The organism is Candidatus Frackibacter sp. WG13 (assembly GCF_900114655.1).
Lineage (GTDB): Bacteria > Bacillota > Halanaerobiia > Halobacteroidales > Acetohalobiaceae > Frackibacter.
In genome coordinates this window covers 57,672-115,342 of record NZ_FOTT01000006.1, presented here as the reverse complement: position 1 = coordinate 115,342, position 57,671 = coordinate 57,672, and the positions used below count along the sequence as shown (strand labels likewise).

The 57,671-nt window shown below is 30.5% G+C and carries 48 protein-coding genes and 1 tRNA gene (2 of these 49 cut by a window edge); 44 read left to right on the top strand and 5 right to left on the bottom strand.

All coding sequences use genetic code 11. The features are described from left to right. The 4 genes from BM077_RS05115 to BM077_RS05100 form a co-directional block, all read left to right on the top strand. The coding region annotated (locus BM077_RS05115) for a reverse transcriptase domain-containing protein (RefSeq protein ID WP_255364342.1) crosses the window boundary (this coding region is incomplete at its 5' end): on the top strand, nucleotides 1-63 show 63 of its 720 nt. 657 nt of the annotated region lie to the left of the window's left edge. A gap of 1,009 nt (nucleotides 64-1,072) precedes the next feature. Next, nucleotides 1,073-1,477: an RrF2 family transcriptional regulator gene (locus BM077_RS05110; protein ID WP_089748553.1), complete on the top strand. Its 405-nt coding sequence runs from the start codon at nucleotides 1,073-1,075 to the stop codon at nucleotides 1,475-1,477. Nucleotides 1,478-1,765: 288 nt separating this feature from the next. Beyond that, nucleotides 1,766-2,533 carry a sulfite exporter TauE/SafE family protein gene (locus BM077_RS05105; protein WP_089748552.1) on the top strand — a complete coding sequence of 256 codons (768 nt, stop codon included), beginning with the start codon at nucleotides 1,766-1,768 and terminating at the stop codon, nucleotides 2,531-2,533. 541 nt (nucleotides 2,534-3,074) lie between these two features. Then, entirely contained in the window at nucleotides 3,075-3,485 is a 411-nt protein-coding gene (locus tag BM077_RS05100) for a helix-turn-helix transcriptional regulator (protein WP_089748551.1), read from the top strand. A gap of 129 nt (nucleotides 3,486-3,614) precedes the next feature. Here BM077_RS05100 and BM077_RS05095 read toward each other — a convergent pair whose 3' ends face one another. From BM077_RS05095 to BM077_RS05080, 4 genes are all read right to left on the bottom strand, one after another. Beyond that, nucleotides 3,615-4,085, bottom strand: coding sequence for a LexA family protein (locus BM077_RS05095; RefSeq protein WP_089748550.1), 471 nt, complete (start codon nucleotides 4,083-4,085; stop codon nucleotides 3,615-3,617). Between the two features lie 22 nt (nucleotides 4,086-4,107). Beyond that, nucleotides 4,108-4,329: a hypothetical protein gene (locus BM077_RS05090; RefSeq protein WP_089748549.1), complete on the bottom strand. Its 222-nt coding sequence runs from the start codon at nucleotides 4,327-4,329 to the stop codon at nucleotides 4,108-4,110. Nucleotides 4,330-4,410: 81 nt separating this feature from the next. Then, nucleotides 4,411-4,926 carry an ImmA/IrrE family metallo-endopeptidase gene (locus BM077_RS05085; protein ID WP_089748548.1) on the bottom strand — a complete coding sequence of 172 codons (516 nt, stop codon included), beginning with the start codon at nucleotides 4,924-4,926 and terminating at the stop codon, nucleotides 4,411-4,413. A gap of 22 nt (nucleotides 4,927-4,948) precedes the next feature. Then, the gene (locus BM077_RS05080) at nucleotides 4,949-5,344 is read right to left on the bottom strand and encodes a helix-turn-helix domain-containing protein (RefSeq protein ID WP_089748547.1); all 396 of its coding nucleotides are present in this window, start codon (nucleotides 5,342-5,344) and stop codon (nucleotides 4,949-4,951) included. A 213-nt stretch (nucleotides 5,345-5,557) separates the two neighbouring features. On the opposite strand from BM077_RS05080, the gene BM077_RS05075 reads away from it, so the two are divergent. From BM077_RS05075 to BM077_RS04890, 40 genes are all read left to right on the top strand, one after another. Beyond that, entirely contained in the window at nucleotides 5,558-5,806 is a 249-nt protein-coding gene (locus BM077_RS05075; protein WP_089748546.1) for a helix-turn-helix domain-containing protein, read from the top strand. Between the two features lie 97 nt (nucleotides 5,807-5,903). Beyond that, a complete protein-coding gene (locus BM077_RS05070; protein ID WP_090003509.1) occupies nucleotides 5,904-6,431 on the top strand; it encodes a helix-turn-helix domain-containing protein in 528 nt (175 codons plus the stop codon). Between the two features lie 23 nt (nucleotides 6,432-6,454). Next, nucleotides 6,455-6,721 carry a MerR family transcriptional regulator gene (locus tag BM077_RS05065; protein ID WP_089748544.1) on the top strand — a complete coding sequence of 89 codons (267 nt, stop codon included), beginning with the start codon at nucleotides 6,455-6,457 and terminating at the stop codon, nucleotides 6,719-6,721. Nucleotides 6,722-6,759: 38 nt separating this feature from the next. After that, nucleotides 6,760-7,044, top strand: coding sequence for a helix-turn-helix domain-containing protein (locus BM077_RS05060; protein WP_089748543.1), 285 nt, complete (start codon nucleotides 6,760-6,762; stop codon nucleotides 7,042-7,044). Between the two features lie 38 nt (nucleotides 7,045-7,082). Next, on the top strand, nucleotides 7,083-8,225 hold the full coding sequence (locus BM077_RS05055) for a DnaD domain-containing protein (RefSeq protein WP_089748542.1): 1,143 nt from the start codon (nucleotides 7,083-7,085) through the stop codon (nucleotides 8,223-8,225). Between the two features lie 14 nt (nucleotides 8,226-8,239). Continuing rightward, nucleotides 8,240-8,599, top strand: coding sequence for a single-stranded DNA-binding protein (locus BM077_RS05050; protein ID WP_089748541.1), 360 nt, complete (start codon nucleotides 8,240-8,242; stop codon nucleotides 8,597-8,599). A gap of 167 nt (nucleotides 8,600-8,766) precedes the next feature. Next, nucleotides 8,767-9,174 carry a hypothetical protein gene (locus BM077_RS05045; RefSeq protein ID WP_089748540.1) on the top strand — a complete coding sequence of 136 codons (408 nt, stop codon included), beginning with the start codon at nucleotides 8,767-8,769 and terminating at the stop codon, nucleotides 9,172-9,174. A gap of 140 nt (nucleotides 9,175-9,314) precedes the next feature. After that, nucleotides 9,315-11,009 carry a PKD domain-containing protein gene (locus tag BM077_RS05040; protein ID WP_089748539.1) on the top strand — a complete coding sequence of 565 codons (1,695 nt, stop codon included), beginning with the start codon at nucleotides 9,315-9,317 and terminating at the stop codon, nucleotides 11,007-11,009. Between the two features lie 110 nt (nucleotides 11,010-11,119). Then, on the top strand, nucleotides 11,120-11,461 hold the full coding sequence (locus BM077_RS05035) for a TrbC/VirB2 family protein (RefSeq protein ID WP_089748538.1): 342 nt from the start codon (nucleotides 11,120-11,122) through the stop codon (nucleotides 11,459-11,461). A 23-nt stretch (nucleotides 11,462-11,484) separates the two neighbouring features. Then, nucleotides 11,485-11,736 carry a hypothetical protein gene (locus BM077_RS05030; RefSeq protein ID WP_089748537.1) on the top strand — a complete coding sequence of 84 codons (252 nt, stop codon included), beginning with the start codon at nucleotides 11,485-11,487 and terminating at the stop codon, nucleotides 11,734-11,736. A gap of 3 nt (nucleotides 11,737-11,739) precedes the next feature. After that, nucleotides 11,740-14,259 carry a TraG/VirB4 family ATPase gene (locus BM077_RS05025; RefSeq protein WP_089748536.1) on the top strand — a complete coding sequence of 840 codons (2,520 nt, stop codon included), beginning with the start codon at nucleotides 11,740-11,742 and terminating at the stop codon, nucleotides 14,257-14,259. A gap of 7 nt (nucleotides 14,260-14,266) precedes the next feature. Beyond that, nucleotides 14,267-14,434 (top strand): hypothetical protein, encoded by a 168-nt coding sequence (locus tag BM077_RS13695; protein WP_176941631.1) that lies wholly within the window; start codon nucleotides 14,267-14,269, stop codon nucleotides 14,432-14,434. A 16-nt stretch (nucleotides 14,435-14,450) separates the two neighbouring features. Next, entirely contained in the window at nucleotides 14,451-15,371 is a 921-nt protein-coding gene (locus BM077_RS05020; protein WP_089748535.1) for a hypothetical protein, read from the top strand. A 15-nt stretch (nucleotides 15,372-15,386) separates the two neighbouring features. Beyond that, nucleotides 15,387-15,995: a hypothetical protein gene (locus tag BM077_RS05015; RefSeq protein WP_089748534.1), complete on the top strand. Its 609-nt coding sequence runs from the start codon at nucleotides 15,387-15,389 to the stop codon at nucleotides 15,993-15,995. A gap of 138 nt (nucleotides 15,996-16,133) precedes the next feature. After that, entirely contained in the window at nucleotides 16,134-16,991 is an 858-nt protein-coding gene (locus BM077_RS05010; protein WP_089748533.1) for a TrbG/VirB9 family P-type conjugative transfer protein, read from the top strand. A 136-nt stretch (nucleotides 16,992-17,127) separates the two neighbouring features. Continuing rightward, nucleotides 17,128-18,510: a TrbI/VirB10 family protein gene (locus BM077_RS05005; protein ID WP_089748532.1), complete on the top strand. Its 1,383-nt coding sequence runs from the start codon at nucleotides 17,128-17,130 to the stop codon at nucleotides 18,508-18,510. A gap of 265 nt (nucleotides 18,511-18,775) precedes the next feature. Next, the gene (locus BM077_RS13690) at nucleotides 18,776-18,940 is read left to right on the top strand and encodes a hypothetical protein (protein ID WP_218149518.1); all 165 of its coding nucleotides are present in this window, start codon (nucleotides 18,776-18,778) and stop codon (nucleotides 18,938-18,940) included. 17 nt (nucleotides 18,941-18,957) lie between these two features. Next, a complete protein-coding gene (locus BM077_RS05000; protein ID WP_089748531.1) occupies nucleotides 18,958-20,013 on the top strand; it encodes a hypothetical protein in 1,056 nt (351 codons plus the stop codon). 20 nt (nucleotides 20,014-20,033) lie between these two features. Beyond that, entirely contained in the window at nucleotides 20,034-21,107 is a 1,074-nt protein-coding gene (locus BM077_RS04995; protein ID WP_089748530.1) for a type IV secretion system protein, read from the top strand. Nucleotides 21,108-21,122: 15 nt separating this feature from the next. Beyond that, nucleotides 21,123-24,458: a carboxypeptidase regulatory-like domain-containing protein gene (locus BM077_RS04990; RefSeq protein WP_089748529.1), complete on the top strand. Its 3,336-nt coding sequence runs from the start codon at nucleotides 21,123-21,125 to the stop codon at nucleotides 24,456-24,458. A 393-nt stretch (nucleotides 24,459-24,851) separates the two neighbouring features. Then, nucleotides 24,852-25,949: a ParM/StbA family protein gene (locus tag BM077_RS04985; RefSeq protein WP_089748528.1), complete on the top strand. Its 1,098-nt coding sequence runs from the start codon at nucleotides 24,852-24,854 to the stop codon at nucleotides 25,947-25,949. Nucleotides 25,950-25,977: 28 nt separating this feature from the next. After that, nucleotides 25,978-26,394, top strand: coding sequence for a hypothetical protein (locus BM077_RS04980; RefSeq protein WP_089748527.1), 417 nt, complete (start codon nucleotides 25,978-25,980; stop codon nucleotides 26,392-26,394). A gap of 651 nt (nucleotides 26,395-27,045) precedes the next feature. Beyond that, complete coding sequence (locus BM077_RS04975) at nucleotides 27,046-28,062, top strand: tropomyosin (RefSeq protein ID WP_089748526.1); 1,017 nt, start codon at nucleotides 27,046-27,048, stop codon at nucleotides 28,060-28,062. Then, nucleotides 28,056-30,227 (top strand): TraM recognition domain-containing protein, encoded by a 2,172-nt coding sequence (locus BM077_RS04970; protein ID WP_089748525.1) that lies wholly within the window; start codon nucleotides 28,056-28,058, stop codon nucleotides 30,225-30,227. Before BM077_RS04975 ends, BM077_RS04970 begins: the two co-directional genes overlap by 7 nt. A 119-nt stretch (nucleotides 30,228-30,346) precedes the next feature. Next, entirely contained in the window at nucleotides 30,347-30,874 is a 528-nt protein-coding gene (locus BM077_RS04965; RefSeq protein WP_338140365.1) for an HD-GYP domain-containing protein, read from the top strand. Between the two features lie 70 nt (nucleotides 30,875-30,944). Next, nucleotides 30,945-34,100 (top strand): LptF/LptG family permease, encoded by a 3,156-nt coding sequence (locus BM077_RS04960; RefSeq protein WP_089748523.1) that lies wholly within the window; start codon nucleotides 30,945-30,947, stop codon nucleotides 34,098-34,100. Between the two features lie 2 nt (nucleotides 34,101-34,102). Further along, a complete protein-coding gene (gene lptC, locus BM077_RS04955) occupies nucleotides 34,103-34,729 on the top strand; it encodes an LPS export ABC transporter periplasmic protein LptC (RefSeq protein WP_089748522.1) in 627 nt (208 codons plus the stop codon). Nucleotides 34,730-34,770: 41 nt separating this feature from the next. Then, a complete protein-coding gene (gene topA, locus BM077_RS04950; protein WP_090095156.1) occupies nucleotides 34,771-36,822 on the top strand; it encodes a type I DNA topoisomerase in 2,052 nt (683 codons plus the stop codon). A 7-nt stretch (nucleotides 36,823-36,829) separates the two neighbouring features. Beyond that, nucleotides 36,830-37,396 carry a metal-dependent hydrolase gene (locus BM077_RS04945; protein WP_090003511.1) on the top strand — a complete coding sequence of 189 codons (567 nt, stop codon included), beginning with the start codon at nucleotides 36,830-36,832 and terminating at the stop codon, nucleotides 37,394-37,396. A gap of 1,154 nt (nucleotides 37,397-38,550) precedes the next feature. Beyond that, nucleotides 38,551-38,901 (top strand): hypothetical protein, encoded by a 351-nt coding sequence (locus BM077_RS04940; RefSeq protein WP_089748519.1) that lies wholly within the window; start codon nucleotides 38,551-38,553, stop codon nucleotides 38,899-38,901. A 10-nt stretch (nucleotides 38,902-38,911) separates the two neighbouring features. Then, nucleotides 38,912-39,142, top strand: a complete 231-nt coding sequence (locus BM077_RS04935) for a hypothetical protein (RefSeq protein WP_089748518.1) — start codon at nucleotides 38,912-38,914, stop codon at nucleotides 39,140-39,142. 80 nt (nucleotides 39,143-39,222) lie between these two features. Further along, nucleotides 39,223-40,071: an ArdC-like ssDNA-binding domain-containing protein gene (locus BM077_RS04930; protein WP_089748517.1), complete on the top strand. Its 849-nt coding sequence runs from the start codon at nucleotides 39,223-39,225 to the stop codon at nucleotides 40,069-40,071. Nucleotides 40,072-40,481: 410 nt separating this feature from the next. Continuing rightward, complete coding sequence (locus BM077_RS04925) at nucleotides 40,482-42,596, top strand: Druantia anti-phage system protein DruA (RefSeq protein ID WP_176941628.1); 2,115 nt, start codon at nucleotides 40,482-40,484, stop codon at nucleotides 42,594-42,596. A gap of 375 nt (nucleotides 42,597-42,971) precedes the next feature. Continuing rightward, nucleotides 42,972-44,531, top strand: a complete 1,560-nt coding sequence (locus BM077_RS04920) for a P-loop NTPase family protein (protein WP_089748515.1) — start codon at nucleotides 42,972-42,974, stop codon at nucleotides 44,529-44,531. A 10-nt stretch (nucleotides 44,532-44,541) separates the two neighbouring features. Next, nucleotides 44,542-46,005, top strand: a complete 1,464-nt coding sequence (locus BM077_RS04915; protein ID WP_089748514.1) for a hypothetical protein — start codon at nucleotides 44,542-44,544, stop codon at nucleotides 46,003-46,005. A 10-nt stretch (nucleotides 46,006-46,015) separates the two neighbouring features. Further along, complete coding sequence (locus tag BM077_RS04910; protein ID WP_089748513.1) at nucleotides 46,016-50,686, top strand: FtsK/SpoIIIE domain-containing protein; 4,671 nt, start codon at nucleotides 46,016-46,018, stop codon at nucleotides 50,684-50,686. A gap of 109 nt (nucleotides 50,687-50,795) precedes the next feature. Further along, nucleotides 50,796-51,485: a DNA/RNA nuclease SfsA gene (locus BM077_RS04905; RefSeq protein WP_089748512.1), complete on the top strand. Its 690-nt coding sequence runs from the start codon at nucleotides 50,796-50,798 to the stop codon at nucleotides 51,483-51,485. Nucleotides 51,486-51,966: 481 nt separating this feature from the next. Then, nucleotides 51,967-54,018: a Druantia anti-phage system protein DruA gene (locus tag BM077_RS04900; protein WP_089748511.1), complete on the top strand. Its 2,052-nt coding sequence runs from the start codon at nucleotides 51,967-51,969 to the stop codon at nucleotides 54,016-54,018. 611 nt (nucleotides 54,019-54,629) lie between these two features. Then, nucleotides 54,630-56,117 (top strand): FRG domain-containing protein, encoded by a 1,488-nt coding sequence (locus tag BM077_RS04895; protein WP_089748510.1) that lies wholly within the window; start codon nucleotides 54,630-54,632, stop codon nucleotides 56,115-56,117. A 14-nt stretch (nucleotides 56,118-56,131) separates the two neighbouring features. Further along, on the top strand, nucleotides 56,132-57,217 hold the full coding sequence (locus BM077_RS04890) for a hypothetical protein (protein WP_089748509.1): 1,086 nt from the start codon (nucleotides 56,132-56,134) through the stop codon (nucleotides 57,215-57,217). 451 nt (nucleotides 57,218-57,668) lie between these two features. Here the strand turns inward: BM077_RS04890 and BM077_RS04885 are convergent. Then, nucleotides 57,669-57,671, bottom strand: a tRNA-Leu gene (locus tag BM077_RS04885); it runs 85 nt beyond the window's last position.

Genomic DNA, 57,671 nt, shown 5'->3' with positions numbered 1-57,671 from the left:
AGGTATAGAATATTAAAACCGAGGATAATGGAGATAAACCAGTTAGAATTTGAGTTTAGTTAATGCTTGACTACGGAAGCGAATATTTACTGAAGAGCCCAGTGCGATAATCTCGCACGCTGGGATCTGTGCGGGGGATGTTGGGTAACTAACATTCCTACCGTGACGACGACAGTGCGACCAGCCCTTGAAATAATAGGGATAAGCTGTGTTCTGGGCTGCCTAAATAAGCCATTCATTCTATTTAGAATGACTCTATCTTCCGGTGCATTTCTGGTAACGGATCTGTGCTAAGCGGGAGAGACAATGTGGAATATCTTACTAACCCTAAAGTGAGTGCCTGCTAGAGTAAATATACCGTAAAGGCTAACATATGTGAATTACTGAAAGCTTCGTCAAACGTGAGCAGTGAAACGGGGTTGATACACTGTAACCAAAAGGTGGGAGATGAGGTCAAGTAAGTTGTCGTATTGCTTGACAAATAGACTAAAATCTTCGGAGTAAAGGTAGAGCCTAAGGCGGTGTAAATTGGCTGGAATACAGAACTGGGTAAACCCAATAGGTTCCTGGAAACAGGTAGGTCAATTATGCTTCGTGATACAATATCTAGGGGGTGGAGGGGAGTGGAAGAAGCGAATGCTATCTTATAATGAGATGGATAAGAGTTCGAAATTTGCTCTAATCTAAAAAGGATGCAGACTTCCAGATGGTGGTTTGAGACAGGAAGGGATAGGAACTCTATGAATGGGGCAAGCCAAATAACTCTTCGGAGTGGGCGATCTCAGACTGCAAAGTTAATAGACTCGTGTTCTGAAATGTCAGGTAATTAATAGTTGCCGTCAATCCAAAGGTTGATTGAAACTGCTTGAGCTGTGTGATGGGAAACTATCATGCGCAGTTCTGATGGGGGAAAGGGGCTGAAAAGCCCCCGACCTACCAGACTACTTAATTTCTGCTTTTAAAAAGCTTTTGTAGTAGTCTATTTAATTTAGACAGTTGACATATAAAAGGAAATAATATATAATTACTGTCAAAGTTATATTAATTTAATTTTAAATTATAGGGGGAAGATATGAAGTTATCAAGAAAATGTGAGTATGCTTTTCTTGCTTTAATTGATATTGCTCAACATAGTGATGAATTGGTTAAAATAAGTAAAATATCGGAACGCCAGAATATTCCAAAAAAATTTTTAGAACAAATATTATTAATGTTAAAAGGTTCAGGCTATTTGACCAGTAGGAGAGGAGCAAATGGAGGCTATAAACTAGCGACAGATTCTGAAGAAATCACTGTGGCTGAAATTATAAGATTATTTGATGGAGCACTTGCTCCAGTAGGCTCTGCAAGTGAAAATTTTTATGAAGAAACTCCTATTGAAGAGCATGAAGAATTATTATCGATATTTAAAGAAATTCGAGATTATGTAGCAGAAAAGCTTGAAAATACTACAATAGCAGATTTGATTGAAAATTAGTTTGAAATTTTTTTGCAATCTAAAGACTACTAAATTGATAGAGAACATATAGAATTAGTTTTCAAGTTTAAAATTAATTGTAGGAAAATTATTTTTAGATAAAAGACTACTATGTTGATAGACAAAATATACTAACATATAGTTTTTCTTTTATAATAATCACAAAGTTGATAAATTAAAATATAATATTAAAAGTTAAATTTTTATTTTACATCAAAGACTACTAATATGATAGAGAAGGTAGAGTTAAGTAATTTAAAATTTATTTTTAAAAGGAGATGAGAAAAGGTGGAATTAACAATTGTTTTGTCATTTTTAGTAGTGGTTATTGCTTTTGCATGTGAGTATATGGATGCTTCTATTGGAATGGGCTATGGTACTACTTTAACACCAGTGCTTTTAGTTTTAGGATTTTCTCCTTTGGAAGTTGTTCCATCGGTACTTTTAGGACAGATCTTAGGAGGATTAATCGGAGGTTTTTTTCATTATAAGTTAGGAAATGTTAAATTAAATATTAATTCTATTGATGCCAAGGTGATTAGCGTATTAGCTGGTTTTGGAGTTATAGGCTCTTTAATAGCAGTATTTTTTGCAATAAATATTTCTGCAATGGTCCTTAAAACATATATTGGCTTGATGGTATTAAGTATTGGGATAGTAATTCTTTTAAAGAAGAATAGTGAAGGGGAAGTATCCTGGTTAAGACTTATTATTGTGGCTATAGTTAGTGCTTTCAATAAAGGATTAAGTGGTGGAGGTTATGGACCCCTTGTAACAGGAGGGCAATTAATAAGTGGTAGAGAAACAAGTAATTCAGTAGGAAGTACTACTATTGCAGAAACTATAGTTTGTATGGTAGCTTTTTTAAGTTACATATATACTAGTCAAAATATTTTTTGGAAACTAGCTTTTGCTACGAGTTTAGGTTCAATTTTAGCAAGTCCTTTAGCAGCATTAACAGTTAAAAAAGTAAATGATAAAAATTTAAAAACTGTAATTGGGTTTATAACTTCTTTTTTAGGAACTTTAACTTTGATTAAAACTTTTATTTTTTAAAAATTCATAAATCACTGATATGGTTAGGCTATTTTCAATTATATGTTAATTTAAATTTTATAATGTTAATAAAGCATACTTTTGAGAGGTATGCTTTTTTTATTGTAAAGGAAATTAATTGATTTATATAGAATTAATGGTTATAGTAAGTTATATATTTTTTAGTGTATATTGAGAGAGTGGTAATTAATAGTATAGTGATGTACGTCAGATAACATTATAGGATTGTATCTGAAGTTTGGCAAAAAAATTAAAAAATAAGGATTTAATGCAAGACTTACTTTACCACTGAATATTTTCTTTTATCTCTAGAAGTGAAAATTTCAGATACAATTTGTTGAACGAAACCCGATTTATGCTATGGAGTTTAAATGCCCTGATTTATTTATGAAAAATCTCTAATTCTATCAAAAATAAACCTAATTAATCATTTAAAAGATATACAGATTGCTTTAGATAGAAAAAGGGACTTATTGAATGAATTAAATGGTGACTAAAATAAAATCAGTTTAATCCAATGTAGAAGGGAGAGTGATTAAATATGATTAAATTGAAGGATGACAGTAGCTTTGAAAACTTGAAAGAGAATGTTTTCAAAGATGAAGAGGAAAAAGAATATTATGAAAGTATGCAACTACTACGTGAATTGCAAAAATTAATTATAGGTACTAGAATTAAAGCTGGGCTATCACAAGCGGAATTAGCAAATAAACTTAATACTACTCAATCGTGCATTTCGAGATTAGAGAGTGGCGATGAATTCAATCCAGAATTTAAAACTTTAGTTAAATTGGTACATGTCTTAAATGAAAATATCGAAAATGATGACGAATTTTATGAAGCTTTTAAAGAAATAATTAAAAATTCAATACAAGAAGCCGCAGTTATTTTTAATAAAAATACAGGAAAATATAAGGATAAAAATAAAGAGAGAAAGAGAGTGGAGGTTTAGTAATAATTCTCCGATTATAAGAATTATTTCACCAAAACAAGAGCTAGAGCAAAATATATTTGAAAAGAAAGACCATCTTCAACTGTTTTAGAGATAGTGGAAGATGGTTTCTTGTTATTAATTATCTTTTTAAATTTTTCTGTCAATCATAATACATTTTCCTAAAATTTTCACTTTATTTTTTGGAAGAGTTATTGAATTACAATTAGGACCATCCCCTCTTAGGGTGATTTGATTATTATTTTTATAGATTCTTCTTAACTTAACTTCTCGTTGTATATCATTAATAAGTATAGCTGCTACTTCTCCATTTTCTACATCTTCTTGCTGTCTGATTAATGCATAATCTCCGGAAATCAATCTATCTATAACCATAAAATCTTCTTTAAACTTCATAAAAAAGTATGTACTATCATCCAAAGAATCTTTCAAAGTTAAACGATAGCCTATAATATTTTCTGGAGCTAAAATATACTGCAAACAGTAAATTGTATTTATTATCGGGATTTTAACTGTTGTTTCTTCTGAAACGGGAATAGCTCCTTCAGGTAAATTATCATTATTAAATTTGGAATTTAACTGTATAACCTTATTGGTCATAGTTGTTCCTCCTTTAAAGTTGTTAAAGCCTTCCTTCTTCTTCTTCAATCTTTTTAATAAATTTAATAATACTCTTAATTGCCCCCGCTGGTAAGTTATAAGCCTGTCTGTCTAGTGGTATAACATTTTTGGGTGGAGTGCCAATTATTTCTTGCCAAAGGTCAAATAATTCTGGTTCGTCTTTTAAAGCTTCTTTAACATTTTTATAAGGAATATTCTTTGCTGGTGTTCTTTTATAATGCATTTAAACACCTCCTTCCTAAAAATAAAAACATATGTTCGATTAATAGGTCTAAAAAATATCCTCGAGTATATCTCCAGGAATTCAAATATTTCTAAAGGAATTATTATAGAAATCCTTATATAAGTTATCATTATAATGTATTTTTTTAATCTTCATTTTAGTTATCATTGCTTGCCTAGTTACTTTAAACTTCCTCGCTAGTAACCCCAAATTATAACGATATTTACGAGCTTTCCGTTTTAAAACAGGAGTAGGAATAAGTAACTCACTAGCAAAGATATCAGCTTGTTGATCAGCAGATGACTTATTCTTTAGATTAATAGCTTTACGTGATGTGAAAATATTTCCTTCATGTTCTAAAATATCGTGAGCTAACTCATGAGCTATATTAAATCTTTTTTGTCCTAAAGTTTGGCGTTTATCTACAATAATAACCTTATCATGATTATCTTTAATTAATATAGCTTCATCATGAGTCAGTTTTCTGTGAACTAATATTATTTTTCTTTTTTTCATTATGTAATTTAAATCGGCAGGACAATTTAAACCATGATTGTATAGATATTTACGAGCTTTTATTTCAATCTTTTTATACATTATGTGTTTAGCCAACTCCTTCCTATAACTGCTCACCTTTTTCTTTACCTTCTTTAACAGCTTTAAACACACGAACAGCAGTTGCTAAGTCTTCATCACTAGCTCCTCTTGTTTCTCTAAGAAATGAATGAAAACCTTCCTTTTGTACTAAATTTATAAGAAATTTTTGTTCTTCCTTACTCAGAAACTTTTTCAATTTTTCCAGAATGGGTTGATTTTGTTCCTCTTCACCTAGTAAGTAACTAACAGTAACATCAAGTGCTTTAGCTATATCTTGAAGTCTTTTCAAAGACGGATTGCTTCTATTATTTTCAATATCACTAAGAAATGAATGAGATATATTAGCCTTTTTAGCTAATTCTCTTAGAGTTAAATCGTTTTCTTTTCTTAATGATTTAATTCTATCTCCGACTTTCAATATAATTCCTCCTTACGTACATAACGTACTATAATTATATTATTTTTATGTAAAAAAGTAAAGTTAAATATTGTTCGATTTATACGTAAGATAGATTATAATAGAGTTTCTGTTAGCTATTTACGTAAAATAAAGCTTATTTAACGTATTTGCCTTTTGATATTTGTACGTAAATAGTGTACAATAATTTGTAAGAGATTTGGAGGTGATAAAATGGAAAAGTCAATAGGACAAGTTATAAAAGAAGAACGTCGTTCTAAGAATATAAAACAAGTTGATTTAGCTAAAAAAGCAGGTATTTCAAATACTTATTTATCAGATATCGAAAATGAAAGAACGGAACCTTCTATTAAAACTATTAGAAATATAGCTAGAGCTCTTAATATAGATTGGACACAAATTTTTTTACTTATTAATTACGTAAATAGTGAACAAGAGTATAGTAAAGAAACTAAAAAGTAATAATATTTTACTTTTTATTATAACACAGAGTTGCTAATATTTGTAATGAACTATTTTCACGTTTTCTTAAGTGGATGTAGATACTTACTGAAAGAAGGTGGTAACAATTAAATCTATAGGAGAGTTTATTAAAGATGAAATGAAGAGGAAGAGAATAACTCAAAGTCAGTTAGCTTGTAAAATTGGCGTAGATCGGACGACTATTTCTAAATATATTAATAATCATGTCAATATTCCTAGTGATGTATTACACAATATAACTGCTGTTTTAGATAGTCCTAAATTAAGGATATTAGCTTTTGGAACAACTTCCTCAGGTTTAGTTTTTGATCAGGTTAAATTAAAGTTTTATGTTACCGCTGTTAAAGCTATTGAGGAATTTAAAGAGACAGTTGAGGATATAGAGAGTGTACTTCTTTTTGCTCATAATATTGATTCTGTTGAAGAACTGGACCAAGGACAGCAAGAGAAGTTTAATCGTATGTTAGACAGCTTAGAGGATGTTAGGCATGTTATTAATATGTTGGATATCTGTGCTCATGATTTGGATGCTGATCTTGAAGAGAGGAATCAAAGATGCTTACAAAAGTATAGAAGGCGCGGTTATTTAAGTGAAGATTATTAATCAGTTTAAAGGAGGCTAAAATCATGGAAGAAGTAGTAGAGCAAGTTTTAAGAGAGGCTATTAGAGAGTCTAGGAAAGAGCTGCCTTTTGCGCTTACGGTAAATGACTTAGAGAATTTACTGCCTTTTGGGAAGACCAAGATTTATGAAATGTTAAGACAAGACATTATTCCTAATAAAAAAGTCAGTGGACGGATAGTAGTTGCTAGAGATAAGTTTTTAGTTTGGTTTTATGATAGTCAAGATGTTAGAAGTGAGGACCAGGTACTACGGGATATTGGAGTTATTTAAATGATTATTAGTTGAAGGATTTTAAGGAGGTGAAACTTATGGCCGGAGTTATGGAAGAAATTTTAGAGGAGTTAAGAGAGATGAATGAAAAGTTAGATAATCTTTCAGTTGGAACTACATTAGAAACAGAAATGATGAGTGTTAAAGAAGCAGCAGATTTTTTAAAAATTAGCAAAGGAAAAATGTATGAGATGATTCGTCAAAATGAGGTTCCTTATGTATCCGCTGGCAAACGTAAATTGATTTCAAAGCAGGCTTTATTAGAATGGATTGAAGAGGAAGCAGAAACTGAGCAACAAGCTGCTGAGGTTCAAGTGATTTAGATTTGGATATAAGTGAAAGTAGTAAGGAGGTGGGCATAATGGCTGAAAGGCTTAATAGAGCTGTAATTAAAGAAGAGTTTTATAAATTAACAGGACATCCCTTAAAGGCATTAATTATTAATCAATTTCTTTATTGGACAGAAAGAGTTAGAGATTATGATCAGTTTATAAAGGAAGAAAGAAAAAGAGCTAGGAGAGAAGGAACGGATTTAGTTTTAGATGAGACTAAAGGCTGGATATATAAGACCACTGGCGAGTTAAAAGAAGAGCTAATGGTCCATTGGCATAAGAAGACAATCAGAAATCATATTAAAGAATTAGTAGAATTAGGCTATTTAGCTGAACGACAGAATCCTAAACATAAATTTGATAACACAAAACAATATAGAGTAAACCTTTTAAAACTAAATAAAGATTTAATGGAGATAGGATATGTATTACAAGGTTATAAGTTTGATGATTTGATTCAAGATGAGATGAAGAGAGCTATTCAACAGAATAATTCTAAGTTAGAAGAAAGCAATGAAGATTCGAAACGAAATGATTTTGGTTCGAACCGAAATGAGGTAAGCTCGGAGCGAAATGATTTCGGTTCGAGGGGAAATGACTGCGCTTCGAGTGGAAATAGTTTCGATACAATACCAGAGACTACAACAGAGACTATAACAGAGAATAAAAGAGAAGAAGAAAAAGAAGACGCGCGTGAGGATTTGGACAAGCAGTTATGGATGTCAATTTTTGAGTTGTATGAAAAAGTGTTCGATAAAGAGATATCTGATTTTCAGCTTGAAACCTTAAGAGATTACATAAGTGATAATCAAAATATGGATTTAGAAATAATACCTCTGGCTTTAAAAGAGGCTGGATTAAATAATGCTAATACGTTTAGTTATGTAATTACGACCTTAGATGATTGGCTAGAGCGTGAACTTACAACTGAGGATAAAGTCTTAGCTATGAAGGAAGAGAGGATAAAGCAGAATCAAGAAGCTAAACAATCTAAATTTAAACAGAAGAAGACTGATAAAAGTAATTATAGCTCTAAAGCAAAAGTTAGAGGCAGCAATAACTATCAGCATTATCCTGAGGAAGAGAAGAACTCAGAGATACCGATAGATCAGATAAAAGAAAGACTTAAGAAGTTTGGCTTAGTTAAACCAGAAGAGGAAGCTACTACTTGAGGGGAGGTGAAAAGATGTTAAACAGAATTGCTTTAGTTGGTAGATTAACTTTCGACCCAGAGCTGCATTATGTTGGCGAAGGTATTCCATTGTGTACTTTTAGCATAGCTGTTAAGAGACCATATTCCAGTCCAACTGGAGATAGAGACGTAGACTTTATTAAAGTGATTGCTTGGAGAAAGCTAGCTAAGAATTGTGCTGATCACTTAGGTAAAGGTAGATTAGTTGCCGTAGATGGTAGGTTACAGATTAGAGATTATGAGAATGGTGATGGTGAGAAAAGAAGAGTTGGCGAAGTCGTAGCCCAAGATGTACATTTTTTAGACTGGCCTAAGGATGGGGACGGAGGTGAAACAAAAGAAGAAGCTGTTTAATAAAATGCTTTCAGCTTTAAAGTGAGGCGATTACAAATGAGTGAAAAGTTATGCGGAGCTTGTTTATTACAAAAGTATAAGACTTCAAATAATCAAGATGAAGACTGTGATAAGTGCTTAGAAGAGAAGAAGAAAAGAAAGAAGAATAGATAAGGAGGAATAATTCAATGAAAAAGATTGCTTTAGTATTAATGGTGGCAATATTGGTAAGTAGTTTAGGTACGACTGTTATGGCTGGGGAATTAAAGTCAGTAAGAGAGCTTCATTTTAAGAAGTATAAGAAAGAGCCAATGGTTGGCGCTGGGCTTGCTTTATTACTTCCTGGCGCTGGACATTACTATGCTCAAGATAATAAGGGAATGAAGAAGTTTGGACTTGCTGAATTAGCTGGTTATTCATTAGCTGTATTAGTTGATGACTCTAGTTTAATTGAAGCTGGCATAATTGGGTTAAAAGCCTATGCTGCTTTGGATGCTTATAGAAAAGTTAAAGCATACAATAAGAGTTTAACTACTGATTTTGGAGTGAGCTTAAAGAAGAATCAAATTAATTTAGGAGTCAACTATCAATTCTAATTAGCTAGTCTTAGGGAAGAAAGGACTTAAATTCAATCAAGGCATCTAAATAATTTATGTGGGTCGTGGCAAAAACCATAAGTAGCTTGATTTTCTTTCTTCCCTTTTAAAAATAAATTTTAGATTAAGGGGTTGAGCTTATGAGAAAAAAGTATATTTTGATAGCCGTTTTATTATTAATTCCTCTTCTTCTAACTGGGTGTTTAAGTAATAGTGGTGCTAGTAATAAGAATCCAGTAATCAAATCACTTAATCTTAGTTCACAGACAATGCGGGCAGATGAAAGTATAGATGTGTCAGTGCAGGCTTCAGATCCAGACGGTGATAAGATAGGTTATTCCTGGAGTGCAACTAAAGGTAAGGTATCTGGAAGTGGAGCTAATGTCACCTATCAAGCACCTTCTAAGGCAGGTACATATGAGATTAAAGTATTAGTTTCTGATGCTAAAGGAGGCAAAGTAACTAGTAGTAAAGAGATTCAAGTTGGTTCAAATGATTCACCAGTAATTAATTCTGTAACTATCAGCCCATCAACTATTCAAGTCGGAGAGACGGCTATAGTTACAGTTGATGCCTCTGATCCAGAAGAAGATAGCCTAAGTTATTCTTACAATACTACTAATGGTAGTATTAGCGACACAGGAAATAGTGTAACTTATACTTCACCATCTAGTACAGGAACATATACTATCGAAGTTACAGTTTCTGATGGGAGTAATAGTGTTAGTACTTCTAAAGATATAACAGTGACTTCGGCAGTTTGGCAGAAAGCATTTAATGTTGGAAATGGACAAACATCTACAGCTTATGGAGCAATAGAAACTATAGATGATAATTATATTGTAATCGGTGGTCGTTATGATGGCATTTATTCAAGTAGCGGTGGAAGCTATGTAATGAAAATTGACAGTAAAGGTAATCAAGTATGGGAAAAAACAACTTTAGGAACAACCAACACTTCACACTATTTATTTATAAAAGAAGCTAATAACGGAGGATATGTTTTAGCTGGAGAGAGTGATAATGCAGACAAAGATTTTATTTTAACTAAGATAGATTCCCAAGGTAATGAAAGCTGGAGTAAAGAGTTTAATAATGGTGCTTACGAATATCTTTATGATTTCGAACTGACCAACAATGGTTATAAATTGATAGGTAGTACTGGTGCTCAGGCTGGATCCAGTGATGTTTATAGTATAGAAACTGATAATAGTGGAAGCCAGTTATCTACAAATACTTATATTACTAATTTAACAGGTATAAATAAAGTTATTTCAACATCTGATGGTGGGTATTTGGCAGTCGGAGAAAAAGATGATGGTACAGGTAATAATAATCCGTATGCTGTAAAGTTAGATTCTACTGGAGTTGAACAGTGGAACTATACTTATTCAACTACAGGGTCTTACGATAGATTTAATGGCGTAGTAGAGACTAGTGATAATGGTTTTACTTTAGTTAAAGAAGATAGGCAAACATTATTAAAATTAGATAGTCAAGGAGTTAAACTTTGGGAAACAACCCCATCTATTGCTAGTTTCGATTGTAAATCTTTAAAGTTATTATTTGATGGTAGTCTTATGATGGTTGGAAGAGCAAGGCCTGTTGACCAATACCAGGGAGTTTTAACTAAAATTAGTTCTTTAGGTAGTGAATTATGGGCTAAGACTTATGGACCATCTAGTCCAGAAGATAATGAATTCCAAGGCGTTGTAGAGATTAGTGATGGTTATTTAGGATTAGGAGAAACTGAAAACCTCAATACAGTAGGTGATGATGACTTCTATGTAGTAAAAACAGATTTTCAAGGAAATACAGATAGTTTCCCTCAATAGAAATTAAGTTTAGGGAAGAAAGGAGGTGGTTTTCTGAAATTAACTGTAATATTTATCCCTACGAAGCAAAGACAGGTTTAAACTATCAATTTTAAAGGAGGAATGATTAAATGAAAAAGTATATAGCGGTATTTCTTTTAACATTAATAATGTTAAGTATGATTGGTGGTACAGTCTTAGCTGAACAGACGAGTATTCTTGATGTAATCAAAGATGCTAATAAGAATAGCAACCAAGGAGACCAGGTTCTAACCAAGGTCGATAAATTTATTCAGTTCTTTATCTATAAATTACTACCTTTAGCTGGCGTGTTAATGATGGGAGTTAGCGGTTTTTATCTTATGACCGGAGCTGAGGAAGGTAAAAAGAAGGTAGCTAGCGCAGTCTTTGGCGTAGGTATTATTGCTTTATCGCCGACGTTGGTCTCATGGCTGATGGGAATGTTTAGATAAATTTAAGTAAGTGAGGTGATAGGATGTCTTTACCGCAGACTAAAAGTTATAAGCTAAGTTCTAAACAGAGTATTTTACTTAATGCAGTCATCTTTATGTTCTTTACCGCCTTAGGACAGGTATTTAATGTAGTTGGGATTGGTGTTGCTATCGGTTTGAGTTTAGCAGTCTTACTCTATATCTATCAAAGAATGAATCGACCAGGAGTAATTAAGCATTATCTAGACTACATTAAGACGCCTAATCAGCTGTCAGGTAATAAAAAGGAGGGATAGTTAGTGGTTAAACAAGCTTTGTTAGATAAAGAGAGGGAGAGTGTTAAAAATTCTCTCTCTGATTATCTTCCTTACTTAGACTTTATAGATAATATCATCTTTTATGAGGATGAGAGCGTAGGCTTAGTATTAGAGATTAAACCTGTTTATGATGAGACTTTAAGTGATGAAGAGCTAATAGATTTAAAACAGAAATTAATTCATTTCTTAAATGCCCTAGAAGATAATCTTGCTCTTCAATTTTACTTTAAGAAGTATAAAGACTTTAGTGATCTTAAAGAAGGCCATCTTAAACAGAATCAATCAGATAGTAAATTAGTTAAAGAGTTATTTAAAAAGAGGATAGATAAGCTAGATCAAGATATTCAAAGAAATCGACTCTTTCGTTATTCTTTATTCTTAATTATAAGAAAGAAGTATGACTTTAAAGTAGATAAGGTTAAGAGCTTAATCTATTCTCCAAATAGATTAAACAAAGAGGTTAAACTACATTTTAAAGAGATAATTCAAGATCTAAAAGAGATTCAAGAGAAGTATAGATATTATTTACAGAAAGCAGATTTTGAAGTTATTCAACCTAGCGAAGAGGAAGTAATTGATTTTGTTGCTTCGCAAATTAATCAGGAAGTATTAAAGAATGTTAAGTTTGAGACTAAACATGATCTAACTCATTGCTGCATGAAAAAGGCTTATAATCATTTACAGATTGGAGATAAGTACTTTAAATTCATTACTCTAAAAAATGAGCCGGAGTTTGTAAGACCTACTTTAATTAAGTACTTAACTAATGCTGAGCTTAACTTTGAGTATGATGTGATTGTTAATTTAAAGATTTTAGATAAGCATAATCAAACTCAAAAGTTAAAGACACAAAAAAGAGTAACTAGAGCCTTAAAGTTTGATCTATTTGGCAGTGATATAGATGAGGAAGCCGAAGCTAAGGAAGCAGATATATCCGAACTGCTTACAGATATGGTCAGCGGTAAAGAGAACCTATTTAAGTTTGAACTGTTGATATTAGTCAAAGCAGATAGTAAAAGAGAGTTAAATAAGAACTGTGATGAGCTTTTAAGTAGTATCCGGCATTTAGAAGGTGCCCAAGGCTTTGAAGAGAGTATTGCTAACTTCCAGCTTTATTTAAGCTCTCTACCAGGTAATATTAAGTTTAATAACTTTAGAGACTTTAAGTTTAAGACTTCTTATGTTACAGATTTACTACCGATCTTTGGTCCACCGACAGGGATTGGTGAACCATTGATGATCTTTAGAAATAAGTATAATTCAGTTACTTATCTAAACCCAATGTCAGATGAATTCATTAATAAGAATGGACTTACTATCGGTGCTAGTGGAAGCGGTAAATCCTTTACAATGAACTATATTAGTCTTAATTACTTAGCCTATGAGCCGATAATCTTAATTATTGATAAAGGCGGAAGCTATAAGAAGTTTGTTGAGACTTTAGGTGGTGATTACTTTGAAGTCTCTACTAAATATGCTATTAACCCTTTCGATATTAAGACTGATAATAAAGAACTCTTTTGGCGGGCAATTATAGAAGTAATGATTAGAGAAGAGAATGAACCGATCTCTAACGATATGAAGATAATTATTAACGAAGCAATAGCTAAAGTTAAAGAAGAAGAGATCAATAAGCCGATAATTTCTGACTTTGTTGATGCAATAGATAAGCTAGAGTTTAAGGACCAAGAGATGAAACGTAAGAAACGTAAGGCGTACCGACATTTAAAGCGGTGGACTAAAGGAAGATACGGCAGCTTTTTAAATAATAAAGAAAGTAACTTAGATGTAAGCAGCGATATTTTGGCAATGGACTTAAAGGGCTTAGAAAGTTATCCCGAAATACTAGAGGTCTTTATGTTCTATATTTCAAGTGTTTCTTGGTATAAGGCAGAATTAGATAGAGATCGTAAGAAGTTATTTATCTTTGATGAAGTCTGGCAGTTATTTTTAACTGAACAAGGCGGTCAGCTTCTAGAAGAGATGTATCGTACCTTAAGAAAATACGGTGCTAGTATCTTTTCAATTTCACAGTCTATTTCAGACTTTGCAGATAATAAGCATACGCCGGGAATTATGGAGAATATATCTTTCTTCTATATTTTAAGGCAAAGCTCAGGGGCTGATTATGATAAGCTTAAGAATACTTTAAATCTATCTAAACAGGATATAACTGAAATAAAGAACTTAAACAGTGTTAAGGGAGTATATAGTGATGTCTTTATAAGACTTCCTCAGTTATCTTTTATAGGTAGAGTAGTCCCGGGAGCATTTGAGTACTGGATGGCAACTACGAACTCTAACGATATCAGCTTATTTAATCAAGTTTTGAAAGCATTTGATAATGACTTAATTAAGGCTTTGAACTTTTTAGCTAGTAGATGTCCATACGGCTTTACTACCTATAGTTCTTTTAACTATGATGAAGCCTTTAAGAAGTTTGATGACAATATTGTTAAAGTTTTAGATTATTTAGCCAAAGAGTATCTAAAGAAAGGGTGAATTGAAGATGGGTCTACTTATAAAGTTAATTCTAATTTTAATAATAGAAAATTTGTTTTTTTATCAGCTCTTAAAGTGGAAGAAGAGAAAGAAGTTTAAGTCAAAGAAGAGAAGTGAAGACTATTTAGCTGATTTAAAGAGCCGTTTTGGCGAAGTCTTTATTAAAATAACGTAGTTAGGAGGCAGATAAAGTGAAGAAGAAAATCTTACTTTTAGTCTTAGTTGGAGTTTTAATGTTAGCTTATAATCTAAATACCTTTGCTTTGTTAGGTGACCAAGCAATTCCTCAGGCCGTTTATAGGGTGCCGATGGGGTCGGAAGTTAAGTATTTAGAGGATAATGTTCAAAAGCTTTTATATCTTAATGAACAGGTGATGAAATTAAAGAAACAGCTTGACCAATACAAAGACCAGGAAGCATTATTTAGAGCTTTGTTAGGTAACTCTAAGCTATTAGATTTAGCAGATTACGATTTTGATAATATGAGTCTAGAGGAGTGGAAGGAAGTTATAAGGACAGCTGCGGATATTATCTATGCGGACGTAGATGTAGTAAAATCATCGACTAATAATAAGCCGTCTAAGCAAAGAGTTGAAAAAATAAAAGAGTTTCGCAAAGTAATGGCTGGAGACTCAGATAGTGAAAGTCAAAGTAATGATCAAGATCCTATAATAGATTCAAATCCTGATACTTCTAAACAAGAGAGAAATGAAGAACAGATAAAGAATCTTAAAGCTAGATTAAATAATTTAAGTAAGCTATATAACCAACTGCTTTCTAGGTATATGAACTTAGAGATATATAAGGATAAATCTTCTCAGCCTATAGTAGTACCTAAGGCTGATTCAATGCCGACATATATAAAAAAGACCCAAAAAGATTTAGAGCAGATTGAAGATAATATGGCTAAAAACCAAAATCTTAAGCGTTCTAATATACCTGCTTTATTACAGAGTTTAAATAAACAGATGTTATTTAATAATCAGATTAATCTCAAGATATTACAGGCACTATCTGATTTAAATAAGATGCAGGCTGTAAAAACAAATAAAGATAGTATTGATGAAGTTAAAGAAGATTATATTGAAATGAAGCATAAGCTGCTTAATTAAGAAAGGAGGTTTAAGATGAGACTATTTGAGAAGTTTACTAACCCTTTAGCTAACTTAAGTACAGCCTACCAAACCTTAAAGATAGTTACCTTTATATTATTAGTAGTAGTTATAGGCTTAACAGTAAGCTTAATTATTACTTTAAATAAAGAACAGATTGTTGTCGGAGTCAACAAGCAAGGGGTGCCGATTCCAATGGAGATTAAGGATAAGAGAGTAGAGAATATGATTAATTATAAACAGTTTATTACTTACTTTTTAAACTCTGTCTATGATTGGAATAGTGAGACATATATCGATCAAATCGAGAAGGCTTTACCTTTAATGGCTGAGGATATAAGAGGAGATTATATTAAAGAGATGAAGAAGGGCGGTTATATTGAGACGATCAAGAAGAATCAAATTACTAGTAGCATTCAAGTTAAAAAGATACTAACAGATAAAGCAAGAAAGTATAAGGATGGTTATTTAATAGAAGTGCAGGCAGTTAAGTTAAGAGTAACTGATTTTATAGACAGGACAAGTCCAGTACAGATTAAGATTGCTTTTCGCCCAACAGCTATAAACTCAAAAAATATTTGGGGGTTAGAGGTATTTGAGATTAAGGAGGTTTCAATAAATTAGAACCAAGTCGAAGCTACACTTTACTGTACAGCTTAGCTTCGACTTGGTCATAGGAGAGAAAATGAAAAAAATGATCTTTTTAATAATATGACCTTATCTAATTAAAATATTCAAAATTTATCTAAGGAGGTTAGGAAAATGAAGAGATACTCTTTACAGGTTGTAATAGTAATTGTTTTGATGCTAGTTATTACAAGTTCAGCATTTGCTAAAATCAAAACAGTCTATCAGACTAATCAACCGATTCCTATCATGACAAAGTTAGGTACTCAAACTGTCTTATTTTTTGAGAGTGAAATTGAGTTTGCAGTAAGTAATGCTAACTACTTTCAGGTTAATAGTGATAAGAAGAATAATAAGTTATCGATCACTCCTAAGAAGGCTGGAGCTAAGACTAACTTAATTGTAACAACGAAGAAGAATAATAAATATGTCTTTCATCTAGTCGAAGATAAAAAGCAGGATTATTATGACTTAGTCAATGTTAAAGCAGCGCCAAAGATTAATTATAAAGAGATTATTAACTTAGTCAATAAAAGAAAGATAGCTATTGACCCAGCGGTTAGAGAGCTAATTAATATCTATGAGATAGATAAGAATAGATTTAAATTTAACAAGCCTAGCTTAAAGTTAATAGTTAAACGGGCTGTAACGATTAAAAGCCTAAATAAGACAGTATTGTGGTTTAGGCTAGTTAATAATTCTAAGGGGATAATTAGGATTCCCCTTAATTTAATCGATATAGAAAAGAGAGAACGCTTTGCTCTGGCTGGGGAGAGTAATAAAGAGAAGTTAAAACCAGGTGAGATGAAAGACTATTATATTTTGTTAGAAGGTGCTTATTTAGATAGCAGTTATACAGTTTTGATGAATGTTAATGGCAAAGCAAAAGAATATAGGATTACCAATATTCCTTACCACAAACAGGAGTTTAAAGTTTTTATCGAAGATGCTAATAATTATATCAATCTTCGGCTTGAAAATTATCAGAGGTGATTACTATTAATAAGTTGATTAGTAACGACTTCGTTCAAATAGTAATTGGAGCTTTTGTTATAATTGAGTTTTATCAATATAAGAACAGATTGCACTTAAAAAGGAAAGATTAATCTTCTCTTTAGGAGGTGAACAGATGTTAAAAGATAAGCTCAATAGCTTAAAAGATTTATTAATAGATGAAGAGGGTAAGCCCAAATTTAAAGCAGTTGCGGTATTGATTCTAACTATAATTATCTTTACAGTGCTAGCGATTAATTTGCTTCCGACGAAGAAAGTAAAGAAAACGGCTGGTATATTAGATATAAACTACAATCTGCCTAAGCCGCCTACAAGACCAAAAGTTAAGATTAATCCCAGTAGCAAAGATACATACTTAAAAAAGGACGAATTATCAGCTGTTTTGGATAAGAAGTTATCCGGGGCATTTAGTAACGAAGCAGAGGAGATCATAAAACAGATCGATAGAAGTCAACGTAGGATGATGATTCAGATTAGAAAAGAGAGGAAAGCTAAGCTAAAGGAGTTAAAAGCTGAGCTTGAAAGTAAGTTTAGTAGTCAAAATAATAAAAGCTTAGGTAGTAATTCAGCTTCTAATATATCTAACAAACTAGACCAAAGTGACCAAGAAAGAAGGAATGACAGACCAAGTAATAAAAATAACTCAAACCAAAATCAAACTAACACTAAAAAAGAAAACCCAACTGCTAGACGTACTTACAAACAGCGAAGAGAATTTACAGCCCCAACTAATACTTATAGAGACTATAGTTCTAACTTAGATTATGCTTATTCAAACCAAAATAAGAATCGCCAAGCACCCTCTGCTATAAAACCAAGTTCAATGGTTGTAGTGGATAACTTTAATACTCGCGTTGGAAGTTCAATTGTAGTTAATAAGACATTTAAAGAACCTAAACGCGGTTATGAAATCAAACGAGGAATCAAAGCTGGTACTTTAGTTCCAGCTCAATTAAAGGTTGGTTTAGTCAGTTCCGAAGCTAGATCACCAGCGTTAGTTAAAGTCACTAAAGATATTAAATATGAGGGTGAAGTCTATATCCCGAAGGGTAGTCTATTTTTGGGTTATGCAACGGCTGATTACGGGGTAAGACAGATGTTTGTAACTTTAGAAAAGTTGATTATCGGCAATAGAGAGATCGATGTTAAAGCACACTTAGTCAAACAAAACGGGACCCCAGGCTTTGCTAGTCAGTATATCGACCTAACTATGGAAAAGTTTTGGCCGACTTTCTTGATGGACTTTGCCGCTGGAATCTTACAATCCTTTAAAGATGTTATCTATGTAGTCTCAGATAACGGACTACCGCAAAAATATTATCAAGATACATTAAAGAATAAAGCTATAGATGGTACAACCCAAGGAATTACTAAGTGGACTGATAGACTTATGCGGGATGCCGAAGAACACCAAGCAATCATTATTGTTGATCCTGGAGTTAAAGGGAAGATTTTTATAGATGAAAAGATTTTGATAAGTAAGTTTAAAGGGGACTAAAAGGATGTGGAAAGCATGTGGATTATGTGGATTTGGTGGACAACTAAAGCAACTTGCCCACAAGCTCCACATAATCGCACAAGCTCTACTTTTGAAGTTTAGCTGCTTTATTTGTAGTCTCCTAGCATGGTTACTGTAATAGCCTGATGGATTTGCTGGATAACTTTTAATAAGTTACCCACAACTCCACAGGCACTAAAGACTTATCAGTTAAACCGCCCAAACATTTAGGGGCTATCCCCTTACTAATCTAAGAGAGGAGTAGATGATGATTACTAAGTTAAAGCTTAAAGAGGCTAAGTTAAAAATGAGAGCAATTAAGTACTGTCGAAGGTGTGGAATAGTACTTACTGATAAAGAATTAAACCGCAGTCAGTTTGTATGTAATAGATGTATGATTGAACAATTAGAGCGATTAAAGAATCTATAGTAAAGGAGGTGTTCTTTTTGAGACGATATATTTTCTTCGTAGTAGTTACTTTAGTCTTATTTAGCTTTACAAGCAGTGGTTTTGCTATGAATAAATTTACCCAAGAAAGCTGGATTGGAGCCTATATCTTTGATAAAAAAAGCTTATCTTCGGCTGAACAATATTATCCATACTTAGATATTAGGAATATAAACTTTAGGATCAATAGTCCTGGCTATGCAGTTAAGACTATAATAGCTGACTATATTATTACACAGGATTTCGATATAATCAAAAGTCTAAAAGCAGAAGATGCTTTAAATAAAGCAGAGGATGATAAAGACTTACTAGCTATCTTAGAGAATTTAAGCCAGAATGCATCTAAAGAGCAGTTAGAAAGAAAGATTTTAGAGATGAAGACTTTACTTCTATTGCGAGATGAAGTTAGAGATAGACAGAAGTTTTTAAAGTTAATAAGCGGTGAAAAATATAACCGTTTTAAATATAGATTCTATCACTTTAAGTTAATTGAATATGAGGATTATATTTTAAGCCAAAAGGTAGATTTCACAACAGATATTAATTATGACTTTGGTCGGTTAGAGAAGTTAAGGTTTGGCTTAGAAGAGACATCGGCTCAAAGAATAATTGACCAGGCTTTAATGCGTCTATCCGGAGCTTATAACCAAAAATTAAAGATACTAGATGGAGAAATACAGGCTAGCATGATGACCACCGAAAGAATTAACTCTATGCTTCCGATTTATCCGAACTCCTTAGCTAATAAGGAAAGTTCTCCCTTGGTTTCTCTTAGATTGCAGCCTATGGAGCTTAAGTTAAAGAGGAAGCTAGTTAGTAATTTTAATAAGTTAAAGTTTGACTGGAAGCAAAAGGTTACGCTTTTAAAGTACCAATTTAATAAAGAGGAGCTTACTAATATTGCAGATTATTTTAATCTATTTACTAATAAGTTATTAGAAGTAATGAAGAGTTCATACCGGGATAAATATGGAGAACTTAAATTTTTAGAAGATTATCAGTTTACGCTAAATAACTTAAACCAAATCTTAAGAGAAGTTAAGCTTATGAACTAGATTAGAAAGGAGGTTTTAAGATGCCGGATAGTCTTTATGATGCCCTAGATTTAGCTTATAGTACCAAGACCTTTGTACAGATAGTAAAGAATAGTTCAATGATAGAGCGTTTAATTCAGATTGCTGTTATTTTAGCAGCTTTAGTCTTAGTAGTCAGCTTATTTATGGAGATGTACTATAAAGTTTTAGAGAGTAGAGGAAGTTATGTTAGTGTCTTAATTAGGTTAGTTTTAGTTATTTTAGTCTTAGCAAATTATATGCCGATGGTCTTAGGGTTAGTAAATGGAGTTGACAGCTTTACTAAACAGTTTGCCGGCGGTATTGCTAAGGATAGGATAGATAAGGTCGAAGAAATAGTCAATCAGGACCAAGCTAAAGCCAAAGAAGAGATTAATAATATTAAAAACGATAAAAAGCCTAGTAATAAACAAGGTAGCTTCTTCGGATTTTCTTGGGGACTGCCGGATTTATCAGTCTCTCAACTTTTAGTCCAAGGTAGTATCTTTATTACCCAGGCAGCCTTATTTGTTATCTTTGGGATTAGAAATATCTCATTAACGCTTCTAACTGTAGTTGGACCATTCGCTTTAATTACATTAATGAATAGAAAGCTTCAGACTTACGGTTGGGGTTGGATTAAAAGCTTTGTTAATGTATTAATTTGGCCGGTCTTAATTGTTTTGATCCTATATATTCAAGATATTTTGTTAGGTAACTTAACAGCTGGCAGCTCTACTTATTATAAAGCAAAGATGTTTGGGTATAATGTTGTCTTCATCTTCTTCTTAGTTAAGGTTATGAAGTTTTTGCCGGAGTTAGCCCAAGGGACAGCCGGTGCCTTTTCTACAGCCGAAGGGTTGATGTCAGCACTTTTATACGCTACAGGGTTAGGCGCAGCTAAAGGAGCTTTTAAACAGCTAGGCGGAAAAGCAGCCTCAGGGTTAGGTCAAGGAGCTAAGAAGGCAGCTAAAGGAGCTGGAGGCTTAGGTCAGAGAGTAAGGACAAGTGGTAAGTATTCCTTAGGGAAGATGACAGGAAATAAAGTAGGCAAGATGGAGGCAGAGATGGAGAGAGTTAATTCTAGTAGTAATTAAGAAAGGAGGTCTAAGATGATTAAGAATAGAAAAACTTTAGTTCTTTTAGTAATCTTATTAATTTTTGCTATCGGCTTAACTGGCTGTAGTTCCTCTAGTGGTTCTAAAAAGTATATAGTCACAATAACAACCAAAGTAATTGACAACACGACAGGTAAAGTAGTGCAGACAGCAACAACTAAGACAGCTAGCGGCAAACAAGGCTCAACCTCTGGTGGGATAACTAAATTTACTTTAGATGGTAACAAGGAATATACCTTTATTAGTTCAGCTCCTTACTATGTAACTAATAAAAAACGGGTACGGATAGGAAAAGAGAATATTGTGATTACTATTAAGCTTAGTCAAGAGGAAGGAAAGATATTAGGAAGAGTTACAGACGAAGGAGGTAGCGGCTTAAAAGGAGCTACAGTTTCATTAGTAGAGCTTAATAAGAAGACAGAGACTAATAGCGACGGTACATTTAAGTTTATAGAAGTGCCGATTACAGGAGCAACTTATACCTTAGAGGTTAATAAATCAGGTTATGGAAAAAGGACTTTAGCTAACTTAGAGATTCCAACTGGGGAGAATAAAAAGGACGTAGGTAAGATAGTATTATCTAATAATCCAGGTATTCTTTCTGGAAAGATAACTGACCCAACAGGTAGTGCTTTAAATGGAGTTAATGTAAGTATAGTCGAGCTTGGGAGAACAAAGACAACAGATTACAGCGGTAACTTTGAGTTTGAGGTCTTGCCGGGTACTTACAGTTTAGAATTTACAAATAGTGACTACCAAAAAGTAACAAGAGAAGAGACAGTCCAAAGTGATAAGACAACCTTTGTAAGTATTGAGATGACTCCAAAGCCAGGACAGATTTCAGGAATAGTCTTAGATAATTATGGAGTACCGATTAATGATGTACAGGTAAGTATTTTAGGTGCAAATAAACAGACTAAGACCTTAAGTAATGGTCACTTTCTATTAGAAGATGTACCACCTGGTAACTATACTTTAGAATTTATTCATCCACAGTTTCAGATTTATAATGTAACAGCGGATGTAAAAAGAGCCCAAGAAACTAACTTAGGTAACATCATGCTTCAAGAGAAGACCGGTATGTTAACCGGTAGGGTCTTAGAAGATAGCACAGGTAATCCAATAGCTAATGTTAACGTAGAGATTCAAGAGACAGGAGTAAGTACAAGTACTAATAGCAATGGTTACTATACTTTTAATAACTTAAGGATTGGTACTTATAAATTACAAATTAGTGCTGTTAACTATTCAACAGAAGAAGTAAGTAATGTGGTTGTTAAAGAGAACTCAGTAACTAGCTTAAATGACGTAAGATTAATTAAAGATCCAGCAACTATTTTAGGAAATGTTAAAGACAGTTTAACCGGTGCTTCTTTGGAAAATGTAACCGTAACTGTAAATGAAACAGGAGATAGTTTTAAGACTAATACTACAGGATCATTTAAGATTGAAAATTTAAAGTCAGCAACTTATTCTTTAACATTAACGTTTGCTAACTATTATAGTAAGACAATTAGTAGTATCTATTGTGGACCAGATTCAACGACTAACTTAGGGACAATTCAACTAGACCCTAAGCCGGTTAAGATAACCGGAGTAACTACGCCGGGAGCAACAATAGAAATTCAAGAGACAGGAGATTCAGTAACAGTAGATAGTACAGGAAGCTTTGTGTTTACAGGTTTAAATCCAGGAACATATACAATTAATATTACAAAGTCTAATTATAGAAGTAAAACAAAGTCATTAGAAACAAAGCCTGGACAGACTTATGATTTAGGTGATTTAACTTTAAGTCCACTCCCAGGATCTATAGTAGGGAGTTCTAATGCAGACACAATTACTATCAAAGAGACAGGACAAACATTAAGTAATACAGCAAGTACCTTTAAATTTGATAATCTTCAGCCAGGAGATTACACTTTAGAATTTACTAGGCCTAACTATCAAACTAAAAGCATAAATATTACTGTTGATCCTAATCAAATAACAGATATAGGAACTGTAACTTTGGATCCAATACCTTCGACAATTAAAGGCTATGTAGATTCTAGCTTAACTGACGTAGAAATTAAATTAATAGAGACAGCAGAAATTAAGACTTTAGCTAACGGAGGATACTTTGAATTTAGTAATTTAGAGCCGGGTGCTTATAATATCGAGTTTAGAAAGACTAGCTACTATATTAAAACTATTACTAAAGATATTGTTCCAAATGAAGTAATAGATTTAGGAACAATTACTTTAAATCCTAAGCCTGGGAAGATAGTAGGATCTACAAATGCAGATACAGTAAAAATTAAAGAGACTGGACAGACAGTTACAGTTACGAATGGCTCATTCACTTTGGATAAAGTAAAACCTGGAAGCTATACTTTAAGGTTTACTAAGACAAATTATTATCCAAAGGAGATTAGTGTAACAGTAAATCCTAATACAGTTATAGACGTAGGTACGACTAATTTAAATCCTATGGCTGGTACTATCCAAGGATATTTAAACAATAGTGCAGATGTGGTTTTAGTACAAGAAAACAAAGTGAAATATAGTCAGTCTGGATACTTTAGCTTTAATAATTTACTTCCGGGAGATTATATCGTTAAAGTTGCGAAGTCTAATTATTATCCAAAAGCATTTAATATAACAGTGCAGCCGGAAGGAACAATAGACTTAGGAAGTATAAATATAAATCAAGTATTACCAGGAGCTTTAGTAAGTCCGCGGTATGAATATATTACAGATTCACTTTATGTGGGAACGAGTCAATCTAATACAAAATCATTTAATGCTCAAAGTACTATTATTTCATACAGTATGAAAGCTCGTGCAGATTGGTCCGGATCACCATCTAATACTAGTCATAGTTACGCAAGGATTTTAGATAATTCAAATAATGAATTAGTTGAATTAGCAGCTAGTGGTGATGATATCGAACATACCAAATCAGGAACCTTAAATATAACACCAGGTACTTTTATAATGGAATGCATAGGAGGTTGGAACGCAGACAACCCAACTTATGCGGAAGTTGATGTTGACTATTATAATGACTATGCTCCACCTAAAATCAATACTAATAAGACCTGGGCTAATTCTGCTGTTAGTCATACCATTAGTATTACTTTTGATGATGTTAATACCCAAGAATCAGGATTTAATAAAGCTAAATATAAAATAACTAATTCTATTCAAGAACCTAGCTTTTACGATAACTACGACGGTAGTGATATAACTCTTAACAATCCTGGTACTTGGTATATACACATTAAAGCTTATGATAATGTAGGCAATCAAAGTTATAAAGTTATAGGTCCATTTATAGTCAACTAATAACTATATTATCAACTAAGGTGGGCTTAAGCCTGCCTTAGTTAAAACTTAAATGAGGCTAGGTCAAAGTTTTAAAAAAGCTTTTTTTAGATTATAAGGACTTATTTAGTTAAGAAGGATTGTTTACACGATAACTTCTTGATATGATAGTCTTTATATAAAAAAAGCAAACAAATATTATTCGCTAAAATGGTTTTAGGTTATTTTGTATACACTTTGGAGCTTATAAATACGACGATTAAGGATGTTATGTAAACAATAATTAATTATATACGTTATTTTAAATGTAAAATTTATTTTTTAATAATAATGTTTACATTTAAGTTATAAACCTTGTAGACTTAAAGTTTTTCAATGTTTACATATTAAACTGATCAAAAGGAGGACTAAACAATGGATGCAGGTAGAAATTTTGAAGTATTTAGTTGGGATAATGGTAATGCCAATGAAAAATTTGTTTATAAAAATGAACAAGGTGAAATCGAAGGAAAAATCTTTCCTTCATTAACTACGGAAGTTTTAGAAGGAAATTCAGTATTTGAATTAGCTGATGGAGAAGATATATTTAAAAAAGATTCTATGAAAATGCAATATGAAGGAAAGACTTATTTTATTGGGGAATTGGCTCAAGAACAAGATTCTAAAGGAGGTAATAGGGATCAATTAGATGATAAATACAAGGCAACATCTACAATCACTAAACTACTTAGCGGAATAGTCTTAGCAGTTGGAGCTGAAAATGTTGATATAGTTAATATTGAACATTTAATGCTAGGTTTAAGTATAAATATCCATGAAGATATGAAAGAAGATGTTGAAAAATTTTATAGTGATGGTAAATTTGAATTTAAAATTCCTACTAAAGATGGATATAAGAAATGTTTAGTAACTATTCAAAAAGCTATCTGTATAGCTCAAGGAGTAGGTGCTTTTTATGATGAAGTACTAAAGTTTAATGGTTATCCAAAGAGAGCAGATCTATTAAAAAAGAGATATTTATTAATAGATGGTGGAGGGGGAACAACTGAACGCTTTATTGCAGATGGTAAAAGACCAATAGTAGGAACAGAAGAAGGACTAAAAATAGGAGCAAATGATATTTTTCAAAAGATAGGAAAGCTTTTTAATAATGCTCCAGCACAAATCATAGAAAAAATTTATAAAGATAAGGATGATAACCAGTACTGGAATAGTAAAGATCCAATTCCGGTAGAAAAAGTAACTGAATATTGTAAACAAGCTTTTAATAATAGAGCTAGATACTTATATCAGACAATAACTAATGATTTAAAAGAACAACTTAATCGAGTAGGAACGGTATTAGTTTGTGGTGGTATTGTTGCTTATTTATATGATGATTTAAAAGAATTATTTAAAGATAGGTTTGAAGTTATTAAAAGTGAAAACCCTATTTTCTCCAATGCAAGAGGATATTTTAAATATTATGCAGCCATGACTTTAAAACGCAGGTTGAAAAAAACTAATAGTTAATAGTAGGGGGGGTTAAAGGAGTGATAATATGTCTGAAAATAAATTTATGGGAATAAGAAGTTTTTCAGTAGCAGGAAGAATATCAGAAAACACAGCAATAGATAAAGAAGATCTTTCTTTTATTGATAGAAAACTTAAAGAGATGAGTCAGGCAGCATTTATTAGACAGTGCATAAACACTCAAAGAAAATTTGAAGAAGGGAAATTAGTTGAAAAAGAAAATACTAAAACTAAAATTGATGATGAAAGATTAGGAGAAGTGTTTGAAGAAAAATTAATGAATTTAATTGATAAAGGTTATTTATCTGTAAATAAAAATAATAGTACTCCTTCTAAAAAATCTGATGATTTAGAAACAAAAAATGAAGATCCTGAAGAAGAAAAATGGGGTGGAGATGAAGATTTCATGGAACTTTTAGATTCTATAAATGATCCCACAGATTAAATTATGTAAGTTAACATTGGATTTTGGACAAGATCAAGATTTAACTGAAAAAGAAGATTAAGAGCAAGCAAAAAAACTTGAAAGTAGTTTAGATATGAAGCTAAAATCTAATAATTTTTTATAAAGAAAAGAACATACAGTTGATAATTTAGTTAATAATTAAGTTCATAACCCGAATTAGCATCAAAATTAGCACTTAAATTATTATTGAAGACCACAGCTGGAAGACGCCCGCCCGCCGATAAAGGCTTGATATGGCAGTATGGAGGGGTGATTGTTGAGTAGCAACCTTATCAGGGTAAAAAGCACCCTGATAACAGCTGACCCCGACCGAACTTCGAGGAATAACCACCTCTTGTCGATCGGGGTCAGCTGCGGCGACTGGAGTCTTGGGTGGCTACTCAACAATAGAGGATTTGAATGGTGAGGATCGGCGGGCGGGCTATCCAGCTAGTGTATTAGTTAGTGAAGTTTGTGATTGGTAGTTTGAGATTATAGGTGTGAGTTTTAGTGATGTAATTTAGGTAGTTATGTGGGTATTTGTTAATGATGTGATTTAAATGTTTTTTATGTAGTTTGTGTGTTTGATATGTGGGTTTATTAGTAATGTTATTTGATGTATTTGAAGTTTTAATTAGGAGGTGTAGATTAATGAATAATGAGAAATATGGTGATGAAAAAACAATTGAGGATATAAGAGAAAGTGATGTAGGAGTAAAAGAATTAGTTGAAAAATTAGGAGTTCTAAGGAAGAAAAGTTGGCAAAAACAGTTGGAAGCAAAAGTATATAGATTAGAAAAGAAAGTTAAAGTATTAGAAAAAGAATTGGACCAACAGGAGTCAAAAACAGAAATAAGTGTTACTAAAAATGCAAGTGTAAGAATAACTAAAAGTGATGTTCTTTTATTTAAATATTTATTTGAAAATAGTTTCTTAACTAGAGAACAGATTGGTGAATATATTTATAGTTCTTTAACTTATGCTAATCAAAGATTGTCAAGGTTGACTAAAACCAGATTTGTTAAGAAGAAGCCTTATCCATTAAGAGATGGTAATCGTACAACTTATATAATGCCAACTAAAAAAGCCTTAAGTTATCTAAAGACAGAGAAAGGAAAGAAAAAATTAAACAATATAGAGAGAAATAATAAATTTGAACATCGTTTTATAAAACCTAAAAATTATATAGTTCGTAGTAATATTTCCTTAGACCAGTTTGAACATGACGATCAAGTTAATAAATTGAGATTTGAGTTTGAGAATATAGGAGCCTGCTTTTGGGTTACTCAAGATATAGCTGAAAGATTTAATTTACACAGTAAAATACCTGATGGAATTTTTGATACTAGAGATAGAGAAACGAAATTTGTATTAGAATTAGAAAAGACTTTAAAAAGAAATAGCAGATATATAAATAGTAAATACGGAGTACTTACAAGGTATGCCCAGGAAGATTCAATAGATGGAGTTTTATATGTGGTCGAAGGAGATTCTTTATATAAGTCAATTATGAAAAAATTCAATCCTAAGTCTATTCCTTACCCTAAGGGAGCATATAAAAAGTTCTATGCTGCTAAGTTAAAAGATATATTGGCTGGAGATTATAAATTTTACAACAAAACAGCTAATAAAGTTTTTGACTTGAAGGAGGTCTTAAAGAAATGTTAACAAAACTTAAAAGTAAATTTTTGAGTTTGATAGTTAGATCAAAATTAGAAAAATATATTTTCGATTTTAACTTAAGGAGTTTCTTTTCCTTACTTCGGTATTTAACAATTATTTTGATTTTACCGGCATATTGGTTCTATTGGTTTATCTATAAATTCATCATTGCATTATATAACAAATATCCAAGAGCAGTATTTACAGAGTATACAGTTAAAAGAAAAGATAATTACTTTGTAATGACTGGATGTATCTTAATCTTTATTTCTTTCTTTATATTCTTTGTATCGCTTCAAATGGAAGTGATAAATCAGTTTTGGAGGTGGGTTGCTCCTAAGCTTAATTTAGAGTTCAATAATTTTGAGTATTACTTTAATAAGTTATATCTTATATATTTCTATATTAAGTACTGGATAACTAAGACTTCAATAATAGCAATTCCATTTGTATTGTTAGACCAAATAATTTTAAAGAGGAGATTAAAGGTAGACCCTAATAGACCGGCTAGTAAATTAAGAAAGTATTTTTTAAGAGAAGAGGCTATTCAAAATGATAAAACTTTCTTAGGGATTACGAGGGATGAAAAGAGAGAGGGCTTTTCAGTTTCAGATGAACAGTTTTCAACTCATCTTTCGGGAATGGCAACTACCGGTGCTGGTAAAACAGAGTTATTTTTCTCTTTAGCATATCAAAATATGAAGAAGGGTAGAGGAGTAACAGTAATTGACTGTAAAGGTGATCTAGAGTTTGCTAAAAAGTTATATACTTTTCATAAAAGATATAATCCGCATAATCAGAAATTTAAAGTCATTAATTTAGCAGACCCCGATTTTAGTAATACATATAACTTTCTATTGCGAGGCTCAGCATTAGAGATAAAGGATAGATTAGTTAATGCGGTAGAATGGAGTGAGCAGTATTATAAGAATGCAACGATTGATGTAATTTTAACATTATTACAAGCTGTAATAGAAGAGTTAGATAAAAAGATAACAATGAAAGATTTATATCTACTTATGACAGAGAAAAAAGCAGTAAAAATTATTCAAGCTATGGTCGATAATGATTTCATTTCCGGTAAGTTGCAGGAGATAATTAATGATTTCGAAGATACAATGAAGGATTGCAAGGGGCTTATTAACCAGATTAATATTTTATGTAACTCAGAACTTGGAAAGATTATTAATCATTATAATCCTGAAGTTGATCTATTTGAATCATATGTCAACCAAGAGATTGTCTATATCACAATTCCAACTAACAGGCTTAAAGAGACAGCGAAGGCGTTTGGAAGAATGTTGCTTTCAGATCTAGAAGCAACGACTAGTTATATTGAAGAGAATGTACCTAGGTCAGAAAGAAGAAAGTATTCGATTACGATAGATGAATTTGAAGCATTTGCTACCGGAGATTTTGTAGGCTGGATTAATAAGGCTAGGTCAGCTAAGTACAATATTCAAATGTTTTATCAATCCGAAGGAGATTTAGAGACAATAGATCCTGCTTTTGTAAAACAGATTATAGATAATACTAACTTAAAAGTAGCTGGTAGAGTCAATCATCCAGAGACAGCGGAGAACTTTGCAAAACAGGTTGGTACTAGAAAGGCAGTTAAGGAAACAGCAAGAGTAAATAAAGACCTGCTTAGACAGATGGAAGGCGAGATGGGATCAGAAAGAGAGGTTGAAGAGTTTATAGTTAGTCCTAACGAAATAAGAGATTTAAAGATAGGTCAATTTGTAGTCTTAGGTAAACATCCAGATAATTTTAAGAAGATTATCAATGTAGATTATATTCCTGACCCTGACTTTGAAGATTTAGAACTGGTAAAAGAAGAAAAACAGAGAGTTGCCGAGGATAAAAGATTAAACATGGAAGAATTATTGAAAGAGAATAGTAATGAAGCTGGGAGTTTCACAAATAAGAGGAATAATAAAGAGACAAAGGATAGTCCTAATAGTCAAGAAGATAAGCAGGAGATTAATGAAACAGAAGATTTTAAAGCACAAGGAGATTCTAATGAGGGTAAGGATGAAGTAGACGAATCAGAAGCTAAATTGCAAGAAGAAAAGACAGACAATAGCCAAGAGGATAAAGATATAAAAGAAGAACAAAGACAAGATAATGAAGGCCCTCAAGATATAAAAGGGGTACCGGATAGTATTTAATTAAGGAGGCGGTTCTAATTAATTTACCAGCTAAAAAGAAAATTAATAATAAAGAATTAAATGAAGAAGAGAGAAGGGAATTCCTTTTACAATCAGAGATTTTAGAAACAATTTTAAATGTGGTTGAATTGAAGGATCCATACTTAGCTGTTCATCAAAATAGAGTTAAGCAGCTTGCTGTTAAGATTGCTAAAGAATTGAAGCTGCCTGATTATCAAATTGAAGCTGTTAAGTTAGCTGCCTTAGTTCATGATATAGGTAAGATAAGTATTCCTAACGAGATTCTTTACAAACCGGGGAAACTAAATAATTCAGAGTTTAAAGTTATCAAAGAACACCCAAAGGTTGGAAGTGAATTAATTAAATCTAGTAATAAGACAATTGCTGATATAGTAAGCCAACACCATGAAAGATTAGATGGAAGTGGTTACCCAGAAGGCTTAAGTAAAGATGAAATTTTAATTGAAGCAAGAATTATTGCCGCAGCTGACGTAGTCGAAGCAATGGCTTCCCATAGACCATATAGACCTGCCTTAGGGATAGAAAAAGCATTAATGGAGCTAGAAGAGAATCGAGGTAAACTTTATGGCAAAGAGATAACTGATATCTGTACAGATTTATTTTTAAGAAAGAAATTCAAATTTTAGGATTAGAGTACTAAAAATTATAGTGAAAAGCAAATAATTTTATTTTAGAAAGGAGGTGACTTTAATTCTTATGAAATTTTGCCGGCAGTTAAAGATTATTGACTTATACATAGTTAAAGAAGTATTACTCCCTTTTTTGGTTGGGATAGCAATTATCGGTGTGATTATGTTAAGTAACTTTTTATTTCAACTAACCGATATGATTATAGTTAAAGATATACCAGTATTAATAGTAATCAAGCTTTTAGGCTATAAATTGCCGGCAATTATTGTTCGGACTTTGCCGATTGCGACACTACTTGCAGTTATGATAGGGGTAGGGCGATTAAGTAAGGATAGTGAATTTATAGCTTTACAAATGGGTGGAGTTAGTCTTTTCCGTTTTATAATCCCATTACTTGTTTTAGGTATTTTAATAAGTGGGACAACTTACTTTTTTAACGAAAAGATAGTTCCCTGGTCTAATCATCAAGCTCAAAATATTATTCGCCGGTCTATTCTAAGTGAGACTATTTACGGTATAGAGGATAATGTATTCTTTAAAGGTCCTAAAAGTAGGTTGTTTTATATTAAAGAGTACGATAGAAAGAATTCTATTTTAAGAAAGCCAGTTATCTTTGATTATAGCAAGCAAGATAATTATCTTAAGATAATTACAGCTAAAAAAGCTAATATAGCTGAAAATACTTGGAAATTAAAGCAAGGGATTATACACGATTATGATAAGAACGGGGAGTTAACTTTAGAAACTCAATTCGACATTATGGAGATAGAGATGGGTAACAGAATGGATAAGTTAGTAACAAACCAAAAGACTACTTCGGAAATGAGTAGAGCAGAGCTAAAGGAAGAAATTGAGTTATTCAAAAGTAGCGGATTAAAAGTAGACTCTTTATTAATTGATTATCATTTAAAGTTAAGTAAGCCTTTTATAGCTTTAATCTTTATTTTAATTGGAACACCTTTAAGTCTTAATAATAAGAAAAGTAGAGCAGTTAATATCGTATTAACGATTGTGATTATCTTTTTATACTATTTAATTCTTTCATTAACTAGATCATTTGGGAAGAACGGATTCTTAATACCAGTATTAACATCATGGTTACCTAATATTATTTTTAGCTTAATAGGTGCAGTGCTTCTTTTTTGGAAGAACAGTTGGAAAGAATCAATATCCAAGTTAATACCAGTATCTTTAATTATTATTTCATTTATCTTTTTAAGTACTCCTGGAGTGCAGGCAGAAAAGTTAAAGATTAAGGCAGACCAGTTAAGAGTGAAAGGAAATAAGACAATACTTAAAAATGATATTGCAGCCAAGTATAAAGCCTATCATGTTTTAGCAGACAAAGTAATTATTAAAGAGAATGATAATGAAAAGATTGAGACTTCTAAAGTAATTGAAATATCTCAAACTAAGCTTAGTGGTTGTGAGTTGGACAAGCCCCATTATTTCTTTAAATCTCCGGAAGTAATAATTTATCCTGGAGACCATATAGAAGCTAAGCATGTTACCTTTTGGGAATTAAATGGACGTTTACCTCTTATGTATTGGCCTTATTTATATATATCTTTAAAAGACAAGGCTTCACATTTAGAAACTAGGCTAGGGCATAGTGCTAAAAGAGGTTGGTTTATTAAGAATACATACTCCTATTGGTATGATAAATCATTACCAGGAGAGCTTTATCTAGATTATTATAATATTTCTGGACTTGCCGGCGGGTTTAAACAGTATTTTACTTATACTCCTAAGCAAGAAGGATCAGTTTATCTATACAGCCAAAAGAATAAAACAGGTATTCCAGGTTTATGGAATTGGCAGGGCAAAATTGATTATTCACATAAAGGAGAAATTTGGCGGGCTAATACTGATATAGATTATACAGACTATGATGATTATAAGAAAGCTTTTAGTAGAATTAATCTAAATCATAATAGTCAAAAGCAAGACTTAGATTTAAATTTTCAGTATGACAGCAAAGATTATTTTAAATCTAGCGCTAACGATGATCAAGAATTGGATTTAGACTTTAAGTATCAATATAAATTTTTAGAGGATTGGAAACTTAATTTAGATTATAATCGAGATTATCTATTAGAAGCTAAACAAGATTTAAAGTCCAGGTGGGGTGGGAAAGGTTACCTTACTAAAAGAAGTAATAATTTTAACTTTAAATTAACTTTAGAACGATATGACCCAAACTTTGATTTAGAAGAATCGAGTTTTGACTTAGAGGATGAAGATGATAAGCCGAAGGTTAGATTCTATCGGTGGCCCGAGATAACTATTAAATATTTTCCTCAAGCTTCTATATTAAAGAATATAAACTTTAAAACCTCCTTAGGCAAGTATTATGAAGCAAGTTCAGATATAGAAGGTTATCGAGGGTTAGGTGAGATTAATTATAACAAAAGATTTAACTTATTAAATAATATAAGCCTACAAGTTAACCAAAAGCTTAATGGTAAGTTATATAAGCAGATTAATGGCAAGGAAGATTCTGATTACTATTATCTATATGACCCTAAATTTAGATATGATTATTATCAAAATTCATATAGCATTAAATTAAAATTAAACACCTCATTTTTAGATCATATAGATTGGAACACAGAATTTGAGTACAAGACCTTTACTGGAGAATCACCTTTTAACTTTGACCAAGCTAGCTATAAACAAGAGATAGAAAGTGATTTAAAATTATATAATGACAACTTTAGTTTACAACTTAACGGCGGTTATGACTTATATAACGCTAGTTATTTACCTTTAGGGTTTATTATAAATTGGGAGGTGACACCTAACTGGAGACTTAATGCAGGAAGCACTTTTAACATCAATAGTAAAACCTACGGTGATTTAGCTATTAATAGTAAATATAAGAGTAAGCATATTAAGTTTAATACAGCTTTAAAGCATGATTTGAATAATAATCAATTACAGCGTTGGGAAAGTAAGTTCACTTATAAGTTACAAGATCAGTTATATCTAGAATTAAATAATAGATATGATTTTGAAGCAGAGACAGTTTCTAAGGCTAATCTTATCTTAAAGAAGAGATTCCACCGACGGGAGATATGGTTGACTTATAAGCATGAGCAAAGAGAAATTATGCTTGAGTATCGTTTGGATATCTTTAATAGAGGAGTTAAGGTTGGTAGTAACCAAGACGAAGGCTTTATGTATGATTTAGGTATTAAAGAGATTCTAGAGGAGGAATAAAAATGCGGAAAATATTGATTTTATTCTTAGTATTGTTAATCTTTAATGGAGTTGTAGCTGCGAAAGAAAATGATACAGTTCATCTTAGAGCAGGAAGATTAAAGTACATAGGAGATAAGATTGAAATTAGTAAGGAAATAACGATTATTAAAGGTAATTATACAATTAAAGCTCCAAGAGGTAAGATTTATAAAGAAAATAATAAAGCAGTCTTGACTGATGGTGTTTTTCTTGAAGCAGATCAAGGAGATGTCAAATCGCAAGAGATGATTGGGTTATTAGATAAAGATAAATATATCTTTAAAAATGATGTTAAGTTATTCAATAAAGCAGATAATGGTGAGAGATTTAAGTTGTTTACTTCTTATCTAGAAATGTATGGAGATAGTAATTCATTTCAGACTGACCAGGGAGTAAGGATAGACTATGATCAAAAGGAGATTAAAGCTAAAAAAGCTAAGTATAACGATAAAAAGCAGACTTTAGTATTGGAGAATAATGTACAGATTAAAGAGGAAAATGGAGACTGGATTAAAGGCAGTAAAGCAATATTTTATTTAGATTCTAAGGAAAATAATTTTGTTATTGAAGAAAATGTGGAGGTAGAAATGCATTTGACAACTAATTAATATTAAGCAGCTATATTATAATATTCAAGGAGGAATGGGTGATGAACTTAATAATTGTGGAATCACCGCATAAAGCAGAAACAATTGGAGATATGTTAGGTGAAGATTATGTAATTAAAGCTTCTAAGGGTCATGTTAAGGATTTGCCTAAAAGTGATTTAGGTATTGATATAGAGAATAATTTCAAACCAAAGTATAGAACCATTCGAGGTAAAGGGAATGTATTAAAGAGTTTGAGTAAGTTAGCTAAAAAAGCAGATCTTATACTTATAGCTTCCGACCCAGACCGAGAAGGTGAAGCAATCGGTTGGCATGTTAAAAATAGCTTAAAAGTTAGTGATAATAAAGTTAAAAGAATAACCTTTAATGCAATTACTAAATCAGCTGTAAAGAAAGCTTTAAAGATTCCCGGGGAAATAGATATGGATAAGGTTAATGCTCAACAGGCTAGGCGGCTACTAGATAGGATCATAGGTTATAAGATTTCTCCACCTATGCAGAATTTAGTTGCTAAAGGGACTTCGGCTGGGAGAGTTCAATCTGTTGCTTTGAAATTAGTTAAAGATCTAGATGATAAAATAGATAACTTTGTACCAGTTGACTATTGGAGTGTAATTGGTCTTTTTGAAGATGATTTGGAATTAAAGTTGAATAAAATTAATGATAAGAAAATCAAAAAAGTAACGGATAAAAAAGAATTAGATAGAATTAAAGCGACGCTTACACCGGGAGTAAATTTTAAAGTAATAAAATCTAAAGTAACTAAGAAGAAAAAGAATCCTTCGTCGCCGTTAAAGACTAGTACAATGCAAAAGCTGGCTGCTAAAAAGTTAGGTTTTAATTCGTCTAAAACAATGAAAATAGCTCAAAAGCTATATGAAGGGATAAGAATAGATGGAGAACAGCAAGGACTTATAACATACATGCGAACTGACTCTACAAGGGTAGCACCAGAAGCTAAAGAGATGGCTCAGAAATATATTAAAGAGAAGTACGGCCAAGAATATGTAGGTGACTATCAAACTAAAAAAGCAGGTGCTCAGGATGCTCACGAAGCAATTAGACCAACTAATATATTTTTAATTCCTAAAAGGATTAAAAGTAATCTTAGGCCTAATCAGTATAAGCTATACAAATTAATCTGGAATACATTTCTTACTTCACAATTTGCTCCAATGAGATATGAGCAGTTGAGATTATTAGTTACACATGATAAATATATGTTTAAGGGGTTAATCAATAAACAGATCTTTGACGGTTTTGAAAAGAGCTTAGAGAAGGTAAAACGCAAAAAGAAGATGTTTAAGTCGCTTCCAGATATTAAGAAGGGTAGTCAGTTAGAGCTAAATAAATTAAAGATTAAGAAGAAGAAGACTAAGCCGCCGAAAAGATTTACGGAGTCTTCATTAGTAGATAAGTTAGAGAAGAAAGGAATAGGAAGACCATCTACATATGCTGCAATAATCAGTAAATTAAAAAGCAAGAAATACATTAGGGTAAAGAAGAAAAAGTTCTATACAACTCAATTAGGTAGAAAAGTTGTTATATTCTTAGAGAAACATTTTTCTAATTTAATGGATGTTAAGTTTACTGCGAGAATGGAAAAGGCTTTAGATCAGATTCAAGAAGGTAAGATCAATTGGAAGGATTATTTAAGTGAGTATTATAGCAATTTAAAGCCTAAGATAGAGGTATTAAATAAAAAGGCAGGATCTTCATATTCAAAAAAGAGAAAGAAATATTTAGGAGTTAAAACAGATATAAGCTGTAAAAAGTGTAATAAGGTAATGAATCTGAAGAAAGGTAAGTATGGTTTCTATTTAGGATGTTCTAATTATCCCGATTGTAAAAACACAATTAATATTCCAGATAAGTTGGAGATCTCAAGTAATTATTTAGAAAAGGATAAAATTAAGCTAAAGAGCAAGTTAGAAGGCTTCAATAAATCTAAGGAAGAAAGGCTAAAAGAAAAATACGGCGTCTGTCCAAAGTGTGGGAAGCCGTTTAGATTGATTAATGGCAAAAACGGTAAGTTTTTAGGATGTACAGGCTATCCTAAGTGTAAAAATACTAAAAACTATAATGCGAGTTGATTAATATATGACATTTTATACTCACAGTACATTTGCAGTTTTGCTGTCAGTTATCTTAATGCAAATTTTAAATATATCTGGGTTAACCTTTATTTCTTTATTCGGACCAACTTCATTACAATTCGTATTAGGGGCTGCTTTAGGCTCATTGGTTCCAGATTTAGACCAAAGAAATAGCAAGTTGAGTAGAAAAATACCTTTATTAAGCTGGATTTTAAAGTTCTTAGGAATTAAACATAGAGGAATATCGCATAGTATCTTAGGAATAATGATTACAGCTCTATTTTCATTATCCTTAATCAGGCTTAAATTTATAAATATGGTTTTAGTTTATGGATTCTTAATTGGGTATCTAAGTCATATTTTGATGGACTTATTTAATCCTGGAGGAGTTACATTATTCTGGCCTAAAAATAAAAGATACAGTTTAGGAAATATAAAAGTGGGAAAAGTAGCGGAAAACTTATTGTTCTTAGTGATAAGTTCTATGTTAGTGTTAATGATTTATTGGAAAGATGGTACTTTAAATTTAATAAGTGATTTAATTTATTCTTTGCGATCAGGCTTTAATTAAACCTGGTCGTTTTTTTATTAATTAAGACTAAGAAGTATAATGATTCATAACCCATGAAGTAATAATATTTGATTAAAGTTTATTCCTTCCTCTTTAGCTATATTCAATAATCTATCTTTTACAGCTGTATTCTTAATCTTTTTACTCATACTAAAACCTCTAGATGCTTTTGCATCAAATCACCCTTTTGTTAGAATGCTTTACACTTATTGATAAGTGCGAATATTTTTAACATGTATTAATTTTATCACTTTTTAAAAAATAGTAGTTTTTCTGGCTATTATTAATTAATATTTGGATTATCAACCTTTTTAAGGATTATTAAGAAGAAACATTTAAGAATTTTTATTTGGGCATTACCTAAAAACCAGGTCGGGCTATCGGTTCCAATTGTAGAACTTAGAGGTAAAATTCATCTAGAGTTGTGTCTGGTTGGTCTCCAAGTATTCGCTTCAATCGGGCTAATTCAAGGTTTATTAAATCTCTCAAACTTGGAATTTCTTCTTCTCTAATGCAAGACAGTACAGGATAAAACAGATTAAATAGGTTTAATAATTGACGAACAAAAAACGTTCCACAATTATTTCATTATATTAGTAAAGTGCAATTATCTAAGTATAGAGCATAGAACGCTCAAAACTTAGATAATTAAGAACGTACAAGCATACTTTTCTTTACTTACTTTTTAGAAAACTAACAAAGAAAAGTATTCAAAAGAAATTCAGCAAACATAGTAGGTAAAATATTAAAGATAAAAGGTAGAGAACAGAGAAATCTGTTCTCTTTTTTAAATTAAGTTGATTGCTTTTAAAAACATTATGTTTCTTCCATATCATTAAGTCAAAAGGCTTCCTTAAAATAATTTTAAAGTACAAAATTTTTTTAAGACCTGCTTTAAGATATTTGGAAAAATGAAAGTGAACATTTTTAAAAATATCTGACTTAATGCTATTCCAGAAACTGAAGACCTTGCAAGCAATCAACTTAAATTTGTTTTTTAAAATAAATAAATTTTAAAGGAGGTGCTGATCATTAATAGATGTCCTGAATGTGGGAGAAAGCTTTTTCCTCAAGGTGGTTGCTGGATCTGTTTAAATTGTGGTTGGCAAGCTTGCAGTTTATAAAATTAAATTTAGTCTAGGAGGTTGATAAAAATGAAAGCTGTTATTAAGGATTTGGATAGTTTACATGTTGGTGAGGTTGTGGAGTTACAGGGAAAAGAGGGAGAAAATCACAGAGTAAAAACAAGCAAAGGAGAATTAATTGAAGTTATTGAAGATCAGTTAGCAATTCAAGATGCAAATGAAATTATTATTTATGAAGCTCAGTATTCAAGACACCCACAAGATGATTATTTAAAAGTACAATTGGCGTATCTTTTAAAAAGTGAAAAGTTTGTTTCTAGAATTAAAAATGAGAGTATCGGCAATTATACTTTAGGTCATTACTATGGAAAGACTAAAGAAGATTTTCATAAAGCTTTTAGTGATTACTTACACAGATAGGAGGGGATAAATGATGAAAGAAGCTAAAGCAGCTAAGATTAAAGATTGGTACAGGGGAGCGGAATCAGTTGGCAGGTTAATCGCAGAGTGTAGAACGCTTGAGGAATTGGACCAGGCTTTAAATAGAGAATATAAACTTAAACATCATCCTGGAGCCCAGGGAGAAACTGAAGCACAAAAAGCAATCAGAGAAATTCAAAATAAACTTTATAAATGGATTGAACAGGGCAAGGGAGAATAAGCCGAGAATTCCGGCGGACCCTTCGGGGTCTTCCGCTCAACCTGCGGTAAAGCAGAAAAATTATTAAGGAGCTGATAGAAATGGGTAAGAAAACTAAGGAGCTACTTGAAAAGTTGGAAAAAGGAATAGAGCAGGTTAGATCTTCAGAGGAGTTTAAAGAAATGTTGAAGTTCTTTTCTAAATTTCATAATTACAGCATGAACAATCAAATTTTAATACAGCAGCAAAGACCAGGAGCAACACACGTAGCTGGATATAAAAAGTGGCAGAAGCTCGGCCGCCAGGTTCAGAAAGGAGAAAAAGGAATTAAAATTTTAGCACCTATGACATTTAAGAAGACAGTTGAGGAAGAAGACGAGAATGGCGAGATTGTAGAGAAGGAAAAGAAAGTAATGTATTTTAGACCGGTAACTGTTTTTGATATTTCACAGACTGAAGGCGATTCAATACCTACAATGGATTTAAGTTTAAAAGATAATTTTGGTGAGATTATGCAGCCGCTTTTAAGGTTTGCAGATAAGAAAAGGATAGAAGTAGATTTAAAAACAGTTGAGGAAGATCCTTTTTTAACAGCTGGTTGTCATGGATATTCAAGCGGTGGTTATATAGCAGTAAAAACAACAGAGAGAAATAAAACAGAACAAGCAAGCTGTTTAGTTCATGAGTTAGCACATGAATTATTACATAAAGAAAATAATGAAGAATTGACGAAAGAAATTAAGGAACTAGAAGCTGAAGCAGTGGCTTTTATAGTAATGGATCATTACAATGTAGAGTTAAAAAGCAGTAAGTATTTAGCTTTATATAAAAAATCTTATGATTTAAAAGAGAGTCTGGATCGGATTAGCAGAGTGAGCAAAGAGATAATTAACTTTACTAAAGATTATTTAAAAAATGAAGAACAGCAGGGAATTAAAAAGATAGCATAAAGTTCGGAGGGGCTTTGCCCCTCCATTTAAACAAAACCAATGAATAATCAGATATTTAACTACTATTACCATATAAACTAGAGTTGAATGAAAAGTGAAATATAGATATTAGATAGTTATATTGAAGATTAGATTAAGGAATTAAAGGAGGTGATAGTTAATCCTTGTATTTTATATTTAAGTAGTTATGGAACTTTTACGGTGATGTAGTAAATAGCGATTAGTCTGTAATTAGTATTTAATTATTAAGATTTATAGAGAGACTTTAGAACAGTATTAAAGGGATAATCTGTATTTCTATCTAATATATACAAATAACGACTTCATTTTTATTATAAATGCTAGTTATTTAATAAATGTTTTGATAAAATAAGACTTTAATTACATTAATTTTTAGGAGGAGTAAAATGATGTCATCTAGAAATAAAAAAAGTAAGTTAGGTCATAATGATAAGGCTACAATTGAGGAGGATAATTTTATCCCCTTTACTCCAAAACTAACTGATTGCTACAATAAAAAGTTTATTACAATAATCAAAAATGCCGTTAATAAGCATGGAGATAGAAGATTGAATTATTTAAATAAAAGAATTGAAGAAAATAAAAGTATAGTAAATAATCTTGATTTTTCATTGGAGGGAGTAAAGTTCATTACGGTTCTGTGTATATTAAGAGATTTACTTGAATTGAATTGGAGAATAGTTATTGATAGCAATAGTAATATAAAATTAGCAAAGCCTAATTTAAATCAAAATAAAGCTTATTTACGTAAGCAATTACAAAAAGAGAGAAATATTCAACTTAAAAAGGATAGCATTGATAGATTTATTAATAAGATGGAAAAGGTTAAGGAATATAATGGAGAAAAAATTAGTATAACGAATCTTATTGGAGATAAAGAAATTCTTGTTTCTAGAATAAAAGAAATAAAAAGTAAGGATAGTGATGAAGAACAGTATAATTTAGCAAGGGAAGCGATAAAGCCATATTTGCAGGTGGTTGATGAGTCAAAATGCTCTTATACTGGGTATAGATTAAGAGATATATGGAGGTATTTTAGATATACTTGGTCTTTACCATATAAAAGGACTCCAGGTAGAAATAGATTTTATCTTATAAGAGATGCATCTCAGCCTTACCATCCAATTATCGGTATTTCTGCCCTAGGAAATACTGTCTTAAATTTGTCAAAAAGAGACAATTACATTGGATGGACATTAGAATTTGTAAAAAATAGATTGAATCGTAATAAAAAGGTAGTAAAATATAAAGAAACATTAAAAGGGGATCTTGATTTAAAAAGAGATGTACAAAAAACAATTTACTTAGAAACTGAAGGTGAGTATTCTTTACGGATAAAAACTGAAAGTTCTAAATTAATAAGGCTTTTCAATAAATTTATTAAACAGGCAATTAACAAGGTGTATATTAAGGATTTAATTAAGGAAAATATACTGACTAAGGAGGATATTGATAATCCTAATATAGAGATTGTTAAAAAGCTTGAAAGTATTTTTGAAGATTTAAGAAAAAAGCAATTAGAGAATAAAAAGTCAACTGGAGAGATTGATTGGAAGGCTGAGGCAAAAACTACATTGTTTAAAAAGAAGCGTGTGCGAGAATTAGCTAGATTATTAGAAGCAAAACTGATTATATATAGGATATTAAATCAGGTAGGCTTAAAGTTAGATCAATTGGGCCAAAAGAAGGAGGCTGCAGTAAAAGCATTAAATAAGCTTGTTAATTACAAAGCTGGTAAAGTTGTTAATATTGCCTTAGAAGCTAATAGAAAGCAAAAAATAGGATCTAATATTATGGAGATTATTGTTTGTGGTGCTATACCACCTTATAATCACTTATTAGGAGGCAAACTAGTAGCTTTATTAACTTGTAGTCCAATTGTAATTAAGGATTATAATAACAAATATTCTTCGCAAGTAAGTAGAATTGCTTCAAAAATGAATGGTGGTGAAGTGATAAGAGATTCGCGCTTAGCTTATTTAGGAACAACGAGTCTTTATGGAATTGGAAGTAGTCAATATAATAGACTAAAAATGTCAATTGGAGGTGAAAACTACTTAAAGTTTACGGAGCTAGGAAAAACTGAAGGATATACTTCAGTATATTTTGCCGATGATACAATGGAATATATCAGTAAGACATTAGAAATAATTGAAGGAGGAAGAACAATAAATAATATTTTTGGGGAAGGCACTAGTCCTCGTATGAGATTATTAAGGAAAGGAATATCTGCTTTAGGACTTAAAAATTCCTTTCTTAAACAAGAGAATAAAAGAATTATATATGGAATTGAATTAGCTTCAAATGCTCGAGAATTTTTAAGAGGAGAAACAGATGAATTAAATTATTTTTATCCTTTAGATGGTAATGAAGAGAAATATACACAGCAAATTATTGAATTTTGGAGAAAGAGATGGTTTTTAAAACGTATTTATACTGTTGATATAGTAAATAGGTTAACAGATTTTGATGAAAAATCTCTTTTTGTAAGTAATAATATTTAAAAACTTTATTCTAATTTATTTAGTTATAATTGAAAAACTTTTATATTTATTGATTTGGTGGGGGAAATCATGGTCGAAAGATAATAAGTTGCTTTTTAGAACCAACTTCAATACATATTTTTCTTATGGTTATAAAGAATTAAGCGGTTTTTTATTTTAAAATCAATCATAAGTAAATATATAGCTTTTGAAAAAATCCTGATATGTAATGTTTTAATGAGATATACTATAGAAATTTAAGAAATGTGTTGAAATTGATCAGTTTTTTGGTTACAAGTGGTTTCTGAGATTGATGATTTAAATAGTTACTTTTAAGTAGAAAATTTAAGGTATATATAACTTAACAGAACTTAATATTTAGGCTGGAGGTATATTATGAAATCTAATTTAGATTTTATATCTAAGCTATATAATAATCGTAATAGCTATGCAGATATATTTACAGATAGTGAACTTAGAGCACTTCATATAGAGTCTCCAATAGAAGAATTAATTATACAATGTATTAAGAATAAAAAGGTGATTTATATAACTGGAAATCCAGGTGATGGAAAGACACATTTAATAAGATCTTTAAAACAGATTATAGATGAATATGATGCATATGTGGTTAAGGATATTAATGAAATTAAGGATAATGAAAAGTTTCTTGAAGATCTTAAGAAAGCGATCGATGCTAATAATCCTGCTATTATTGCTATTAATGAATATCCTTTTATAGAATTGCTTAATCAATTAGGAGAAAGACTACCTGATTATAAGTCAATTATTTATCAAAGAAAAAATTCAATAATATATAATAATGAAGTAAAAGAATTTGATATACATAATGTGGTTGTGATTGATTTAAATAATAGAAACCTTTTATCACCTGATATGACTGAAAGAGTATTATCTAAGCTATTGAATTTGAGTAATAAATGTGATGGGTGTAGTTCTTGTAATGGATGTAGTTCTTTATACAATATAGATGCTCTTGATAATGATATAGTAAAAGAAAGATTATTAAAATTAACTAATAAAATAGGTAATTCGGGTATTCATATAGTGATGAGGGATATTCTAGGATTTTTTGCTTATCTCATCACAAAAGGTAAGAGATGTTCTGAAAGAGAAAATAATGAATCAAAACAAGGCTTATATTATGACTTAGTTTTTCAAGGTGACAATGAACTTTTTAAAGTTATTAAGCAATTTGACCCCTACAATTATACACATCCAGAGATTGATGAAAATCTTTGGAAGGGTGAACTAACAGAAGGGTGGCAATTTGACCCTCCTGAGGAAGCACCTGAAAAATTAAATGATCATAATAAAGCTAACGAAGTATTTAAGTCCATAAAAAGGAAGTTCTACTTTGAAAATATTAGAGGTGAAGAATTACTTCAATTAATACCAGACGAGATTGGAGAGTATTATAAGCTATTGACACAAGCTTATGATAGACATAGTGAAAAAATAAAAGAAATTGTATTAGCTATTAATAGATTTTTTAATCCTAATGATAATGACCATGATAGACTTAAAATTTGGATAACTCATAAATATGAGTTGAGAACAAATCCAAAGGTAGCAGTTGCTAGTCGTAGCTTTCCATTAGATTTTATATCATTACAGGTGCCTAGAATTCCTAAGGAATTTAAGACTATGGAATATGTACCTGACCATATTTTGTTTAAGGTAGTGAATATGAATAATAAGGAAAGTGTAGATTTAAAAATTAATCTTAATTTTTATAGGGCTTTGTCATTAATTAATAAAGGCTATCCAGCTCAATTAATACCAGATGAGTATAAATTTAAGCTGTTTAGCTTTATGAATGAATTAGCTTCTCTTAAGGATATTACGAGATCTAATGATTTTTTTATGAGGGATATTATCAATGGGGATTCATGTAGGGTGACTGTAAAGAATAATAAATATAATTTTAAATAGGGTGATAAAATTGGCAGATAATAGATTGAAAGAATATGGGAAAGAGGTTTTTAAAAAAATTCAATATAAGCCTACATCTTCATCAATAAAGCCAGTTCATATTGCAAATGGTTTATTTAGATTAGTCTTAGGATCTTCATACAATATAAAGCCATTGCATGAATGGTCTACTATAAAATATAAGCAAGGGAAGGAAGTCTATCCTATTTCATATATTATAGAGAATTATGATAACCTGATTGATGGGGATGCTACTAATCAACAGATTAGTGATTTAAGATATTTTTTAGAGGCTATATTCAATGCAGATAAAGGAAACTATCCTAGTATGGATTATTCAGTTCTAACAATTTGCTCAAAAACTCAAGTAAATAAGAAGGTTCAAAACGAATATAAAATGCCACGCTTTTTATATAACATCCTTTCAACTAAAATAGATGGACAAGTTTCGCCATGTATTGAATTAATAAAAAAATGCTTAGAAGATGAAAGTGATGATTTGAGTAGATTAGTGAGTCCGATAATTAAAATGGTTAAAAAGAAAATACATACAGTTGAAGAAGCAGATTTGGATTTAACAGGTGTTGAGCTTAGAATAAGAAAAGCATTCGATAGATTAGCCTATAATGCAAATTATAAAAATACAAATAAGCTATTAAGTATGGAAAGAATAATTCTATTTGCATGTTTTTCTATCATCCTACACCTATCATCAAGAATTATAGATTTATCAGATAAATACGACAATAATAATCGTATACCAATTCTTTTTGATAGTGATAGGACTCTTGCTCCTATTGAATATGCTAGTCAAGAAACAGTACTACGTGCTAAATTAGGAATTGAAGAATATTTTGAGAATGAGTTAGAGGGTATATTAAAACAAGAGGGCTATGAAAGCTTTACCCATAAGGAAATGTTAGAAAGAATAAATATGATTTCAATAGCTGATAGTAACAAAATTAAAAATAAAACTCCTGAGAAAGAGAAAAGAAAAGAGTATAAAAAATTGTATCTTGGGTTTTATGAGCAAAGCAGGGATCCTTTTGATGCAATTATAAAAGCAACTAGATTTAAGCTTTTTTCTGATGAGTATTCTACTAGTCCTTCTAATTTTATGACTAGTCTTGGAAGAAAAATCAAATTAGTATATGGTAAAAATAAAACTAGTAGATTTTCACCTGATCCAGTATTATTAGAAACAATCTTACTAACAATTTTAGAGCCAGACAATAGATCAATGAATTTAAGTGAATTTGGTATAAAATTATGGAATGAATTTGGGGTAATAATTGGTGCTAATCCTGAAATTGATTTTGAGAACCTAGCAAAATGGAATGTAAGTCAAAATACCCCTGGGGATTTGGCTGGAAGTTTAGCTCAAAATGCTAAAAAGATAGCTGATATGTATATAGCTATGGGTTATGGTAAAAGGTATGCTGATGGAGTTACCATTTTAGGATTAAACTTGTAAGGAGGATAATATGTCTATAAAAAATGTAGTTTCAAATTTATTAGCTTCTTCAATTATTAAGAGAGTACAAAATGAAAGTTTCGGTATTATGCTTAAGGATTTGCCTAATTATTCGTATGAATCCCTTTTACAATCACTACATACAGAAACTGCTAATTACAAACTTGATTTACCATATATCTTTTTTGTAGGTTATAAAAAAGAAGAGATTAATACAATAAAGCAGGAAATTAATGATTATAAAGATTTATTTAAAATTTATTTTACTGTTGAAGATGCAGAAAAGTTTAGAAATAAAAGAGATGTGTCAGCGACTCGTGTAGTAATAGTTAAAAGAAAAGTCTCGAAACTTACGTCCTTAGAGTGGTATGAAAAAATTGAACCTCGTGAGCTATATGATAATTTATGTAATATTGCTAAAGGGGAATTAGGAGAAATTAATAATGCACTTGGTAACTTATGGCAGGCATTTAAGCATAATAAAATTAGAGAATTAATTCCACTACAAAGGCTCGTTAATTATTATCAATGCTTCATTGATAATAATGAAAATGAGACTCAGGCAGCAATTTTAGAAATGTATAGGCTAGGTATATTAATTGATGAGAATTTATTTGAACGAAATAATGTCAAAAGCATTAGAAAAAGAATTCGCGATAATAAAAAACTTGTTTCAAGAATTAGTCGTTTAAATACAACAGATCAAAGAGCACTTCAATCAAGTGATATTGATAGAACAGATTCAGTAATAGCCAGTGTTTTAAAATATTATAAAACAAGAGATTATATGGCTTTAAAGAATTTAAAATATAAAGAAGTAGTAGAAGCACTATCTAATGTCAACAAAAAGAAGCGAGGAAAAAAACGAAAGAAAAAGGAAAGAAGGAGAAATAATAAAGACACTACTCCCAAATCAATTGATTCTACAGGAGTAGACTTAATAATTAAACATGATGATGAGCAGATAGAAGATATATTAGATCAAGTAGAGGATAAATATGATAACTGGGACGAGAGTGAAGAAAAAAATATCACTATTAAATCGGCAGATAAAAGGATAAATATTAAGCTTATTCCTGAAGTTTCAAACTTAATCGAAGCCTTTGTTGGTTCTAACACATATGGAGGAGTTATTAAGGCTGAGGTCTCAAGTCCTGTTGATGCCTTAAATTCTATAAGTGAGAATAATGTGATTAAGGCGTTTGATGATAAATTTGTGGAGCAAATTAGAGAAATTTTAAAAAAGCTAGAAAAAGAGTTTGATGATATTACAGGATTGATTAATCAATTTAATTGCTTTATTTCTCAGAGAAATAAATTAGTAAAACAAGCTCAAAGATTAGCAGATAGCCCAATATTAAAGATAGCTGAATCAGAAAAAATACTTAAGGAATTTACAAAGTATATAAGGATATATAGTCGCTTCATGCATTTAGTGAAAGAAAAATACAACATGTTTGAAGTGTTCAGTAGAGATGGAACGAAGGAATTAATAGCTAGAATAAATTCATTAGACATAGTTTATATTATTGATGACAAAGAAACTCATGCGATTTTAACCCCTTTAAATCCTCTATATCTATGGAAATATGTTGAATTGACAAGGAGGTTAAGTGAAACATCATCTGATTTAAGCAAGGATGATAAAGAATTTTTAATTAGATCAGCTGAAGATATTCCTAATCCTTTGTCAACATTATTTGTTAGTAATTTTATAACAAATAAGGGTGATATTATAATACCAGAAGTAGGTTGTCTAGGGAAACTTCCTATTTATTCTAGTGTGCATCAGGTCAATAATATTTCAAGTGGCTTAAGTCGCATTAAAAAATCTCTAAAAAAGCTAGTTAAGACCTATCCTCACAGTTCATTTGGCTTACGTATTGCTTTTGTTAATCCACCGAGTGTTAAAATTGTTTTTGAGAAAATATTAAAAAAATTGGTAAAGGGTCAAGTAATAGATGGTGCATATATATATATTTACAGAACTAAGGAAACATCATATAATTGGGCTAGCTTTGAAGGTGTAGACGATGAAATTTTAAATAAATTTGGTCTATCGCCAAATATTAATTATTCAATTAAAATAGATAATAAGATTCGCAAGTATAATGAAGTGGCTAATTTATTGGGAGATAATGCTTGCCATGGGGTAGTAATGTTTGACGCTTGTAATAGAGCAATTGTTAATAATAGAAGAAAATCGCGTTTAAAGCTAAAGATTCATCCATTATGTGTTCCTAACATATTCAAGTATGACCCAATAACAGATGACCTGCAGATTATTCCATCATCAGAAGGAGATTTGTTTTCTGATTATCATGATTTAGTTGCCAAGCTTAATGATAAGCCACGAGGTTGGTATCATGCTGTTGCATTAGAAGCTGAAACTGAACAAAAAGTTTTTGATAAAATTTTAGATAATACAATATGGCTTATATTAGCGGATGATAATTTAAAAAAATTAGAATTAACTACAATTGGACCTAAAAAATGTATTTATTATGAAACTAATTATAAAACTAATTCTGCTAGAGATTTAGGAATTTATTCAAGAAATTGGTCCAAGCTAATCAATGGATTAGATGAATTAATTCGTTCAATAGGAAATTATGATCCTGATAATTATTGTTTAGAGCAGGTTTTAAGAGAAATACGGCGATTAAATGAAAAAGGAATATTACATTTAACGTCATATAGTCTTAATAGGACCTTTGATGAGAAGCATACAAAAGGAGCTATTGGATTAGCAGTTGCAGCATATTTTTACAAGCATAAAAATGAAAATCCCTTGCTTATTAGCTTAGACACTGCTTTAGCACAGGGCTGGCTAGAAGAGAGGAAGGATAGTGTTTTCTCCGATTTAATAGGGATTTATTTTAAAAATGGTGAAGCATATGTGGATGTGATTGAGGTAAAGACATATAAGGATTACTCACTAAATCAAATAAATGACGAAGTAATTGAGATTAATGGAAATGCTGTTGATCAAGTTAATGCAGTTCAAAGAATAATTAATGAAATATTTTATGAGCAAGATAAAATAACAAGTACATCTAGAAGAGAAATTCTTAGGTTTCAAGTGTTTAATGCATTATACCAAAAGGACTTAGATACGAATCAAAAGAAATACTGGACTGATAATTTAAATGAATTATTTGGTGGAGATAAAAGGGTTAATATAAATTCAGCCATATATCATATTCATTTAAATGATCATGGTGAAACAAATTATGAAGGTATTGAATGTCATAATGAAAACAGAATTATTCTTTATGAAATTAAAGATGATTTCATAAATAAAGTATTTAATAATTGTAAAGAATTAAATAATCAGCAAAATATAAAAGATGACATAGTTGGAGAACAGAATAAACATAATGAAAATGATTCTGATATCATTAAAGCACCTGATTCTAGCTATTTTGATCAAGACAATGCTCAAAATAATGATGATGGTCAAATGCTTATTAGTGACGATGACAAGGAGAAGCATGATAATTTAGAAGAAAATATTCAAGAGGATAGGCAATCTAATGCCAGTAAGAAGGAAGAGGACATTAAGGATGATGAATCTAATGATATAACTATAGAGCAAAAAGAGATGAAGACTATAGAAAAGAAGGCTAAGAAGTTAATGAGAGCCATGAAGGATTATTCTATTGATGTTGCTGAAATAGATCCTAAAAAAGCTTTAATAGCATCTCGCTTTATTAGATTTAGAGTAAGGTTACGGCCAGGAGAAACTCTTAAAAATGTAAAAAGATATAGAACAGATATAGCTAGGGAAATTGAAGCTATATCTGATATATTAGTTGATAATGAGGGAGGAAGTCAATATATATATGTAGATGTACCAAGAGAAACTAATGAGGTTATAGAATTATTAGATTATACTCATGTGCTTCCTTCTGAAGAGGTTGGCAACCTTAATGTTATTATGGGACAGGAACCAAACGGGAATATTGAAATAAACAATATAGTAAGTGCCCCTCATATGCTTATTGCTGGATCTACAGGCTCTGGGAAAACAATATTTTTATATAGCATATTAGTAAGCTTAATTTCCCAATATAGTGAGGAAGAGCTAGAACTTGTAGTTATAGATCCTAAGCAAACTGATTTTATATTTTTCGAAGGACTTCCACACCTTAGAAATGAGCAAGTAATTATTAATGCTGAAAATGCTGTGCAAATATTAACAGATTTATTTGAAAATGAATTAGAAAGAAGGACAAATTTACTAAGAGAATCTAGGAGTAGAGATTTGTTTAGCTATAATAGAAAAAATTCAAATGATCCAATGAAGCCGATTGCAGTTATAATAGATGAATATGCTGACTTAGTACAGGCTGCTGATTTAGAAGGTAGCAAGGATGATTTTGAAAGAAATATAGTGAGGCTTGCACAAAGGGCAAGAAATGTAGGGATTCATCTTATTATAGCTACTCAAAGACCAAGTGCTGATATAGTTACATCAAGATTAAAGGCTAATATTCCAACCAGAGTTTCATTTAGATTACCTGCAAATCAAGATTCAAGAACAATTCTAGACACTTCAGGAGCTGAAGATTTACTTGGTAAAGGTGATATGCTTTATTCATTTAATGGTAAGATAAAAAGGTTACAAGGATTATATATTAGTGAGGATAAGCTAGAAAAATATCTGCAGAATAAATAAAACTTTTGATATAATCATTGTTTAAAGATTAAGTTTATAATTTAGTGAAATAACTTGATAATGGGCTCATTTCCTTGGGCCTATTATTATTTTAATAAAGGAGATACTAATGAATTTATTAAGGATAAAATCAGGTATTGTTCATGGCAAATTTATAAGTGAAAGCAAAAATAGATTTCTTTGTAAGGTATTAATAAACAACTCAATAGAAGAATGCTATATTCCAAGTTCATCAAGGTTAGATAATTACTTAAAATTAAAGAATAAAGATATATTATTAACTACTAATAAAGGAAAGAATACAAGAACAAGATATAGTGTTTTTGCAGTGAAATATTATGGTAAATACATATTATTAAACTTAAAGATAGTTAATAAATTAGTTGAAAAATATATTAGGTTACTTAATATGACAAAGCAAAACATCAAGATATATAAAGAACAGAAGATTGAAAATTATAAGGCAGATTTAATTATAAAGAAAGAAAAAGAGATTATTGTTGAAGCTAAAGGTTTAATTGGTATAAGAAGAGAAGTTGTTTTTCCAAGTGTTTTTTCTCAAAGAGCAATTAGCCAATTGAAAAAAATAAGGGATTTATTAAAGCAAGGGTATGAAATTGAATATTATTTAGTCTCTTTGAGTCCAATTATAAGAAAAGTTATTATTAATAATGAAATCGAAGAATTCAAAACTTTGATGTATGAATGTATAGAAAATGGTATGAATCTAAAAGGATTTAGTGTTTCATATAATAAAGAAAGGGTTTATATTGAAAAACAGCCAAAAATATTATTATAAAGTTAAAGTATAATAATTTTTTATTTAACAAATAGGAAATTAAGATCTATAATATCTTTAAAAGCACAGGATAAAGTTTATATTAGGGAGTTTAGAGAAAGATATTAAAAAACCTAGGTTTAAACCTAGGTTTAATTATTTTATAACAGTTGTTTGTTTTCCTCACAATGGTACTAGAACTAAATTTTAATAAGGCCAAAAGCAATTAAACTAGAGGTTATTTAATTATTGGGAAGTATTAAACACCTAAAATGCAATGGCAGAATAATGCAGAAAAAAGAATCTATATTTATAAAAGCAGGATAATAAGCGTGTTTATACAATACATAATATAAGTAGTGGTTGTTTGTTTTCTTTAAAATAAGTTTGTTTTGTAAATATAATTTTGTAAAGTAATAATGTAATTATTTAATTTATATGAAAAATTAAACTACATAACCATAACAGAATTTAAATTATATAAATATTAGGAGGAAAAAGTATGTCATCAACAAATACAGAAAGCAACTTAGATGATACATCTAATAGAGCAAAGGAGGAATTTATTTCTTTTAACCCAGAATTAATAGATTTTTATAATAAAATGCTCATTAAAATAGGTAAAAATATTAATACTGTGTCTAGAAAAAAAGCATTAAAGATTTTAAATAAAGAGATTGAAGAAAAAAAGATAGAGGATGAGATTGCTGATGATGATTTAGAGAAGGTGAAATTTATTGCTGCCCTTTGTATACTAAGAGATTTATTGGAGTTGAAATGGGATATTATTATGGACAATGAAACTATAAAATTAGCTAAGCCTGATTTGAATCAGAATAAGGATGACTTGCGTCAACAATTACAACGTGAGAGGAATATTCAACTTAAAAAAGATAGTATCCGTAAATTTATTAATAAGATGGAAAAAGATAAGGAATATAATGGAGAAAGGATTAGCATAAAAAATATTATTGGAGATAAGGATATTCTTGCTTCTAGAATAAAAGAAATAAAAAGTAAGGATAGTGATGAAGAACAGTATAACTTAGCAAGGGAAGCGATAAAGCCATATTTGCAATTAGTTGATAAATCGAGATGTTCGTATACAGGATATAGACTAAGAGACATATGGAGATATTTTAGATATACTTGGTCATTACCATACAAACAAACTCCAGGGAGAAACCGGTTTTATCTTATACGAGACGCATCTCAGCCTTGCCATCCAGTTATTGGTATTTCTGCATTAGGTAATGTAGTTTTAAATTTATCTAAAAGAGATAATTATATCGGTTGGACATTAGATGCAATTAAAGATATGTTAAGTGGAAAGAAGAATAATAATGAAAAGGAAGTTGAAGGAGATAAAGGAAAGGTTGAGAAAAAGAGTAAAAAGATGCTAAATCTTTTTAATGAATTTATTAAGAAAGCGATTGATGATGTATATATTGATGATTTAATTGAAGAAAATATAATTAGAGAAAAGGATGTTATTAAGCCTAAAGAAGAGATTGTTAAAAGGCTTAGTAATCTTAATAAAGAATTAAGAAAGAATCAACTTGATAATGAAAAAACAACTGGAGACATTGATTGGGAGGTTGAAGCAAAAACTTCATTGTTTAAAAAGAAGCGTGTGCGAGAATTAGCTAGATTATTAGAAGCAAGAATGCTTATACAAAGGCTATTAGATAAATTCAGCTTAAAATTGGATCAGTTAAATCAAGATGGGGATAAGGCAAGAAAAGTATTAAAGGAGTTAATTAATTATAAGGATGGTAAGGTTATTAATATTGCCTTAGAGGCTAATAGGAAGCAAAAAATAGGCTCTAATATTATGGAAATTATTGTTTGTGGTGCTATACCACCCTATAATCATTTATTAGGAGGTAAGTTGGTAAGTTTATTGACCTGTAGTCCATTTATAGTTCAGGATTATAAAGAGAAATATTCAAATCAAGTGAGTCGGATTGCCTCAAAAATGAAAGGGGAGGAAGTAGTAAGAGATTCACGTTTAGCTTACTTAGGGACAACAAGTTTGTATGGAGTTGGTAGTAGTCAATATAATAGATTAAAGATGCCAGTTGGAGATGAAAATCATTTAGAATTTAAGGAGCTAGGAAAAACTGAAGGGTATACTTCAGTATATTTTGCCGATGACACTACTAAATATATTAGTAAAGCGGTGGAAATAATTGATGGAGGAAGAAGAGTAAATAATATTTTTGGTGAAGGTACTAGTCCTCGGATGCGGTTATTGAAAATCGGTTTAACAGCTCTAGGGATAAAGAATGATTTTCTTAAGCAGGAGAATAAAAGAATTATATATGGAATTGAATTAGCTTCAAATGCTCGAGAATTTTTAAGAGGAGAAACAGATGAATTAAATTATTTTTATTCTTTGGATGGTAATATAAAAGAGCAGACACAAGAGTTTATTGAATTTTGGAGAAAAAGGTGGTTTTTAAAGCGTATATATACTGTTAATATAATAGATAGATTAGAATCTTTTGATAAGGATCTTCTTCTTGTAAGCAATAGTATTGAGAATGAGTAGATAAGTTTAATTTTTAGCTAATTATTGAAAATTTCAAAAAGGCTTTGATGGATTAGCATAATTATAGATAAAAGAAGAAATTGTTTGTCTTAGTTTTTAAACTGACTTTAGATTGTTTGTTTATTTTAAAAAGAATATAATTATTATTTTGCTTTTTTTCTAAAATGACAACAATTAAATAGATTTTTAAATTGTTAATATTTTATTTATTAGGAACCTCCTTTTACAGTTGAATAACCTTAGACTGTGAAAGGAGGTAGATCATTATGCATTCTACAAAATGGATGATTGAAATATTCTTGAACTAATTATATACTTTAACTTAGTTCCCAGTAAGTAAGTAGCAGGTTATATAGGATAATTATATAATTAAAAATTCACATAACATACATAAGATCTATAGTTAAGAAAAAGTGGGGTTAAAAATATTATATAAAATGCTATTTATAACAACTTTGTAATTTATTATATTTCTCCATTAGGATAAAGGAAAATTTCGAACATAGAAACAAATAAACTATAAAGGATATATTTATTAATAATATTATTAATGAATATATTTTTTTGAAAGCTAAATTGTTTATAAAGTATAAGTAACAGGAGGTATGTAAGTGAATAATTCTTATATTTTGAAGAAAAGAAAAGGTGGTATATGGGAAGTAGGAGAAAAAATCATTATAAAAACATATAATGAAAATGAAGAAGGCATAAAAAGCAAAAAAAAATTTTTGAAATATTTCAAAGAAATTTCTAAAAAGGATAAGATATTAATATGTGATGTCAAAAATAAATTATTTCAAGTTGGTATTGCTATAGATAAATTTAAACCTGAAGTTGTTAGTGGAGATTGGGGTAGTGTCAAAATTAAAATAATTGATAACAGAGAAGACTTTAAAAGTGAATTTAATAAAATTTTCGAAAAATTTAAAGTAGATTTTTTAGGGTTTACTTTCAAGCCGCTTCCTGAAAAACTGGATTTTATTTTAAAAAATGAAATTATTATAGAAGATGTTATGGAATATTTAAAAAAAGTTGAAAAACTTAATTTAAACAAAAAGAATATAATATATAGAGGACAAGCAAATAAAACTTGGGGTTTGTTACCTAGCATTTATAGAGAAAATTATTATATAGATAAAGAAAAAGAAATTTATAAAAGTATTAGAAGACACAATTTTAAAGAATTTAAAACTCAAGAGCAATTTTTAAATGAAATTATTCATATGCAACATTATGGAATACCTACTTGTTTATTAGATTGGACAAAAAATTCATTAATTGCATTATTTTTTGCTGTATCTAATAAACCCGATAGTGATGGAAAAGTATTTGTTAATATTCCTGAAATGATTTACGAATTTGATGAAGAAGAATATGAAAATTTATCTATAATTTTGGAAGTTTTTTATGGTAAAAATAAGAAAAATGATAAAGATAATCTGGATGTATTAGTGAATCAAATGTATAAATCATATATAACAGGAAAAAACTTTTATTTTATTAATCCAATACTAGAAAATATGAGAATAAGAGTTCAAGCAGGATTATTTTCTCTATCTTTAGTTTTAAACGAAAATATTTTTACAAAAGTTAGAAATAGATTAGTAAAGAAAATCTTTATAGAAAATATTGAAGATATTGAAAGAAGGTTATTAGAAGAACATTATCAGGAAGAGGATGATATTAAATTTTGGTTTAATGAAATTAAAAGTTCGCAAAAAATTATTGTTAAAGTATATAATTGTTTAAGTGAGAACAAGGATATTAATTTTATTATAGATGAAATAGAAATACGTTCAAGTGAGAGGGGAAAAGAAGGAAAAAATATAATTGAAAAGATTTTAAGATGTATTTTTTCAGTACTAAAACATAAGGTTGGTAAAATAAAAGAAAGTTTAATTTTAGAAAATGATTCTCGGGCAATAAAAAAAAGCAAGTGCAAGTTAAATGTAAATAGTGTTGCTATGTTTGTGATTCCTAAGGATAATAAAGAAAAAATTCAGAAGCAATTAGATAAATTGTTTGACATAAATTCAGTTACTGTTTATCCAGATGTAGAGGGATATGTTCAATATATAAAGGATAAATTTAATTTATAGAAGGGGTGATTGACTTGAATATAAAAAAACGTAATTTACTTATTCAATTTATAATGAATAGAAATGAGGATAACGTTGCTCATATATTAAATGGAGGTTATTTTTCAGTAAACTGGAATGCTTATTCGTTTAAAAAAATAGAAAATTTCTTTGAATGTGATTCTAAAAATAAAAAATGTAGAATAAAAGAAGCTTCAATATTAAATGAATTAAAAGAATATTTTGGCATAACGAAAGAGAGAAAAAGGAATTTATTTATAAAGTTATTTAAAAGCTATCAGAAATATAAAAAAAATGTTTTTACAAAAGAGGAACTTTCAGAAAAACTATATTTTAAAAAAATTGATATAATACATTTTAGCAGTGATTTTTTTGATATAAAAGAAGATAAATATAAAATAAAGGATAGAGTTTTAAAAAAATTAAAAAATTATATAAATAAGAGAGATACTATACAAAATTCAAGTAAGTTAGAAAAAGAATATAAAAAACTATTTCAAAAACTAGAAAAAAATCTAAGAAAGCATACAGATCAAGATAAATGGGAAAAAGCATATAATAGCCTTTTGGAATTATCTAAAAAATTACATTGGAAGTATGTCCCTGTATATTCTGAAGATATTATGAGAAATAGGGGATGTGTGCCAGAAGATAATTTAGAAAAGTATTATGATCATTATCATGCTCTTGAAGATTTATATTTAGTAATGATTGGAAAAAAACAAAAGTGGAATTCAACAAAAGGAGATTGTAATGTAGATAAGGTTATGAAATTTAAAGTTTTTACTTCTAGATGGGGACATGATGATATATATTCTATTAAAAGGACCATATATGGTTGGGAAGTACAACATATATCAATTAATGGATATTCTTTAAAAAATGGTGAAGGTGTTTTGCTCAGTAATTTAGATCATGATGGTATTTTTTATCCTAGAGAAGGTGTTAAGCATGCTTTTGAAGTTTTATGGAAAAGGGCAGATAGTAATGAAATGAGTATCGAAGATTTACAAAAAAGCTTACAAGAGATTGGTGATTGGATATCAGATGTAGAAAGAAATATGAGAAAAAAACAACCGGAATGGTGTAATTATTATTAAAATATAATTAAAATAAAGGAGTGTATGAGCAGAAAATATAATATAAGGATTGTAATACAGCAAAATCAGATATATTTTGAATTTATTGAAATATGCTATAAATTGATTGAATTCAAGTGCTATAATACGAGGAATTGGGAGGGGTTTTTATTCTTGACTATGATTTATTAATTGTCAATTTTTATTCTCTAGTTTTAGAGAATAGGGGTTAACTTTTTTCATATAATATTACTATTATATAATTTATAATATAAAAATAAACTTTAACTATTTTGAGTTTGCTTTAAAATCACTTTGACACCAAGTGCCATTTAAGTGCCGAAAAAGTGCCCAAAAATCTAAAATAGACTGATAAAAGCTAATACAAATAAAAAAATCAACCTTCCACAACCCCGTCATAACGGTGATTATAAGGAAAAGTTGATAAATTCTAATATCATATAAAAAGTAATGG

What these genes read in the sequence shown, in the direction of transcription:
- BM077_RS05110 (WP_089748553.1), top strand. Translation starts at nt 1,073, where the DNA reads ATGAAGTTATCAAGAAAATGTGAGTATGCTTTTCTTGCTTTAATTGAT.
- BM077_RS05100 (WP_089748551.1), top strand. Translation starts at nt 3,075, where the DNA reads ATGATTAAATTGAAGGATGACAGTAGCTTTGAAAACTTGAAAGAGAAT.
- BM077_RS05095 (WP_089748550.1), bottom strand. Translation starts at nt 4,085, where the DNA reads ATGACCAATAAGGTTATACAGTTAAATTCCAAATTTAATAATGATAAT.
- BM077_RS05090 (WP_089748549.1), bottom strand. Translation starts at nt 4,329, where the DNA reads ATGCATTATAAAAGAACACCAGCAAAGAATATTCCTTATAAAAATGTT.
- BM077_RS05085 (WP_089748548.1), bottom strand. Translation starts at nt 4,926, where the DNA reads ATGTATAAAAAGATTGAAATAAAAGCTCGTAAATATCTATACAATCAT.
- BM077_RS05075 (WP_089748546.1), top strand. Translation starts at nt 5,558, where the DNA reads ATGGAAAAGTCAATAGGACAAGTTATAAAAGAAGAACGTCGTTCTAAG.
- BM077_RS05065 (WP_089748544.1), top strand. Translation starts at nt 6,455, where the DNA reads ATGGAAGAAGTAGTAGAGCAAGTTTTAAGAGAGGCTATTAGAGAGTCT.
- BM077_RS05060 (WP_089748543.1), top strand. Translation starts at nt 6,760, where the DNA reads ATGGCCGGAGTTATGGAAGAAATTTTAGAGGAGTTAAGAGAGATGAAT.
- BM077_RS05055 (WP_089748542.1), top strand. Translation starts at nt 7,083, where the DNA reads ATGGCTGAAAGGCTTAATAGAGCTGTAATTAAAGAAGAGTTTTATAAA.
- BM077_RS05050 (WP_089748541.1), top strand. Translation starts at nt 8,240, where the DNA reads ATGTTAAACAGAATTGCTTTAGTTGGTAGATTAACTTTCGACCCAGAG.
- BM077_RS05045 (WP_089748540.1), top strand. Translation starts at nt 8,767, where the DNA reads ATGAAAAAGATTGCTTTAGTATTAATGGTGGCAATATTGGTAAGTAGT.
- BM077_RS05040 (WP_089748539.1), top strand. Translation starts at nt 9,315, where the DNA reads ATGAGAAAAAAGTATATTTTGATAGCCGTTTTATTATTAATTCCTCTT.
- BM077_RS05035 (WP_089748538.1), top strand. Translation starts at nt 11,120, where the DNA reads ATGAAAAAGTATATAGCGGTATTTCTTTTAACATTAATAATGTTAAGT.
- BM077_RS05030 (WP_089748537.1), top strand. Translation starts at nt 11,485, where the DNA reads ATGTCTTTACCGCAGACTAAAAGTTATAAGCTAAGTTCTAAACAGAGT.
- BM077_RS13695 (WP_176941631.1), top strand. Translation starts at nt 14,267, where the DNA reads ATGGGTCTACTTATAAAGTTAATTCTAATTTTAATAATAGAAAATTTG.
- BM077_RS05015 (WP_089748534.1), top strand. Translation starts at nt 15,387, where the DNA reads ATGAGACTATTTGAGAAGTTTACTAACCCTTTAGCTAACTTAAGTACA.
- BM077_RS05010 (WP_089748533.1), top strand. Translation starts at nt 16,134, where the DNA reads ATGAAGAGATACTCTTTACAGGTTGTAATAGTAATTGTTTTGATGCTA.
- BM077_RS05005 (WP_089748532.1), top strand. Translation starts at nt 17,128, where the DNA reads ATGTTAAAAGATAAGCTCAATAGCTTAAAAGATTTATTAATAGATGAA.
- BM077_RS13690 (WP_218149518.1), top strand. Translation starts at nt 18,776, where the DNA reads ATGATGATTACTAAGTTAAAGCTTAAAGAGGCTAAGTTAAAAATGAGA.
- BM077_RS04995 (WP_089748530.1), top strand. Translation starts at nt 20,034, where the DNA reads ATGCCGGATAGTCTTTATGATGCCCTAGATTTAGCTTATAGTACCAAG.
- BM077_RS04990 (WP_089748529.1), top strand. Translation starts at nt 21,123, where the DNA reads ATGATTAAGAATAGAAAAACTTTAGTTCTTTTAGTAATCTTATTAATT.
- BM077_RS04985 (WP_089748528.1), top strand. Translation starts at nt 24,852, where the DNA reads ATGGATGCAGGTAGAAATTTTGAAGTATTTAGTTGGGATAATGGTAAT.
- BM077_RS04980 (WP_089748527.1), top strand. Translation starts at nt 25,978, where the DNA reads ATGTCTGAAAATAAATTTATGGGAATAAGAAGTTTTTCAGTAGCAGGA.
- BM077_RS04975 (WP_089748526.1), top strand. Translation starts at nt 27,046, where the DNA reads ATGAATAATGAGAAATATGGTGATGAAAAAACAATTGAGGATATAAGA.
- BM077_RS04970 (WP_089748525.1), top strand. Translation starts at nt 28,056, where the DNA reads ATGTTAACAAAACTTAAAAGTAAATTTTTGAGTTTGATAGTTAGATCA.
- BM077_RS04960 (WP_089748523.1), top strand. Translation starts at nt 30,945, where the DNA reads ATGAAATTTTGCCGGCAGTTAAAGATTATTGACTTATACATAGTTAAA.
- lptC (WP_089748522.1), top strand. Translation starts at nt 34,103, where the DNA reads ATGCGGAAAATATTGATTTTATTCTTAGTATTGTTAATCTTTAATGGA.
- topA (WP_090095156.1), top strand. Translation starts at nt 34,771, where the DNA reads ATGAACTTAATAATTGTGGAATCACCGCATAAAGCAGAAACAATTGGA.
- BM077_RS04945 (WP_090003511.1), top strand. Translation starts at nt 36,830, where the DNA reads ATGACATTTTATACTCACAGTACATTTGCAGTTTTGCTGTCAGTTATC.
- BM077_RS04940 (WP_089748519.1), top strand. Translation starts at nt 38,551, where the DNA reads ATGAAAGCTGTTATTAAGGATTTGGATAGTTTACATGTTGGTGAGGTT.
- BM077_RS04935 (WP_089748518.1), top strand. Translation starts at nt 38,912, where the DNA reads ATGATGAAAGAAGCTAAAGCAGCTAAGATTAAAGATTGGTACAGGGGA.
- BM077_RS04930 (WP_089748517.1), top strand. Translation starts at nt 39,223, where the DNA reads ATGGGTAAGAAAACTAAGGAGCTACTTGAAAAGTTGGAAAAAGGAATA.
- BM077_RS04925 (WP_176941628.1), top strand. Translation starts at nt 40,482, where the DNA reads ATGTCATCTAGAAATAAAAAAAGTAAGTTAGGTCATAATGATAAGGCT.
- BM077_RS04920 (WP_089748515.1), top strand. Translation starts at nt 42,972, where the DNA reads ATGAAATCTAATTTAGATTTTATATCTAAGCTATATAATAATCGTAAT.
- BM077_RS04910 (WP_089748513.1), top strand. Translation starts at nt 46,016, where the DNA reads ATGTCTATAAAAAATGTAGTTTCAAATTTATTAGCTTCTTCAATTATT.
- BM077_RS04905 (WP_089748512.1), top strand. Translation starts at nt 50,796, where the DNA reads ATGAATTTATTAAGGATAAAATCAGGTATTGTTCATGGCAAATTTATA.
- BM077_RS04900 (WP_089748511.1), top strand. Translation starts at nt 51,967, where the DNA reads ATGTCATCAACAAATACAGAAAGCAACTTAGATGATACATCTAATAGA.